The sequence below is a fragment of the Bradyrhizobium sp. Ken01 genome (assembly GCF_055807355.1).
The window spans coordinates 55793-110477 of the sequence record NZ_JBVVPC010000015.1 but is presented as its reverse complement, the minus strand read 5'-3'; the positions used below and the strand labels follow the sequence as shown (position 1 = coordinate 110477).

The window sequence follows — 54685 nt, the reverse complement described above, 5'->3', positions numbered from 1 at the left end:
GGAGGAGATGATCCGGCGGCATCACCATCACCACCACCGTTTCGAAGCCGAGCCACAGGCGCCTGGCGCCGAGGTCGAGTCGTCCAGGGGATGTCCGTACAATTGCACGTTCTGCGCCAAGGAGAACTTCCGCAACGCCTACCGCAAGCGGCCTGCCTCCATCGTTCTCGAAGAGATCGATGGCCTGCGTGAGCACGGCATCGAATATGTCTATTTCATCGACGAAATTTTCCTTCCAAACGTGGAACTGCTGGAAGGGCTGACCACACGCGGGCTGAAATTCGGAGTGCAGACCCGCATCGATCTCTGGAAGCCGGACATGCTGGCTCTGCTCGGCCGCGCCGGCTGCGTCTCGATTGAAGCCGGCATCGAGAGCCTCACGGTCGAGGGCCGCGCCGCGCTCGCCAAGAACTGCAAGATGACGACCGACCAGCTTGCCGAACGGCTGGTCCAAGCGCGCCGTCACGTTCCGTTCGTGCAGGCCAATTTGATCGAAGTCCCCGAGGACGAGGACCCCGTCGTGCAGCGCTGGCGCCGCACCATGCAGGATGCCGGCATCTGGGCCAACGATCCGGTCCCGCTGTATCCTTATCCCGGCTCGCCGGATTATCGAAAGCTTTGGGGCGAGCCCGACGATTTCGCCTGGGAGCGCGCACACCGGCACTATCTCGCGATGTTCGACCAGTTCAGCGACGTGCAGAACGACCGCCCGGTCCCGCTCGAGACTCTCGAACTGCAGGTGGCATCATGAGCCGCAGCTCGCAGCTCAGGATCCTGATGACGACCGATACCGTCGGAGGCATCTGGACCTACTCGTCTTCTCTTGCTTCGTCTCTTGCAGCGAAGGGCGCCGACGTCTCCCTGGTGACGATGGGTCCGCGCGCGCGGGCCGGCCAGCTTGAGATGCTACGTGGCTCGCGGGTCCGCCTGATCGAAACGGACCTTGCACTCGAATGGCAGGATCCGGAAGGACAAGATCTGTCCCAGGCCAGGCGCGTCCTTGCGAAGCTCGAAGCCGGAATCAGGCCTGACGTCGTTCACCTCAATAGTTTTCGCGAGGCGGCCTTCGCCTGGCGCGCTCCGGTGGTGGTCGTCGCCCACTCCTGCGTCAACTCCTGGGGGCTCGCCTGCCGCGATACGAGCTGGCTCGGCGAACCGAAATGGCGCGGCTACACCGAACGGGTGACCGCCGCACTCGACACCGCACAGGCCTGGGTCTGTCCTAGCCAGTCCTTCCACGATGACATAGCGGAAATCTACCGGCCTCGCTCGCGCGGCATCGTGATCTGGAATGGAATTGGCCCTCAGGGCCTCGCGGGACGGAAGCAAGACATGATCTTTGCGGCGGGCCGGCTGTGGGACCGCGCCAAGAACATCGAGGTCCTGGCGGCTGCGGCGCCTGGGCTGGACTGGCCCGTTCGGGTCGCCGGGCCGGCGGACGAGTGCCCTTCGGCTTCCGTCACCTGGCTCGGGCAGTTGTCTCACGAAGCCATGCGCGCGCACTTGCAGCACGCCGCCATCTTCGCCAGCCCCGCGCTCTATGAGCCGTTCGGCCTCTCCGTTCTGGAAGCCGCGGCGGCGGGATGCGCCCTCGTCCTGTCCGACATTCCCACCTTCAGGGAATTGTGGAGCGGGGCCGCGCTGTTCGTCGATCCCACCGACAGCAAGGCGCTGCATCGAGCACTCGCAAGCCTGTGCACCGACGATCACGAGCGGGTGCGGCTGCAACGTGCCGCCTTTGAGCAGTCCCTGACCTACTCGCTGACCCGGACCACGAGCGCCTATCTCAGCCTCTACGAGGAGATGCTTGCCGTCCATCACGCGCCCGCCCCCATGGAGGTACGCGCATGAAATGCGTTCTGTTCTACCACGCGTTCACCTCCTGCTGGAACAACGGCAACGCCCATTTCCTGCGCGGCTACGCCCGCGAGCTTCACGCGCTCGGCCATGAGGTCGTCGTGTTCGAGCCGATCGACGGCTGGAGCCGATTGAATGCGATCCGCGAGGGTGGCAGTCAGACGATGGAGGACATTCCAACGCTGTTTCCCGGCATCGGCATCCGCCGCTACGACGCCTCCCTTGATCTCGACGAGGCGTTGCACGGCGCCGATCTCGTCGTCGTCCACGAATGGAATTCGCCCGATCTGATCGCGGACATCGGATCGAAACGGGCTCAAGGCGCTCCCTTCACGCTGCTGTTCCACGACACCCATCATCGCGCCGTCAGCGCACCGGACGAGCTTGCGCAGTTCGACCTCGACGGCTTCGACGGTGTGCTCGCCTTCGGCGAGGTCCTTCGTCAAATCTATCTGAAGCTCGGCTGGGCCGACCGGGCCTTCACTTGGCACGAGGCGGCCGACGTCGCCCTGTACCATCCGCTGCCGCATGTCGAGCGCACCGACGATGTCGTCTGGATCGGCAATTGGGGCGACGGCGAACGCAGCACCGAGCTCAACGAATTTCTGGTCGAACCCGTGGCCGAGCTGAAGCTGCGCGCGGGGGTCTATGGCGTCCGCTATTCGGATGCCGCCCTCGCGACCATTCAGGCGGCAGGCATTCGGTATGGCGGCTGGTTGCCCGCACACTGGGCTCCCATCGCTTTCGCCGGCGCACGCGCGACTGTCCACGTTCCCCGCGGCCCCTATGTCCGCTTGCTTCCGGGCATTCCGACCATTCGCGTCTTCGAGGCGATGGCGTGCGGCATTCCACTGGTTTCGGCCCCCTGGTCAGACGCCGACAGTCTGTTCCCGGAAGGTGCCTATCTCAGCGCCTCCGACGGTACCGAAATGAAGCGGGCGCTTCGTGCGCTACTCGATGACCGGGAATTATGGTCGGCCACGGTGGAGACCGGACTGCGGACGATCAAGGAGCGTCACACCTGCCGTCACCGGGCGGAGCAGCTAGTCGGCATCGTGCAGGACCTCCGGGCCACAGGCCACGCGACACAGCCCCTGCGATACATCGGAGCCTCCGCATGAAGATCTGCTTCTTCGGATCCAGCCTCGTCTCGTCCTACTGGAACGGTGCCGCCACCTATTACCGCGGCATGCTGAAGGAGATTGCGGCCCTCGGCCACGACGTCATATTCTTCGAGCCCGATGCCTTCGAGCGCCAGGCCCATCGCGACATCGACGATCCCGACTGGGCGAAGGTGGTCGTCTACGCCGCGACGCCTGAGGGCTGGCGAAGTTCGCTTGAGGAAGCTGCCCGCTCGGCCGACATGCTGGTCAAGGCCAGCGGTGTCGGCGTCTTCGATCAGGAGCTGGAGAACGCGGTCGCCGAAATTCGGTCCAATGCAATGCGCATCTACTGGGACGTCGATGCCCCCGCGACGCTGGAGTCGGTGGCGGACAATCCAGACCATCATCTGCGCCATGCGATCCGGTCTTATGACATGGTCTTGACCTATGGCGGCGGCGATGCCGTCGTATCCGCTTATCGCGGCGTCGGCGCGCGGGATTGCGTGCCAATCTACAATGCGCTCGACCCCGCCACGCACTTTCCGGCGCCGCCCAATCCGCACTTCACCTGCGATCTGAGCTTGCTGGCAAACCGCCTGCCCGACCGCGAGCAGCGCGTCGAGCGGTTCTTTCTCGATGTCGCACGCCAATTGCCGGACAAGACGTTCGTGCTCGGCGGATCGGGTTGGGATTCCAAAGACACGCCAGCCAATCTGCATAAGGTCGGGCATGTCGGGACCGGCGACCACAACGCGTTCTTCGGCTCCGGTCTGGCGACGCTGAACGTCAATCGCGACAGCATGGCGCGCTACGGCTTCTCGCCGCCAACACGCGTGTTCGAAGCCATCGGCGCCGGAGCCTGCCTGATCACCGACCAGTGGGACGGCATCGATCATTTTCTCGAGCCAGATCGCGAGGTGCTAGTGGCCGCGAACGGGGCGGAGGTCGCAGCGCATCTTGCCGCCCTGCGCCCCGACCGGGCTCAGGCCATCGCAGCGCGCGCTCGTGCGCGCATTCTGAGCCATCACACCTACCGGCAGCGTGCGCGCCAGTTCAACGATCTCTTTGCCGCAAGCAGTTCGCGAATCGAGGCAGCAGAATGAACCTCAATATCGTCGTCGTCGGTCTTTCGGTTACTTCGTCCTGGGGCAACGGTCATGCCACGACCTATCGCGCCCTGATCGAAGCCCTGGCACGACGAGGTCACCAGGTCACATTTCTCGAACGCGACGTCCCCTGGTATCGCGAGCATCGTGATCTTGCCAAGCCTTCCGCTTGGACTGTCGAGCTTTACCAATCCTTGAAGGACATCCCGCAGCGTTTCGGAAAGATGATCCGCGACGCCGATCTGGTGGTCATCGGCTCCTATGTGCCCGACGGCATCGCGATCTCCGAATGGATCACGACCCACGCCCGGGGGATTACCGCCTTCTACGACATCGACACACCGGTCACGCTTGCCAAGCTCGAGCAGGGCCTGGACTATCTTTCCGCGGCGATGATCCCGCGCTTCGACCTTTACCTGTCTTTTGCCGGCGGCCCAGTGCCCGGCATGATCGAGGAGAACTATGGCAGTCCGCTGGCTCGGGTGCTGTATTGCAGTGCCGACACCAACATCTACGCGCCGCAACGCGCGGAGAAGAAGTGGGCACTGGGCTATCTCGGGACCTATAGCGAGGACCGGCAACCGGTTCTGGAGCAGTTGCTGCTCGCCCCTGCTCGCACTCTGTCACGCGAGCAATTCGTCGTCGCGGGCGCGCAATATCCCGATGAGGTGGTCTGGCCCACCAATGTCGCCCGGATCGAGCACCTCACGCCCAAACATCATCCGAGATTTTATGCAGAGCAACGCTTTACGCTAAACGCCACCCGCGCCGACATGCGCGCGCTCGGCTTCTCGCCCAGCGTTCGGCTGTTCGAAGCGGCCGCGTGCGGCACGCCCGTGATCTCGGACCGGTGGCCTGGAATCGAGACCGTCTTCGAGCCTTCCCGGGAAATCCTGCTCGCATCGAGCCCCCGCGACGTCGTGGAGATCCTGCGCGACATGCCCGAGGAGCAAAGGCGCACGATCGCGGAAAACGCTCGGCGCCGCGTTCTGGCCGACCACACCTCCGAACATCGCGCCCGGCAGGTGGAGACCTACTACGCCGAGGCATCGGTTCGTCGCCGCCGGAAAGCCCCGCAACTTCCCGCCTCGCGTCCCATGCAGGTCGCTCAAATCTGAAAGGCAGCACCATGACACTTCAGACCCGCATCAACGCGTCCCGCCGCTCCCCCACTGTTCTGGTGGCCGGCGGCGCCGGCTTCATCGGATCCCACCTCTGCGACGCGCTTCTGCAGCGCGGCCACACGGTGATCTGCCTCGACAACCTGTTTACGGGAAGGATCGACAACATCCGGCCGCTGCTCAATCATCCGAATTTTCGCTTCATCGAACATGATGTGCGCGATCCCGTCGAGATCGAGGGTGACGTCGACCGGATCTACAGTCTCGCCTGCCCGGCGTCGCCCCGTCACTATCAGAAAGATCCGGTCGGCACGATGAAGACGTGCGTGCTCGGCACCATCAACATGCTGGAGCTCGCGCAACGGAAAGGCGCCCGGGTCCTGCAGGCATCGACCAGCGAGGTCTACGGCGATCCGGAGGTCCATCCCCAGCCGGAATCTTATCTCGGCAACGTCAATCCCATCGGGCCCCGGGCCTGCTACGACGAGGGCAAGCGGGCCGCGGAAACGCTGATGTTCGACTACCATCGCATGTACGGGGTTGAAATCAAGGTCGCGCGCATCTTCAACACCTACGGACCCCGGATGCTGGAGAATGACGGGCGCGTGGTCTCCAACTTCATCGTGCAGGCGCTTCGCGGAGAGCCGATCACGATCTATGGAGGTGGCACGCAGACCAGGAGCTTCTGCTTCGTCGACGATCTCGTGCGCGGCCTCCAGCTGCTCATGGAGAGTCCATCATCGGTCACCGGACCCTGCAATCTGGGTAATCCGCACGAGGTCACGATCGAGGATATTGCGCGCGACGTGCTGGCGTATACGGAGTCAGCCTCCCCGCTCCGGTTCGAGGAGCTGCCGAAAGATGATCCGAAGCGCCGCAAGCCCGTCATTGATACGGCCGTGAAGGCGTTGGGGTGGCGCCCGCGCGTGGCGCTCAAGGATGGTCTTCACGCGACCATCGCCTATTTCGCCATGCGCATGGCCGGGGAAGCGCCGGCACTCGTTCCGGCCATTGCACCCCGCAGGAGCGGACGTACCGGGGCACGCGGCCAGCTGACGATCGCCGATCGGCAGTAAACGGTAGAAAGAGCCCACAAACCCGTGCGAGCCCTCATGCCCGTGAAGCAGCCGCGCCTCGGAGCGGCTTGCAGAGGTTCTCGAGATGGTACTGGTATTCGGAGATGGCGCGATTGGCCATCCGGATCCGGTTTTCCTGGCCTTCCTCGACCATCATGGTGATGCGCTGGGCCAGAAATACGCACGCCTCGAACTCATCGTGGATCGCCCCGCTGCGGGCGAGAAAGTCCCACGCGATCTCATAGGCCTGTTCGGCAGCAGGACTGCGATAGTCGAAGATGATGTGCGCCATGACAGCAAAACGTGGATGAGAGGGTTTCGGTCCTGCGCGTCCATATGAGAGCGCAGGCAGACTCAGCGGGCGAACCCGCCGGTCTCGCACCAGTGGGGACCGGCGGTCTCGCCGCGATGGCGATGGAGTGCGATCAGGCCGCCTGGCGCTGATGCGCCAGATATTCCATTGTTACCTTCTCGACGTTCGAGTCGATCCAGGCGGCCATACGCTGCTCCTCCTTCAGCGATGTCTCGAGCGGATCCTTGGCCTCCGCGAACCCAGCGGCGCCGCAGAGGGCGAGCAGAGACTTGTAGGCAGCGATCTCGAAATTCTCGAAGGCATTGTTGGCGAAAGTGTTCTTGAGGATCTCGTCGCCGGCAACCGAGTGTGCCATGGCTTGCATGTTCGCCATCATGGATTGCGTCGTGTCCTTGAGGCTGGAGGTACTCTCGCCGCAGGCTTCCAGGCATCTCTCCAACCGCTTCAGCTGCTCGTTGGTCTCCTGAAGGTGAGCGGCAACCTTGGCCTTGACCTCGGGATATTCGTCCAGTCGCTCCGACTGACGCTCCATCAACTCCCGCGCCTGCACTTCCATCGCATGCGCATTGCGTAGTCCGACCACGAATGTCTCGCGGGCTGCGTTCGTCATCTCATGTTCTCCATTTCACGGGCCATGTTGCCGCCAACCGCAGTTTCGGCGGATCGTTCCTAGGGGGTGATGAGTGAGGCGAACGCTGGGTTCCGGCCGCCGGACCCGAAGCTAACCTGCGATAACAGAACACAAATCGCCCAACCGCCGGAGGAACGCCGCATGCGAATGACTGTTCTCGGCAACGTGTGGTCGCATCAACGTGTGGTCGCATCGCCAAAAGGCCGCAGCGCTCAGGGACAAGAATGACAGACAGCTCTCCGCACGCCAGCAACTCAGTCCCTTCGCTTGGCCGGCCTGGACTTTGCAGGCCGGGATCTGGCCGGCCGGGTGAGGGCCAGCCGGACAACGCTTCCGATCCGTTCTTCATGAGCATCCGCGATGATCTTGCGGACAAGGGCTTCTTCACGGCGACCGCGGAGGAGCTGATCACCTGGGCCCGAACCGGGTCGCTGATGTGGATGACATTCGGGCTCGCCTGCTGCGCGGTCGAGATGATGCAGATGTCGATGCCGCGCTACGACGCCGAACGCTTCGGATTCGCCCCGCGCGCGTCGCCACGCCAGTCGGACGTGATCATCGTCGCGGGCACACTCACCAACAAAATGGCGCCAGCGTTTCGCAAGATTTACGACCAGATGCCTGAGCCGCGCTACGTGATCTCGATGGGGTCGTGCGCCAACGGCGGTGGTTACTACCACTATTCGTATTCGGTCGTGCGCGGCTGCGATCGTGTCGTGCCTGTCGATATTTACGTGCCCGGTTGCCCGCCGACCGCGGAGGCGCTGCTGTACGGCGTGATGCTGCTTCAGAAGAAGATCCGGCGCATCGGCACGATCGAGCGCTAGAGAGCTGACCAAATCGGACTTGAATGGACATGACGCAGATCCCGCTTCCCTCTTCCGCCGACGCGGAGCACGCGCAATCCGACATCGATCGCAACGACAACACGCGGCAGATCGTCGCTGACGTTGCCTATCGTCAGCTTGCGATCGTCAACGTCATCTTCGTCGGTTTCGAGAACGCCGGTGACGGCAATTGGGTGCTGGTGGACGCCGGCATTCCCGGATCGGCTGGCGCCATCCGCTCCGCCGCGAAAGCCAGATTTGGAGGAAGCGGCCGGCCCGCCTGCATCATCATGACGCATGGGCACTTCGATAACGTCGGCGTGCTCGAAACGCTGGCGAATGAATGGGAGGTGCCGGTTTATGCCCATGCGGCCGAGCATCCCTATCTTGACGGAAGCCTATCCTATCCGTCGGCCGATCCCAGCGTCGGTGGTGGGCTGCTCGCTTCTCTCTCTCCGCTATTTCCGACAAAGCCGGTGAACGTCGCATCGCGCCTCTATGATTTATCCTTTGATCACGGTGTGCCCTTCATGCCGGAATGGCAGTGGATCCATACGCCCGGCCATACCCCCGGGCATATCTCGCTCTGGCGCGAACGCGACCGCGTGCTGATCGCCGGCGACGCCTTCATAACGACACGGCAGGAATCCGTTTATGCCGCGGTGACGCAAACGCCGGAGATGCACGGGCCCCCGATGTATTTCACCCCCGATTGGGAAAGCGCCAAGAGATCGGTGCGCGCACTTGCCGCGCTCGCTCCAGAGATCGTCGTCACCGGGCACGGCGCGGCCATGCAGGGGCCGCAGATGCGCGTGGCTCTCGATGCTCTCGCCAAACGGTTCGACGAAGTTGCCGTGCCTTCGCAATACCGACGCGGAGTCGTCGACGACAGAGCTTGATCACGCTGCACGGTTAGGAACGGTGGATGCTTCACATGATTGATCCGACATCGAAACCTCAAGGAGAAGAAAGATGCGTAAGACAATCCTGACGATCTTCACGGCCGCGATGCTTGCAGGCGCTTCGGTCGGCGCAGCGCTCGCACAGGGTGCTGGTGGCGGCGCCGGTGGTGGCGCGGGTGGCGGCGCTGGCGCGGGCGCTGGTGCCGGCGGCGCAGGCGCTGGCGGAGCTGGAGCTGGCGGTGCAGGAGCTGGCGGTGCAGGAGCCGGCTCGGGCGGAGCCGGCGGATCCGGTGGCGGCGGCATCACACATGTCGAGCGGGGCGGACAGGGTGCTTCCAGTCCTCCCGGCATGCGCAACGAGACAACGCCACCGTCCAACGGCACCATGCCGCGCCGCTAACGGTTCGCGGTTCGCAATTTCCAAAGCGCGCTCCTTGCTGTTGCGCGCATGAGAGCGGCCCCGGCGAGATCCTCTCCTCGCCGGGGCCGCATCGCGTTCACGCCGCAATTTAAAGGCTTTCAAAGTAATCGCTAGAAACCCCATAGGAACGCAACCCGGCAGCACTCATTGCGCAATGGCGTGAACACAAAAGGAGCTGCGCATGTACTACTTCGACAAACGACTGCAATATCCGGTCAGGGTCGAGAAGCCCGATCCGATCTTCGCCCGCCAGCTGCAGCAAGCCATCGGCGGCGTCGAAGGCGAGATCCGCGTCTGCCTTCAGTATTTCTTCCAGGCCTGGGGCGCGCGGGGGCCGGCCAAATATCGCGACGTCCTGCTCAATACCGCGACCGAAGAGATCAGCCACATCGAGATGCTCGCGACCGCTGTCGCGTTGAACCTGGAGAATGCACCGGCAACGATGCAGGAGACTAGCCTGCAGGCCAACCCGGTCGTCGGCGCGGTGATGAACGGCGGCGAGCGGCCGCGGCATGTGATCGAGGGCATGCTGCACCGGCATCTGCTCTCGACCGGCATGGCGGCTTTCCCTGCCAATTGCGACGGCGTCCCCTTCGATTGTTCGCATGTCTACGCCAGCGGCAATCTGGCCGCCGACATGTATTGCAACGTCGCCGCCGAATCCACCGGCCGGACCCTTGCCGTGCGTCTCTTCAACTCCACGAGCGATCCCGGTATGCAGGACATGCTGAGCTACCTGATTGCGCGCGACACCATGCATCAACAGCAATGGCTCGCAGTGATCGAGGAAATGGGCAAGGACGCCGCCCTGCCGATTCCGAACAGCTTCGACCGCAGCAAGGAGGCGACCGAGTTCAGTTACATGTTCATGGGCACCGAACGCAACGCGGCGCCGCTGCAGCCGGGGCGCTACTGCGAAGGTCCTTCGCTCGACGGCCAGGGATCGTTCAGCTTCCGCGCCGGCTTCGAGCCTTTGGGCGAGGAGCCTGTGCTCGGACCGGCGCGGCCGGATAGTGGCGCACAGGTGGAGCAGATGAACGAGCCGCCGGTGACGAACGCGTTGGCCTGATTCTCGTGCAACGGCCAGGGTCGTCCGACGAAAGGGACGGCCCTGGCCGACGTCTAGCGACGCCGAGCCACCAGAACGCCCAACAGAAACGCCGCAAAGACCGCTTGCAGCGGTGCTGCCCTGGTCATCTTCCGCAGTTGGTCGGCCAATCGCGCCGAGGGCGCCTGGGAAGGCGCATCGAGTCCTGTTCTTGTATCAGCGTGCGGCGCGTGCGAGCCGTTCTGCGCGGTGACCTGATCGTCCACCAGGCCGGACGCTTCGGTCATGGCGGAGCTTTCCCTGATATCCATCCTGATCCTCCATTGTAACTTTCCAGTCAGCGATCGACCTCGCCGAAGACAATATCCAGCGACCCGAGGATTGCCGAGACGTCCGCGAGCAAATGTCCCCTGCAGAGAAAGTCCATCGCTTGCAGGTGGGCGAATCCCGGCGACCTGATCTTGCACTTGTAGGGACGGTTGGTCCCGTCCGCGATGAGGAACACACCGAACTCGCCCTTCGGAGCTTCGACGGCGACATAGACCTCGCCGGCGGGAACGTGGAAGCCCTCGGTGTATAGCTTGAAGTGGTGAATCAGCGCCTCCATCGAACGCTTCATCTCGCCACGTCGCGGCGGCGCGACCTTGTTGTCCTGCACGAGCACCGGCCCCTGGCCGTCGGCAGACTTCAGCTTCTCGATGCATTGCTTCATGATGCGCACGGATTGCCGCATCTCCTCCATGCGAATGAGATAGCGGTCGTAGCAGTCGCCGTTTCGTCCGACGGGGATGTCGAAGTCCATCTCGGCATAGCAGTCGTAGGGCTGTGCCTTTCGCAGGTCCCAGGCCGCGCCCGACCCCCGCACCATCACGCCGGAGAAGCCCCAGGCCCAGGCCTGATCGAGCGTCACCCGGCCGATATCCACATTTCGGGCCTTGAAGATGCGGTTGAGCGAGAGCAGCCGATCCAGGTCGTCGACGACGCGCAGGAACGGATCGCACCAGGCCTCGATATCGTCGATCAGTTTCGGTGGAAGGTCCTGGTGCACGCCGCCGGGACGATAATAGTTGGCATGCATCCGACTGCCGGACGCACGCTCGTAGAACACCATGAGCTTCTCGCGCTCTTCGAACCCCCAAAGAGGTGGCGTCAAGGCGCCGACGTCCATCGCCTGCGTCGTGACGTTCAGAAGATGAGACAGGATGCGGCTGATCTCGTGATAGAGCACCCTGATCAGCTGCCCTCGCCGCGGAACTTCAAGCCCGATCAGTTTCTCGATCGCCAGGCAGAACGCATGCTCCTGCGTCAAGGGAGCGACATAATCGAGCCGGTCGAAATAGGGAATCGCCTGAAGATAGGTCTTGGCCTCGATCAGCTTTTCGGTGCCCCGATGCAAAAGACCAATGTGCGGATCGATGCGTGCGACGATTTCGCCGTCCAGTTCGAGCACGAGCCTCAGCACGCCATGAGCGGCGGGATGCTGGGGACCGAAATTGATGGTGAAGTTTCTCAAGCTGGGAGACTGGTCAGACATATCGCTTCCGATCGAGGACATCCGTTACCTTAGTCGCGATCGCCATCGGACGGCTTCACACAGGTTAACGATTGGCGTCGAACCGGAGAAAAGGAGCCTCAAACGTTGCACTTTGGAACACCGCTTCATGAGAGACGTTCAATGTTGAAATCGGAGATTTCCATGAAACATCGATTGCTTCTCGCTGCCGCCTCTCTCGCGCTCGTGGCGGGCCTCGGGTTCCCAACGGCGGCCGTCGCACAAGACCGCTACTGCCTTCAGGGCCGCGTCTGGGGCTATCCGGGCAACTGCCAGTTCGCCAGTTACGCTCAGTGCATGGCGACTGCATCGGGAACGAACGCCTATTGCGGCGTCAATCCTCGCTATGCCTATGCACGGCGATATAGGGGATATCGGTGACCAACCCGGCTTGCGGATCGGCAATGAAGCTGCTTTCTGACCGATCCCGCCGCTGAACCGAGCGGTCGCATGGCAGCAGAGCAAACGCTCACGGCCGTCGTGTTCGCCGGCGGTCTCGGTCTCGGCGCGTATCATGGCGGCGCATTCGAGGCCCTCACTTCTGTCTCGCCGCACATCGACTGGGTCACCGGCTCGTCCGCGGGCGCGATTACCGCCGCTTTGATCGCGGGATGTCCAATCGCCGATCGCCTCGAGAATTTGCGCTGCTACTGGCATACTCCCGCAGCGGCTGCCGCCACACCGGACGCCAGCCGCCATCTGTCCGCCTGGCTGAGCTCAATCAATACGCGCATGCTTGGCCACATCGGCTTTTTTCATCCCCGTCTCCCTCTAACGTCGTTCCCGTTCACCGGTCTGTATGATCTCGGCCCGACGCGCGAGCGCCTTCAGCGGCTGGTCGATTTCGGGCGCCTGAACAACGGCGAGCTGCGCATCTCGATTTGCGCTACAGACCTCGAAAGCGGCGATGCCATTCTGTTCGACTCGTCGTCGGAGCGGATCGAGATGGATCACATCCTGGCCAGTTGCGGATTTCTCCCCGAATTCGCACCGGTGCAGGTTGCCGGGCGGTGGCTCGGCGATGGCGGGTTCTCGCTCAACGCGCCGTTCGATCCGGTCCTCGAAGCTGCAGCCTCGCTTCGCCTTTACGTCGTCGACCTCTTTGCGCGGGACGGCAGCGTTCCTGACGGCCTCGAGGCCGCAGCTGAGCGCAAGAGCGATCTCACCTTCGGCAATCAGACCTTCCAGCGCCTTCGTCACGCCCTCGAAGCTCGCCAGCTTCGCGCCGAGCTACAGGGCCTTCATCGCAACGACAGGATCCATCTCTTGAGCTACCGACCCGGCCGCGAGGAAGCCGGCCCTGAGAAATCGTTCGATCTGTCGGAAGCGGCCATGGCGCAACGTTGGCGCGCGGGTTTTTTGGACATGCAGCATGCCGGATCCCTGCCCCCCCGGAACGGGATATGCAGCGTAAGGCGAGGCTAGGGTCCGCTTTAGGTCTCTCGGTCGATACGCTGGCGGATGTCCAGCAAAAACCGGCTAACACCATCATCTGGGCTGACGCCGTCAGGCGGCGCTATGGTGGTGATGCCCCAGTTCGCCAATACCGCTTCCTGCACCGGATTGCGCTGCGTGACGAAAGCGAAGGACCTCGGTCGGTCCTGGCGGTGCCCGGACTCATCCCAACTCTGCCAAATCCGGTGCAACAGGAGCCGAATGTTGGGATCGGACATGCTGTATCCGATGAAAAGCAGCGTGCTGCCCAAGGCATCGGCGCGAAACCGGATATCGAGTGGCGAGTCGAACGCGAGCCGGTTGAGGAAGTCGGTCTCGGTCAAGACGAGCGAGGCATCGTCGTCGAAGTCGCCATGGAATTTGATGATGTGCGTGACGCCCGAACGGGCGCTTGCAATGTCCTTTGCGTTGCTGATCTTGGCGTAGGGCTTTTCCAGGACCTCGAAGGCTGTCTCGAGGTTGCGGTCATAGTTCGTGGTGTAAATGGTCGGAAAATCGAGCTCCACGATGAGCCGGTGGAGCCGTGAGGCCGCGATCCTGTCCGGGTCGACGCGCCAGTTGCGGTCGAGCCAGCTGCGGAGCGGGCCAATTCCGCCGCGTTTCAGCCGGTAGTACTCCGCCAGCATCTGGTAGCCGCCGTGCATTCCATCGATCACGTCGCGCTCAAGTCCAAGGTCATCCAGCAGATGGTCGATCAGAGATTGCCAGGACGGCAGGCCGACAGCCATCGAGACGCCGGCGCCGACGAACAGGATCGCGCAACGCTGCTTGACCGCAGCGGCCAGGACCTCATGAGGCGGTCGCTCCTTGAATGCGAGTCCGGGCGGTTGCTGGTTCATCTACCTTGAACAGCTGGACGAGACGCGGGTTCCTGGAGCCATGCCATCGCTCAGCGGTGAGGAGGCGGTCTTCTCCGTTTGGGCCGCGAAGCGGGCGATCAGACGCCGAAGCTGCGCCTTGTGCACCAGGCGGCCCGCCGTCTTCGGCGAGACCCAGATTGCTTCGCGCTCGCCTTTTTCCGGCCACCAGCGCTCCTGCCCGTGGACCCTCATGGGAAAGACGGCGACATCCATGGTCCGCTTGCGATCACCCTTCCGTTTGCGATGCTTGAAACTGCCCAGCGCGCGCTTTGCGGTGACGCCGACAAGACCGGCCTCCTCATAAGCCTCGAGCGCAGCCGTACGATGCGGCTCCGTCTTGCGCATCGGCGATCCCTTCGGGACACTCCACCGGCCCTTGCGCCTGGTCGTGATCAGCATCACGCGCAATTCGGAATTCTTCAGCGTGAACGGCAACGCGGCGAATTGTTTCTTGCCCATCAGGCGTCTCCAGTTTGGTCGATAAGCCAGCGCCGCAGCCATCGTTCCTTTATGCGGGGAGTGTCCATCCGATCAGAACTTCCGTTCGACCATCTTGAGGCGCAATCCGGAAATTGCTTCGCCCGGATTCAAGCCCTTCGGGCACGCCTTCGCGCAGTTGAGGATGGTGTGACAGCGATAGATCCTGAAGGGGTCTTCGAGCTTGTCGAGACGCTCGCCCGTCGCCTCGTCGCGGCTGTCATTGACCCAGCGGGCCGCCTGGATCAGGGCTGCCGGGCCGAGGAAGCGCTCGGAATTCCACCAGTAGCTTGGACAAGACGTCGAGCAGCAGGCGCAGAGAATGCACTCGTACAGTCCGTCGAGCTTCGCCCGGTCCTCATGGCTCTGCCGCCATTCCTTCTGCGGCGTGGGCGACACGGTTTGCAGCCAAGGCTCGATCAATGCGAGCTGTGCGTAGAAATTCGTCAGGTCGGGAACGAGGTCCTTGACCACCGGCTGATGCGGCAAGGGCAACACGCGCAACGGCTCGCCTTGCGTGACGTCCTCGCTCATGGACTTGGTGCAGGCGAGCGTGTTCTGGCCGGCGATATTCATTGAGCAGGAGCCGCACACGCCTTCGCGGCAGGACCGCCGGAATGTCAGCGTGGAGTCGATGTTGTTCTTGATCCAGATCAGACCATCCAGCACCATGGGCCCGCAATCGCTCACGTCGACGAAGTAGGTGTCGAGCCGAGGATTGCGTCCGTCGTCGGGATTCCAGCGATAGACCTGGAATTCGCGCAACGATTTGCTATCCGGCTTGGGCCAGACCCGTCCCTTTTCGACGCGGGAGTGTTTCGGAAGCCTGAACTCGACCATGGTACCTCCGGGCGGACATGAGGCGTTGATAACCGCATCAGTTGGGATTGAAGCAACGTAGTTGCAGGAGATCGTCCAGCGACACACCAAACAGCACGATGCGAAAAGCCGGTGCTATCGCCAGCACCAGCAGCAATATAAAAATGGCATAGACCAGAGCTGGCGGAGTCTCTCTAGCGAGCCTGTAGACTGCCTTCCGCATGGACCCTCCCCTGCGTGCCCGCGCGTGACATGGCGGCGCCGATGACCAACATGGCCGCACCCCATAGCAGGAAGCCGATGTCCCAGAAGATGCGCTGTTCGTCGGGGACCGTCTCATTCACCCGATGCAGCTTGAAGATCTCATGGTCCACCACGCCTTCAACCAGATTGAAGATGCCCCAACCGAGCAGGACCGCGCCGAGGCACCGGCTGCCCGACAAGTGAATGTCGGACCTGCGCGCCCGTTGCCACAGCACATACAGGCCGAGGAGCACAAGAACATAGGCCGCGCTATGGAAGATGCCGTCCCAGGTCGTGTTGAGCTTGACGTTGTCGATGGAGTTGAGCGGGTACCAGCCGCTTAACATATGATGCCATTGCAGCAGCTGATGAAACACGATGCCGTCGAAAAATCCGCCCAGACCAAGCCCGAGAAGGACGCCCGCGGAAATCGGGAAGCTGGATGAATCACTGTCTTGCATGAATCGACTCGTGCGCCGGTCGGCATCTGGATGATTGACAAATCGTCCTCAGTGCTGCCGTTCCTATGATCATGACGCACTCCCCGTGCCAATAACCTGCGTTAACCTGCCTGCTCATCTCATGCCGCCGAAGGCGCTAGGTGGAGCATCGCTCGGCTGCTTATGGTGACGATAGGAACGTTCGAAACGGTCGCAGCGTCTTGTGAATCCAACATTGGAGCTTCATCATGCTGAGAAGATCGTTTTTACTTGCATTGGGCGGCCTCGGACTATCGACCTACACTGCGCAATCCAAACCAATCCCGCAGCGGGATTTTCGAACGGCCGACCTCATGGGTGGCGCGTTTGCGATGCAGACGAGTCAGCTCGCGCTGACGCGCACCGGCAATCCCGACATCGTCAACTTCGCGAATGCAGAGATCGCCGAACAGGTCCAGGTCGCGAGCGCGCTCGGAGCAGCGCCGGGATCGGCACCGCTGCGGCCGGATCATGCCGCCCTGCTTCAGCGCCTTCAGGCCACACCGTCGGGTCCCTTCGACCGGATGTATGTGCAGGGGCAGATCCGCGGGCACCGTGAATTGCTCGCGCTCAACAATTCGTATTTGCGATCCGGTGGCAACCCCGGCGAACAGCAGGTCGCACAGATGTCGCTGCCGATCATTCAGCGTCACCTGGCGATCCTGAGCAATCTCAGGGAAGTCGGCTAGAGCTTCAACCAGGGACAAGGAGCGGCGGTGGCCGCGTGTGTCGACCCCCGTCAAAGTCTTCGATGATCCAAATCGCGAGGAGCTGATATGGCGTATGCCCTGTTCAAGGACGACGAAAAACTGAGCCGGACGTTTCCAACCAAAGAGGAAACGCTGAAAAAGGCCGAAGACGCCGGTCTGGTCGAAAGCAGCGAGGGCAAGCCCAGGCTTGAGGACGATTTGAAGACCAAGCCCTGCTCGCCCGACCCCGAACCTCGAAGCGAGGACGACCTCGATTGGACGCCGCAGAACCGGGCGTCGTGATCGCGATCTAGCAACCTTTGCAGATGCTCTTGATCTTCCGATCGACGTGGGAATCCTGAGAGTTCTCCGAGCGTATTTCGGCGTCGCCCGGCATCGACGGACCGGGTGTCTCAGTTCCGTCAATCCGTCCGCTGCTGGTCCCTCCTGCGGGATTGCCGGCCCGCCCGACGGTGGTCGATCCTCGCGGGCCACCACCGGTTGATTGGGCCGTTCCAGCGGTGTTCGTGCCGGTAGCCGTCGTGCCGCGCGAAGCCGCGGCCGCGTCGGCTGGATTACCCAGATTGGGCGATGCACCGCCTGTCTGGTTTGTAGCTCCTGCAGACCCGAGGCCTGCAGACCCAGGACCTGCAGACCCAACGCCTGCAGACCCAAGGCTCGAGGCACCGCCGGCTGACCCAGGGCTTGTGGTGCCGCCGGTGCCGCCGCTCGTGCTGCTCGCGCTTGCTCCGCCCGATCCTCCCGAACCGCCGCCGCCACCACTCTGCGCCGAGGCGGCCCCTATCGACGCGGTCGCCACGAAGGCGATCACCATCAAGCTCGAAGTTGTCTTAGCCATCGCTCAGCTCCTCTCGCGATCATTGTGCGTGTGATGTTGGTCGCGCTCACCACCGCCTCCCGAGACGTGTGATTTGCGGTCGTTGGTGGGCGTTCCGGGCGCAGGGCGCTCATGCTCGCGGCCTCCCTTTTCAGGGTGCTTGCGGTCCTGCCGCGAGGAGCCCGGACCACCGAAGCGTTCAGTGTCTGACTTCTTGTGTGGCATTCATCGGTCCTGCTGGTAGCCTTGGTTCGTCGTGTTCTGCTTGATGTTGCCGTGACGTCCTTGCGTGTCGAAGTTCTCGCGGCCGGGGACTTTGTCGTCCGTCTCGATCTTTGGATCAGATCCGGGTCCCTTGTCGCTGCGCTGCTCTGGCGGTACGGGGGGCATTTTGGACATTGCATGCTCCTTGTTTCGGTCTCGCGACCTCATGCGCTGGCAATGAGATGCGGCCCCGGTCGTTCCTGATCGATGCTGATGCATGCCCGGAGGAACGAACGATTCCTGCCCGTGTTGACCCGGCAGTTCATACCGAAGGCTGTCTGTTCATGGTCAAGGATCTATCGCGCGAAACGGAGAAGGACGGCACCCGGAAGCTGATGATGGCGGGATCGGTAGCGGCCGCGGTCTTGTTTGTAGGTTTCATCGTCTGGTTCGCTGTGCCACAGATGTTCGGGGCAACGGACTATCTGGGCCGCCCCTCCACGGGAGCAGACAAAGGTGCCGCGGCCACGACGGTCGGCACTGGAGTTCCAACGCAGCACGAAGCGGTCAGCAAAGCGGCCAAGGAAAACCCGGCTGGCAATGAAGATACGACCGGCGGCCGTGCGCGGGACATTCAGAAGACCACTCAGCCGGCTAGCCTCAACGATCAGCAGCGCGAACAGCTCCGCGCCATCATCTCATCGGCGCACAGCCCGACGATGGATCGCCCGAATTTCGAGATGATGATCGGTACTTCGGTGCCGCGCCAGACCGAGGTGGCCGACTTGCCGCCCGAGGTCACCCAGGTGCTGAACGGGTTCTGGGGCGATCAATATCTGATCGCCGGAAAGGATCTCGTCATTGTCGATCAGCATTCGCGCCGCGTCGCGGCAATCATCGCCGGCGTGCGCTGATCGCGTGCCGCCGCATCGTTAGAGAGGACAACTTATGCCGAAAGCGAAAGCGCCTGAAAACGACCCGAGAGAAACCCCGGTCGACGATCCGCGACAGCAGACCGATTTGCCAACCCATCGGCAGACGGACCAGCCTTGGCAGGGAAATCCCGAGAAGGAGCAGATCGACCCAAAGCGTCCCCCGATTGATCTGGAGCGGTGGCAAAAATCGAATACCCACTAGCTGCCACGCATGTATCTCGTTCACGCGTCGAGCTCATGGATGGTGGGCCGCAGGTCGCCGCCCTCATCCAGATCGAGCGTTGCCAGCGTGATCGGCAGCTTGAAGCGCCTTGGACCGGCGCTCCCGGGATTCAGGAAAAGCACTCCGTTGATCGTGTTGACCCTCACCCGGTGCGAATGTCCTGATATCACCGCGTTCACACCGGATGCTGCAGGGTCGACGTCGAGCGTCTTGAGATCGTGCAGGAGGTAGAAGCAACGAGCGCCGAGGTGCACCGTTTCGGTTTCAGGATAGCGGCTCGCCCAGCTGCCAACGTCGACGTTTCCCCTGATGGCGGTGACGGGCGCTATTCGGCAAAGCCGCTCCAGAACCTCCGGCGCGCCGATATCACCGGCGTGGAGGATATGCGAGACTCCCGCAAGACAGCGTTCGGCCTCAGGCCTGAGAAGGCCGTGCGTATCCGAGATCACGCCGATCCTCAATGCCATGCTCCTCAATGCCTTGTCAGGCCAAGTCTTCAGTGCAGGACATCCAGTGGCACTTTCCCGATCTCCTCACCCTCCTGGTTCGTGACCAGGATGGAAAAATGACGATTCCGGAGTTCAGGACGCTCCGCAAGGAGCCTCTTCGCGATCTCCTCGGCAACATCCAGCGCCATGATGTCATCGGGCAATTCAGCACCCCCCTCGTCTGCAACGGTCTTGGAGTCGACCAGATCGAAATGATAGCGCGGCACGTGAACCCTCGAATTCGTCGCAGGAACGCGCGATCTGGAGCCTTCGTTCCGGCGTGGCGGGCATCAACTCCCTGCATGTGCGCAGGAACCCTCAAGTCATCGCGATTATTGCTGCTGCGGAACATCCGCGTTTTCGGAGCCAACCCATGCTGGAAGAACTGCGCGTGCTTGCTCAACCCGGCGCGATGATCGCCGTCCTTATCGTGCTGCTGCTGATGGCCGCCGGCGATGCGGCGATCGTGATCGCCGACAAAGGCTGGCCATTTTAGTCCGGGCGCGCGGCTGTCATGCCCGATGTCGGACATATCCTTTTCCAGGGCTGGACCCCGCTCCTGAGAACCGCGATCGGCACGACGGTCACCTATGTCGCACTGGTCGTCCTGCTCCGGATCGCGGGGCCCCGAACACTTGCCAAATGGTACGCCTTCGACCTGATCGTCACGGTTGCGCTCGGCTCCACGTTCGCGAACAGCGTATTGTCCGGCGATATCAGCGTCGCGCAGTCGCTGGTCGGCTTCAGCATCCTGATCGGCCTGCAATTCATCATCGCCTTCGCCGTGGCGCAGTGGAGCCAGTTGCGGGTGGTCGTGAATCCGCAGCCGACGTTGCTGCTCCATCAGGGGCGATTCGTCCACGAGGCAATGCGCAGCCAGCGTGTGGCAGAGGCGGACGTTCGCGCCGCCATCCGGCAGCATGGCATTGATCGTGTTGAAGATGTCGGTGCGGTCGTGCTCGAGGCCGACGGTACATTCAGCGTCATCCGGCAGGTCCGGTCCGATGCCACGGCGCTCGCCGACATTCCGGAACTGGGCGGCTCGAATTCGGCGAACCGGCCGGATTAGCGCATAGGAACCTTTGTAGGCCTGACCGGTTCCGCCTGTGAAGCGGAGTGCGACAAAACGTCAATGCAGATCTGGGTGCGAAGGGTTCTGGTATTGTGCATGACTTGGCCGCTTGCTGCGTGCGCGGGCCGGCAGTCGGCGCTCGACCCTCAAGGGCTGCAATCCGACCAGATTCGGCACACGCTGTTCATCTTTCTCATTGTCGCGGCGATCGTCTGGACCGCTGTCGTCATCGTTCTGGGCATGGGGCTCTTGCGACGGAAGCGGGCAGCCGATCAGCCGCTGGACCTCCACCAGCCCTTCGAACAACGCTCCGGGCGCGTCATCCTTGCGCTTGGGATTGCGACCACCGTCACCGTGCTCGGCCTCTCTCTGGTCAGCTATGCCGGTCAGCGCACCGTCTTTGCCAAGGATGAGAAAGCCCACACGCTCAAGATCATCGGCCATCAATGGTGGTGGGAGGTTCGCTATGAAGCCGACAGTCCGCACCAGAGTTTCGTGACGGCCAACGAGATCCGGATCCCTACGGGCGAGCCGGTGAAGCTCGAGCTTGAATCCGCCGACGTGATCCACAGCTTCTGGGTGCCGAGCCTGACCGGCAAGATGGACTTGATCCCCGGGCAGAAGAACGAGCTGCAATTCACCGCGAAGAATGCCGGCGTCTATCGCGGACAATGCGCCGAGTTCTGCGGGATCCAGCACGCCCATATGGCGTTCGCCGTGATCGCGATGTCGCCCGACGAGTTCGGTCGCTGGCGCGACCATGAAAACCAGAGCGCGAGTAGCCCCACGGATCAGCTCGGCAAGCAAGGCGAGGCTCTGTTCCGGGCGCGCGGATGCGCCTTGTGCCACAACATCAGCGGTACGCCGGCCGGCGGCCAACTCGGCCCGGATCTCACGCATATCGGCAGCCGCACGACGATCGCTGCGGGAACGCTGCCGAATACTCCCGCGACGCTCGGCGCCTGGATCGCCGATCCCCAGCACATCAAACCCGGCAATCTGATGCCGAAGATGCCGCTGCAATCGGATGAGCTCATCGCGATCATCCATTATCTGGAGCAGCTCAAGTGAGCATGGCCGCTGAACCAAATGAATTGCGGGACGACGTCCTGAATGGCCTGCAGCTTTCGACGCAGCTCGAGCGAGTGTGGCGCACGCCGTCTGGGCTTGTCGGTGCGCTCATGTCGGTCGACCACAAGGTCGTTGGACGTCGCTACATCCTGACCGCATTCGCCTTCCTGCTTCTTGGCGGCATCCTTGCGATCCTGATGCGCGTTCAGCTTGCCGGGCCCGAGAAGACGTTTCTCTCGGCCGACAAGTACAATCAGGTCTTCACGATGCACGGCTCGACGATGATGTTCCTGTTTGCCGTGCCTGTCATGGAGGCGTTCGCCGTCTATTTGGTGCCGTTGATGGTCGGCACGCGGAACATCGCCTTTCCGCGCCTGAATGCCTTCAGCTATTGGATGTATCTGTTCGGGGGCTGCTTTCTCTGGATTTCCTTCCTGTTCAACGTCGGCCCTGACGTCGGCTGGTTTTCGTACGTTCCTCTTTCCAGTCTGCAGTTCACACCCACCAAGCGGGCCGATGTCTGGGCGCAGATGATCACCTTTACAGAGGTCGCGGCACTCGCGGTCGCCGTCGAGATCGTCGTCACCGTGTTCAAGCTCCGTGCGCCCGGCATGACGCTCGACCGCATTCCTCTGTTCGTTTGGGCCATGCTGGTGACGGCCTTCCTTGTGATGTTCGCGATGCCCTCGATCATGGTCGCATCGACGTCACTGATCCTGGATCGCCTCGTCAATACCCGCTTCTATGATTCGTCGTCGGGCGGACATCCCCTGCTCTGGCAGCATCTGTTCTGGTTCTTCGGCCATCCCGAGGTCTACATCATCTTCATCCCGGGCACGGGAATGGTCTCGGCGATCCTTGCGACATTCGCGCGGCGGCCCGTGATCGGCTATCCCGTCGTGATCCTCTCCTTGATCGCGACCGGCTTCCTGTCGTTCGGCCTCTGGGTCCACCACATGTTCGTCACGGGCCTGCCCCAACTCGGCGCGGCCCTGTTCACGGCCTCCAGCATGCTGATCGCGGTGCCGAGCGGACTGCAGATCTTCTGCTGGCTGGCAACGCTCTGGGACGGACGTCCGGTGTACCGGACGCCGCTGTTGTTCGTGATCGGCTTCATCGTGATCTTCGTGCTCGGCGGATTGTCCGGCGTCATGGTGGCCTCGGTCCCGATCGACACGCAGGTGCACGACACCTATTTCGTCGTCGCCCACTTCCATTATGTCCTGATCGGCGGCGCTGTGTTCCCACTGGTCGGCGCGGTCTACTACTGGTTTCCCAAGATCGCCGGCCGCATGCTCAGCGAGCGACTCGGGCGCTGGAATTTCTGGCTCGCCTTCATCGGCTTCAACGTCGCGTTCTTTCCCATGCACATCCTCGGGCTGATCGGGATGCCGCGCCGGGTCTACACCTATACCGCCGACATGGACTGGGGGCACCTGAACCTCATATCCAGCGGCGGTGCTCTCATTTTCGCGCTCAGCTTCGCGCTGCTTCTGGCCAATGTGATCTACAGCCTGCGCAAGGGCGCGCTTGCGGGCGACAATCCCTGGGATGCCTCGACGCTGGAATGGGCGACGTCATCGCCGCCTCCGCCGCAGAACTTCGACCGCATTCCGGTCGTCAAGCACCGCGATCCGCTGTGGGCCGATAGCGAGAGCCTGCCCGTGGTCGCGGGTCTGAGCGCCGAGCGCCGCGAGGTTCTCCTGACCTCGCTGGCGGAAGCCGAGCCGCAGACCCGCGAAGCTTCGCCCGAGCCGAACATCTGGCCGCTGCTCACGGCGATCGCGACCACAATCTTCTTCATCGGGTCGATCTTCACGCCTTGGGCCGTGCTGTGGGGAACGCCGCCGATGGCCGTGACCTTGATCGGCTGGTTCTGGCCGACCGGCAGCAAGGAGGACGAGGAGTGAGACAGACGATCGTCCGCGACGTCTCGGACCTGCCGACTTACGGCTACGGTCCGCGCAGTGGCCCGTGGTGGGGCGCCATGGGTTTCATGGCCCTCGAAGGCATGGGCTTTGCCGTTGCAATCGGCGCCTACCTTTACCTCTACGCAGTCAATCCGAGCTGGCCGATCGGAGCCTCCCCGCCGGATCTCTGGCCGGGGACGGTCGAGACGGTGATTTATGTGTTGAGCATCATTCCGAACGAGTTCACGAACCGCGCCGCACACCGGCAGGATCTCGCGAAGGTGCGGATCGGCCTGATCGTGATGGCCCTGATCGGCATCGCCCTGCTGGTGCTGCGCGGCTTCGAGTTCGCGCATCTCAACACCCGCTGGGACAATTCAGCCTACGGCTCGATCGTATGGCTCATTCTGGGGCTGCACACGACTCACCTTGCCACCGATGTCGGCGACACGGTCGTGCTGGCGGTATTGATGTTCACGCGCCATGCGAAACCGCGCCGGTTCAGCGACGTGACCGACAACGTGTTCTACTGGAACTTCGTCGTGCTCGCCTGGCTGCCGCTCTACGTCTTGCTCGATTGGGTGCCACGCCTATGACCGCAGCCCATGGACATTCCAGACTGCTCTACTGGGCCGGCGTTGCGCTCGGACCCATCGCTTGGGGTATCAATTTGCAGGGCGTCTACGTGCTCGCGCACTTCTCCTGCGAACAGACCAGGATCAGTGGCGCGATCATGAGCGCGGTTCTGGCTATCGTCGCCATCGCAGGCACTGTCATTTCCGCCCGCGCGGTTCGACGCGGCGCTGGGGCTGAATGGACGGATGCGCAAGGCGGCGGGCCACGAACGTTCATGGCCTGGCTTGGCGTCGGCTCCGGCGCGCTGTTTGCGCTGGTGATCGCGAACCAGTTCGCCGCCTCGCTCATGATCAGCCCATGCCTACGCTGAGCCTTGCAGCACTGCTGCTCGCGCTGTTCACGGCGCCGGCCGATGCGCATGGACTATCGGAGATCGATCCCGGCTCGCTGTGGAGCTACGATCCCTGGCTCATGGCCCCGCTCTATGCCGTCGGTATCGGCTTCTATGTCGGAACGCAGCGGCTCTGGCACCATGCGGGCGGCGGCCGTGGCGTCAGCTTCCGCCAAGTAGCCGCGTTCTGGACCGGATGGCTGGTGGCCGCGCTCGCCGTGACCTCGCCGCTGCACTGGCTGGGCGAGCGTCTGTTCACGGCGCACATGGTCGAACACGAACTACTCATGGTGGTCGCGGCACCGCTGATGGCGTTCGCCCGGATCAATGGCCCGCTGCTGTGGAGCCTGCCGACTCGACTTCGCCCAGCGGCAGGTCGCGTGCTCAATCTGCCGATATTGGCATGGCCGTGGCGGTTTGTGAGCCATCCGATGAGCGCGACCGTCCTGCACGGCGTAGCGCTCTGGGTCTGGCACGCACCGCCGCTATATGCGTGGGCGCTCGAGAATACGGCGATCCATCGTCTCCAGCACATCAGCTTCTTCGCGACCGCGCTGTTGTTCTGGTGGGTGCTGCTGCATGGCCGCGGTCAGGGCCGTAGCACACGAATTCGCGACGGCATCGCTCTCGCGTGCCTGTTCATCACCATTTTGCATTCCGGCGTGCTCGGGGCTCTGCTGACCGTTTCGCCGAGGCTGTGGATCCCAGGCCAGGGCGCCCTCGCCGGCGAATTCGGCCTCTCGGCACTTGAGGACCAGCAACTTGCCGGAATCCTGATGTGGGTGCCCATGGGCATTCTCTATACGGGCGCGGCGTTGTTCTTTGCTCACCGATGGCTGACTGCGAACGGCGGCCATTCCCACCTCCCGCTCTTTCAACATCCGGGCTGAGCGACGCTGCATAGGAACCGCAACTTCTCTTCAGACGTTCGCCTGCCGACTGCGACACGCCACGGAGTTCACATGGAAAAACGATCCGTCATGGCCGCAACGGCTATCCTCACCGCGGCATTCTTGATGCCTGCAGTCTTGAACGCGCAGGACCAACCCCAGCCAGGGATGTCGTGCCCGGTCGACCATGACAAGCTCGCCGATATCCTCAAGAAGAGTGTCAAACCGGGCGGCGGCCCAAGCAACGGAGGTCTCGACAACAACGAATGGGCTGCCGTCGTCAATCGGCAGGGCGTCGTCTGCGCAGTTGCCTACAGCGGCGGCAAGGTCGACGACCAGTGGCTGGGCAGCCGGGCCATCGCGGCCGAGAAGGCCAACACGGCGAATGCGTTCAGCCTAAAGGACAAGGCGATGGCGACGGCCAATCTCTATGCCGGTGCGCAGCCCGGCGGGTTCCTGTTCGGCGCGGCACTCGGCAACCCACCGTCCCCGGAAGCCCTGTATGCCGGATCTCCGGACAACTTCGGCACGGCCCAGGATCCGATGGTGGGCAGGCCGATCGGCGGCACCATCGTGTTCGGAGGCGGGTTGGCGCTCTATGACGGCAACGGCGTGACCGGGGCGCTGGGTGTGAGCGGTGACAGTTCCTGCGCGGATCACAACGTGGCCTGGCGCGTGCGTCACCAGCTCGGGCTCGACCGCGTGCCGGCCGGCGTCAGCCCGAACATGAAAGATGCGATCATCTATGACATCGGACCTGATGGCAAAAGTCCGTCCGGATTCGGTCATCCCAAGTGCAATGGCAAGGAAGACCAGATTGCAGTCGACCTCGGCGCCGGCGTGTCGGGCAACGTCGTGAGATAGCGCTCCGCCCAATCGCCGCTTTTGGAACCAAGGGAAGGCGGAACGTTTGTACGTCCGTAAACTGGCCTGCAACGGCGCACGGCCTCGTCACTGCCGTGGAGATCTTTACATATGTTAGTGCGTGGTCTCACGCGTTTGCTCTCTCGGATTTCGGCCATCCTTTGCGCCTGCTGCACGGTGCTGTCGTCCGCGTCAGCACAGAGCGATCTCGCCGGTCGCATGAAAGATCCAGGCCAATGGCCGATGGCGGCGCGCGACTATGCCAACACCCGTTACAGCGAACTCGACCAGATCAACGCGTCCAATGCATCACGCCTCCATCTTGCATGGACGTTCTCGGTCGGCGCCGATCGAGGCCAGGAGGCGGCGCCGCTGGTGGTCGACGGCACCATGTATGTGGTCGGCCCCTATGCAGGCCCCTACCCCAACCGTGTGTTCGCACTCGATGCCACAACAGGTGAATTGAAATGGTCTTACGCGCCGAAGCCGGAGCCCGCGGCCGCAGGCGTTGCCTGCTGCGATGTCGTCAATCGCGGACTAGCCTTCGACAATGGCAAGGTCTTCCTCAACACGCTCGATAACCACACCGTCGCGATAGACGCCAAGTCCGGCAAAGAGCTTTGGCACACGAAACTTGGCGAGATCAACAAGGGCGAAACCATCACGATGGCTCCCGTGGTGGTGAAAGGAAAAATTCTCGTCGGCAACAGCGGCGGCGAACTGGGCGTGCGCGGCTGGGTGACCGCACTCGACGAAAACACCGGCGCCATCGCGTGGCGCGCCTATTCGACAGGCCCCGACAAGGACGTGCTGATCGGAGACGATTTCAAGCCGTTCTACGACAATCTCAAGGGCCAGGATCTCGGCGTGAAGACCTGGCCCGCCGACCGCTGGCAGGTCGGTGGCGGCACGGTCTGGGGCTGGATCTCCTACGATCCTGATCTGAACCTGATCTATTACGGCACGGCCAACCCAAGTCCATGGAACGCAAACCAGCGCAGCGGTGACAATCTCTGGAGCGCATCGATCTTCGCGCGAAACCCAGACACGGGCCAAGCGAAATGGGCCTACCAGGTCAACCCGCACGATCTGTTCGACCACGACGAGATCAATGAGAACGTGCTTGTCGACCTCGAGCTGAATGGTCAACCGCGCAAGGTTCTGATTCATCCCGGCCGCAACGGCTACATGTACGTGATGGATCGCGCCACCGGTGAAGTGATTTCGGCGGACGCGTATGAGTTCGTGAACGCATACAATGGCGTCGACCTCAAGACCGGAAAGATCATCCCGAATGAGGAGAAGACCCCGCTGGTCGGCAAGACGGTTGAGAACATCTGCCCGACCGCTCCAGGCGCCAAGGACTGGCAGCCGAGCGCGTGGTCGCCGCGCACAAAACTGCTTTATGTGCCGCATCAGCATCTCTGCATGAACTTCAAGGCTTCTCAAGTCGGCTACATCGCCGGTACGCCCTATGTCGGGGCCGACGTCGACATGTATGCCGGCCCTGGCGGCTATCGCGGCGAGTTCATGGCGTGGGACCCCGTCGCGCGCAAGAAGGTCTGGGAGATTCACGAGAAGCTGCCGGTCTGGAGCGGCGCGCTGGTGACGGCTGGCGACGTCGCGTTCTACGGCACCATGGATCGCCTTTTCAAAGTGGTCGACGCCAAGGATGGGCGCGTGCTCTGGCAATTCCGTGCCGGCTCCGGCTTCATCGGCCAACCGATCTCCTATCGCGGCTCCGACGGTCAGCAATACGTCGCGATCCTGTCGGGCGTCGGCGGCTGGCCGGGCGTGGTGGCCAATGCAGAGGTCGATCCGCGGGTGCGCAACGCCGCACTGGGATTCACCGGCGCCACGCAGGATCTGCCGTTCTATACCGCGGGCGGGAGTGAGCTGCTGGTATTCAAGCTCGGCGGCGCGAATGGTGAGGACACCAGCCATGCGCCTTCCAAGTAATCGCCTCGGCTTCACCCTTGGGCTTCTTCTCGCGTTCGCGACCACAGCTGCGCCGGCCACGGAGGGCGGGCTTCGCGTCTGTGCCGATCCCAACAATCTTCCGTTCTCGAACAGCGCCGAAGCAGGATTCGAGAACAGGCTCGCGACGATGGTGGCCGAGCATTTCGGCCTGCAGGTCTCCTACACCTGGTGGGCGCAACGCCGCGGCTTCATCCGTAACACACTGAAAGCCGGCAGATGCGACATCGTCATGGGCGTGCCGTCCGGCTATGATCTGGTCGAGACGACGAAGCCCTATTATCGCTCGAGCTACGTGTTCGTCACGCGGCAGGACCAGCACCTTGAGCTTTCATCCCTGCTCGACCCGCGCTTGCATCACCTCGTGATCGGCGTGCACCTGATCGGCGATGACGGCAACAATCCCCCGCCGGCGCAGGCGCTCGGCGAACAGGGCATCGTTGATAATGTTCGCGGCTACTCCATCTACGGTGACTATCGCCAGGCCGATCCGCCGGCGCGCCTGATCGAAGCCGTCGAAAGCGGCAGGATCGATGTCGCCGCGGCCTGGGGGCCGCTGGGCGGATATTTCGCCCAGCGCTCTCCCGTTCCCCTGACGGTCACGCCGATCCGGGATAACGAACGCTTTGCACCTCAGCAGTTCCAGTTCGCCATCGCGATGGGCGTGCGTAAAGGCGACGACGCCTTGCGCGACCGCCTGAATGCATTCATCGACGAGCATCGGTCCGAGATCACCTCGCTGCTGCGCGGTTATGGCGTTCCGCTGGTGGGCCAACCCGTTACGGCATCGGGAGGACATGAGTGATGTCTGCTCCAGCAATGCGCGCGAGCGCCCTATCGTTGCTGCTGGCCATCGTGCCGCATGGCGCGGCGCTGGCCCAGCAGACCTTGCCGCAGTCGCAGGAGGCGCAAATGCCGACGCTGTCCCCGCGCCCGAATTTCGGTGGCAGCGTCGGCAACGGCAGACCCGGCTTCTTCATGCAGGTCCCGGTCAGTCACCTCCACCCCGGCGCGCAGCCGGACCCGCCGCAAATCAAGAACCCAGTGCAGGGCGATCCCAACGCGCAGCAGCGTGGGATGACCTACTATGTCAACTTCAACTGCGTTGGGTGCCACGCACCCAATGGCGGTGGCGGCATGGGACCGGCGCTGAGCAACAACACTTTTATTTACGGATCGCAGCCCGAGAACATCTTTCTCTCGATCTACCAGGGACGGCCGAACGGAATGCCAGCCTGGGGCGGCGTGCTGCCCGACAGCGTGATCTGGGACCTCGTCACCTATATCGGCAAGATCAGTAACGAACCGAGCCACCAATGGGGCCGCACCTTTTCGGCGAATCTGCCGTCGCCCGAGGTCGAGCAAGTCCCAAGCGAGCAGGTCTCCACGACCGATCCCTGGTCTGCCACCAAGTCCTTCAACTTCGGCCAGAAGCCCTGATCGGCCGAGCGGAGCAGCGATGGTGAATCCGATCATGAGATTGCTAGTCACCGTGCTAGTGGCTACGACAGGCGCCGCCTGCAAGGCTGCGGGCCCGGACAATTTCATGGGCGACGCGCATCGTGGCGCCGACCTCGTCAAGCAGTACCAGTGCGGCGGCTGTCACGATATTCCTGGTATCGCCGGCGCCGAAGGCAATGTCGGCCCGCCCTTGCATCGGATCGGCACGCGGACCTACATCGCCGGCTACATCCAGAACTCGCCGGACAACATGGCTGACTGGATCGAGGACCCGCAAAGGGCGTTGCCGGGCAATGCCATGCCGCGAATGGGCATCCCGCAGAAGGACGCGCGGGATATCGCGGCGTTTCTCTACACGCTGAAGTGATCATCATGACATCGACACACCGTTCGACGAACTGGTTCCGCGACGCGCCATTGCTGGCCATCACCATTGTGGTCGTCGCTATCATGGGACTGGGCCTCCTCGCCGGCGGTGCCTGGCTCGCGGCGCTCGGTGGCTCCGTCTACTATCTGATCGCGGGCATCATGCTTCTGCTCACGAGCTGGCTGCTCGCGCGCCGCCGTGCCGAGGCGCTCTGGATTTATGCCGCGCTGCTGGCGGGAACGATGGCATGGGCGATCTGGGAAGCCGGCCTTGATTTCTGGTCGCTGGCGCCGCGCGGCGACGTGCTCGTGCCGCTTGGCCTGTGGCTGATGCTGCCCTTCATTGCCGCCCGCCTGGCGCCTCGCTTGCGCGCAGGGCGATGGGCGCTTGGCCTTGTGTTGGTCGCCGCAGCCATCGTCGTCGGCATGTCACTGACGAGCGATCGCCGCGATCTTGCCGGCACGATCCCTGAGGGCGAAACAATGGGGGCCATTGCGGCTCCCGAAGCGGACCAGCCCGCTGCCGGGCAGAACTGGACGGCCTACGGCGGCAGCGGCTTCGGTTCGCGCTTCTCGTCGCTGAGCCAGATCACCAAGGACAACGTCAAGGACCTCAAGCTCGCCTGGGAATTCCGCACCGGCGACCACAAGGGCCCGGACGATCCCGACGAGATCACCAACCAGGCGACCCCGCTCAAGGTCGGAGATCTCCTCTACACCTGCTCGCCGCACCAGATCGTGTTCGCGCTCGAAGCGGCGACCGGAAAACTGCGCTGGAAGTTCGACCCGCAGGTCCAGCACAACAAGGCGTTCCAGCACATGACCTGCCGGGGCGTGTCCTATCACGCGACCAAGCCCGGGGCGGTCACAGCCGACGGCACGCCGGCGCCGAGCGATTGTGCGGGACGCATTTTCATACCAACCAACGACGGGCGGATGTTCGCGCTGGATGCGCAGAGCGGCGTGCCTTGCCAGAGTTTTGGCAACCAGGGACAGATCGATCTCAAGCAAGGCAGCGAGATCCAGACACTCGGCTTCTACGAGGGTACCTCCCCACCTGTCGTCACGGACAAGGTGCTGATCGTCGGCGGAGCGGTGATCGACAACTATTCCGATCGCGTGCCGTCGGGCGTGATCCGCGGCTTCGACATCTATTCAGGACGGTTGATATGGGCGTTCGATGCCGGCAATTCCGATCCGAACGAAATGCCCTCGGCCTCGCATCATTTTACAGCCGGCTCACCCAATTCGTGGAGCATTTCCGCGGTCGACGAAAAGCTCGGACTCGTCTACGTGCCGCTCGGCTCGAGCTCTCCGGATATCTGGGGCGGCGGCCGTTCGCCCGAAAACGAGCGCTACGATTCGGCGTTGATTGCGCTCGATGTCTCGACCGGAAAACTGCGCTGGTCGTTCCAGAACGTGCACCACGATCTCTGGGACATGGATATGCCGTCGCAGCCCAGTCTGGTCGATTTGCGCCTTAGCGGCGGCGTGACGCCCGCGATCTACATCCCGGCAAAGACCGGCGACATCTTCGTGCTCGACCGCCGCGACGGGCGTCAGTTGGTGCCCGCACCGGAGAAGCCGGTGCCGCAGGGCGCCGCGAATGGAGACCGGCTGTCGCCAACCCAGCCCTTCTCGGAATTGAGCTTCCGCCCCTCCGGCAAACTGACAGACGCGCAGATGTGGGGCAGCACGATGTTCGACCAGCTCGCCTGCCGGATCAAGTTCAAGCGCCTGCGCTATGAGGGGCCGTTCACGCCGCCGTCTGAACAAGGCACGCTGGTGTTTCCCGGAGACTTCGGCATGTTCGAATGGGGCGGCATTGCCGTCGATCCGCAGCGCCAGATCGCGATCGCGAACCCCCAATCGATACCCTTCATCTCGCGCCTGGTGCCGCGCGGAAAGGACAATCCGGCCGCGCCGAATGCCGCGCATCCACCAGGAACCGAGTTGGGCGTGCAGCCGATGTACGGCGCCCCCTATGGCGTAGACCTCGGCATTTTCCTCTCGCCGCTCGGCATCCCCTGCCTTGCCCCGCCATGGGGCAACATCGCAGCGATCGATCTCAGGACGCACAAGGTGGTCTGGCAGCACCGCATCGGCACGATCCGCGATCAGGCCCCGCTGCCGCTGCCATTCAAGCTCGGCGTTCCCATGCTCGGCGGTCCGATCGTCACCGCGGGCGGCGTCATCTTCATCACGGGAACGATGGATGACTACATCCGCGCGTTCGACGTTCGCGATGGCAAACAGCTTTGGCAGGACCGCCTTCCTGCCGGCGGCCAGTCGACGCCGATGACCTATGAGGTCGTGGGCAAGCAATACGTCGTTACAGTCGACGGCGGCCACGGCTCGTTCGGAACTAAACTCGGCGATTACGTGCGGGCCTACGCGCTGCCGTGATCTGCCTCGGCACGACTTGCTTGTACTTGCCCACGCCTTGTCCCGGTCTGCCGGCGCGACGCGCAACTGCTGAAGCCAGGAGAGCCACGCCCGCTGCTAGTCCCAGCGCCGCGAGCCCCTGACTGATCACCCCGGCAGGTGGGAGCTGCTTGCGTGACAGCCAACCGCCGTCGATCGACGTGCCCTGCGGACCAGCTTCGATCATGGTGCCTTCGCTGCTCTTCGCCGGGCGCGCGCGCGACAGCAGGTAGCGGAAGGCAGCTCCCACAATGTTCTCGGTAGTCTGCGGAGCCATCGCGTAGGCAATTTGGCCGGCACGAGCCGGCCAGCCCACGGCGACCTCATCCCGCGGTGCGCGAACGAGGCTCACAAACGTCTCGGCAACGTCCTCCGCCTGATACAGCAGCGGACCGGGATCAAGCGTTCGGCCGGACATGTTGGCGCCGTGGACGAAGCCCGGCGTGTCGACCATGGCCGGGAAGACGCCGCAGACATGAATGTTGCGGTGAGCACTGAGCTCCTGACGCAGGCTCGCCGTGAAGCCGCGCAGGCCGAACTTGCTCGCGGTATAGGCCGCAGCAAAAGGCGTCGGCGCCCAGCCGCCGAGCGAGATGTTGTTGATCAGGATACCGCGGTTCTGGCGGAGGAAGATCGGCAGCACCGCGAAAGCGCCATGCATCGTGCCAAGGAGATTGACCTCGATCGTTCGGCGATGCAGTGCGATATCCGCGTCCTGATAGGCCCCGAAAACGCCGGTACCGGCGTTGTTGATCCAGACGTCGATGCCACCGAACGCGTCTTCGGCCTCCCGGGCCAGTCGCTGCACCGCCTCGGCATCGGTGACATCGGTCGGGATCGCCAATGCGCGACCTCCGAGCGCCTCGCATTCCACAGCGAGGTTCGTCAGGACTTCAGCACGGCGTGCCGCCAAGACCACGCTTGCGCCCTTTCCGGCGAAGGCCAGCGCCGTAGCACGCCCGATTCCGCTCGATGCGCCGGTGATGACGACGCGCGTGCCAGTCATTTGCCGCGGCTCGGATCCGGAGCCGCCCGCCGGAAGCAGCCAGTGCAGAGATCGCCGGAGGCGCTCGGTTCCGTCCGCTTCGAACCAGTCGCCGTGCGCGAAGATCACCCGCTCCGGCGATAGCCGTACAAGCCGCTCGGCTGCGGACCGCACCGAACGGCCGCCGAGGCGCAGCAGCAGTCGCAGATAGACCGGCGCCATTCCGTGCGGCTTGGAAATGCCAAGGAGGTTTGCCGCGGCCTCGTTTGGTGCGCTGAGATCATTGGGATCGAGATTTTGCACGAGATCGGTCAGGATCAATGTCCGGCTGCGCTTGTCGAACAGCTCGATCTCGGAGAACATCGGAGCGTTCACCGAGACGGCTTCGAGATCGGCCCTCCATTGCTCGGGCGTCGCGTCTCCGAGTTCGCGGTCGATGCGGATGCGTGCCGCTCTAACTTGCCTCCGCCCCGAAAGGCCGCGCGCTGCGAAAGTCGTCACCTGCGGCAGATCTCTCTGCCAAGCGGACAGGAACATCCAGTGCGCGATATTCGGCGCGAGCAAGTACCTTATCGCGCCTAGCCGCTCCAACTCACCGCGGAGAGTCGGCGAATATCTCACCGGCGAATGCAGCACGAGATCGCCGTTCGAGAGCCGAATGACGGTCATGCGGACGGGAAGTTTCAGACCGGCAGCGCTGATCGGGGCGTCGTCAACGACCCAGATATCGTCAGTCACGCGCGACAGACGGGCGGTCGACAAGGTGGCGTCGGAACTTTGCATGGATCTCTTCCATCACGAGGCGCTAGCTCAAGCCTCGGGAGCGACGCTCGTTCCTTGCTAGGACGCCCGAGCCTGCTTGCCGGCGTTGCGTCGGCGACGGCGCGCCGCGTGTCGTCCTCGGCCCCTCTCTGCCGAAATGTGTCGCGAGATCGCCGGGGCAAGCTCCGGCTCCGAGGGAGGGTGTTGGGCGGCAATCGGCGCTTGGTCCGGACGAGCTTCCATGAGATCAAGCACGGCCCGGCCCTTGTCCGTGATGCGCCACCCGCCATTTATCCGGTCGATCAGCCCTTGCGAAAAAATGTCCAGCCCCGGCACCCGTCCGGCGAGCCGCCGGGTGCGCTCCGTCCAGTCGCGACCGCTGGTCGCCAGAATGGCCATATCCCGCTTGAGATCCTCCATGGCGGCGAACCCATCCGGATAGCTCACCAGGATCTTGAGGACCGTCACGTGGAAATTCACCCCCGCCCCCACATGACCATCGTCACATCGTCTGGATTTCTGAGAGAGCACTGCGGGCCGCTTGTTTCAGGCGATCCGCAGAGATGTCACCCCTGCTTGCGGTCTCCAGAAGCTTCGAGGCTACGCGGGTCCTGGCGCCGATCTCACAGCGTGGAACACTTTCACACACCTCGTCGAGAACGGTGCGCAACAACGCCTTGGTCGCGGTATCGATCATGGAAAGCCCCGGCGGAAAGGTTCACGGTAGGGCAATCGCTCCGGCCAGGGATTCAACATTGTTAATGATCTGAAAATTTCGCTGCCTGGCCACCCGTCGCCTTAGACGATGTCTCGGGGTTGCCGAGCGCGCGACCTTCCCGGCTCCTGCCCGGCACTGCGCGCGAGATCGTGGAACCTCCGTCGCTGGCCAATCGTAGTCGGAGCCGAGCGGCAAGTCGCACGGACCCGCAACAATACGCGCAGACTTCAGGAGCACAGCGAAAAGTTGGCGGCGGGCATTTGTGATGCCGGCGATCGGTCAGTATCGCTCCCTATTGCGTGGCCAAAGAGCATCAGCGCGCAACAAACTGAAGTTGTATCTCCTATCGTCACACTTACGACCATCCCATGACAATTGTGATCCTTTGTACTCCATCGTGACCGCTGCGTTTTATCGTTGCGGATTGGAGGTTGCTTTGGACCCGGATCGACTTCTCTTCGTCCGACCGCGCCGCGATACGTCGCCAGCACGCGCCGCGCGCAGACATCTTTTATCGGGATTGTTAGCAACGATTGCACTTGTCACTGCAGCACCGGTTTCGACACACGCCCAGACAAACTGGACCGGGGCATTCTCCAATGGCTGGTTTAACCCTCTAAACTGGAGCGCCGGTGTTCCGAACACAGCGACCAGCGCAAACATTGACACGGTGATCCCAAATTCGACGGAGGTCAGGGGACCGGGAGCAACAGCACTGAATCTTACGGTCGGTCAAAACGGGACAGGAATACTCGTCATCCGAAACGGCGGAACATTGACCGACATAGGCGGCTTTATTGGTAATTTGCCGGGTTCGCAGGGTACGGTGTCCGTTTCCGACGCCGGCTCCACATGGACGAACATTGGCAATCTCGTGGTCGGCGGTTTGGGCACGGGCGCGCTCACCGTCGAAAGCGGCGGTACCGTGAACAGTTTCGGCGGCGTCTCCGTCGGATTGTCTACCAACTCGTCAGGGACAGTGACGGTTACCGGCCCGGGCTCCAGTTTGAACATCACAGCAGGCGGCGGGTTCAATATCGGCAGTTTTGGCACGGGCACGCTCACGATCACAAGCGGTGGGACGGTCATCAATAACACTGCGTTCACTGCCAACGTTGGCAGCAGCGCAGGCTCGCTGGGTACGGTAAGGGTGGCAGGCGCGGGCTCTCTCTGGAGTAACAGTTCGGGCGTGAACGTCGGCAATTCGGGCACCGGCACGCTCACGCTTGCGGAAGGCGGCGTCGTTACCGCGCCTAGTGTTGTGATCGCGGCAAATGCAGGTGCGACTGGAACGCTCAACATCGGCGCGGGCGCGAGCGCCCCGGCCGCTGCGCCCGGCACGCTCAACACCCCGAGCGTGGCATTTGGCGCCGGCGCCGGCACAATCAACTTCAATCATACGTCCGCCGACTATGTGTTTGCACCGACGATCAGCGGTACCGGCACCGTCAATGTGCTTGCCGGTACCACCAGGCTCACCGCTGCCAACAGCTATTTCGGCGCGACGAACGTCAACGCGGGCACGTTGGAAGCCGGCGCGGTGAATACGTTCAGTCCAAATTCGGCAGTCGCGGTGGCCTCAGCCGGAACGCTCGATCTCAACGGCTTCAATCAGACCGTACTCAGCCTCACCAACCGCGGTCTGGTGAACATGGGAACGAGCACTGCCCCGGGCACGGTCTTGACGACCAACGGCTACATCGGGATTGGCGGAACGATCGCGATGAACACATTTCTTGGCGCTGACGGTTCGCCGTCGGACAGGCTCGTCATCAATGGCGGGAACGCGACCGGCAATTCCTTTTTGCGCATCACCAATATCGGCGGCCCCGGCGCTGAGACAGTGGCAAACGGCATTACAGTGGTGCAGGCAATTAACGGCGGCACTACGGCGCAAGGTGCTTTCGCGCTTGCCGGCGAGGTGCGCGGTGGCGCCTTTGACTATTTTCTCTTCCGTGGTGGCCTCGACCCCAGCAACAGTCCCAACGACTGGTTCCTACGATCGACGTTCACCGTGGGGCCGCCGATCGAGCCGCCGATCGAGCCACCGCCAATCCTGCCGCCCGAGCCGCCGGTGACAGGGCCGCTGCCGCCGGGCGTCTATCCAATTATTGGGCCGGAGATCGCGACCTATGGCGTGGTCCAGCCGATCGCCCGGCAATTGGGGATGACGACGCTTGGCACCTTGCATGAACGCAACGGCGATACATCGCCGACCGCAAACACGGACACGCCGTGCCCAACCGGTGATAACACGTGGGACAGGATGCCGCGCAAGGCACCGGTGAAGGCGTCGACCGATTGCCTGAACGCCAGCTGGGGACCTTCGGTCTGGGGCCGGTTCCTCGGCCAGCAGATCGACAACCACTACAAGGCGTTCGCTGATCCGCGCACCTCCGGACAGGTGCTGGGTTTTCAGAGCGGAATGGATCTCTGGCGTAGCGAATGGATACCGGGCCATCGCGATGCCGGAGGCATTTATGTCGGATATGCCAACGCCAATGTCGATGTGAGCGGCCTCGTCACTAACGAAGCAGCGACCGGCTACGTGCTCCGTCACACCGGCGGTCTCAATCTCAATGCATGGTCGGGCGGCGCTTACTGGACGCATTACGGCCCGAATGACTGGTACCTCGACGCAGTGGCGCAGGCGACGCGCTACGAAGGCGCGGCCTCCACGCAATTCGCCAGCCTTTCAACCACCGGTTTCGGCTTCCTCTCGTCGCTGGAGACGGGCTATCCGATCCGGCTGCCGATGTTCGGACCGGGCTTCGTGCTGGAGCCGCAGGCGCAGATCGTCTGGCAACATGTCTCATTCGACGACGCCAATGACGGTCTGGGTGCGGTTGCACTGGGTACAACGTCGGGCACCAGCGGGCGGATCGGGCTACGCGGCCGATGGACCATCGTCAGTGACAGCGGCCAGGTGTGGCAACCTTATGTGCGCGCCAACCTGTGGCGCGATTGGGCGGCGCAGGCGACGACGACGTTTTCCGGTGTCGATCTAGTGCCCTTGCTTGAGCAGGCCACGCGCCTGCAACTGGGAGGTGGGGTGAGTGTGAGGATGAACGCCAACGTCAGCTTCTACGCCAATGCCGACTACCAGTTCGCTGTCAGCGATACCGACGGAGGCAGGCGCGACGGCGTCCGCGGAGCGGCTGGTATACGATATGCGTGGTGAACTCGACGGCATCCGGAGAAAAGAATAGCTAAGAGCAATAAAGTGATCTTGCAAATCCCATTCCCGCCTCCGTCCCGTTCACCTTCTCCCGGCCACCACTTCGACGACGGAAATCTTCTGGCTGAAAGATAACGGATGGGACTGCACGCTGAATTGGTGCCAGTTGTCTGAGGCGTTGGGCGGCTTGCCTGTTTGTCGCGGCCCGGCGATCTGGCGGAGGAGCTGCAGGGGGCGCGTGAACCACAACTTCGCGACACGGCGAGCGCGTCGTGACCGAGGTCCGCCAAGTCGACGATAATCCGTTGCATGAGCCGGCTGGAAGAACATCGCGACGGCCGCGTCATAGTCAATGGCGGTGAGCTGGATCACTCGACACGCGAGCTGATGGATGCGCAGCGGTTGACCTACCCAAAGCACAATCCGAGTCATTCTTGGCGACGTGCGCCGAGCGTGTCCATCGGGAGCACACCATCCGCACCATTGGCGGGAATTCCTCCATTGCCCCAGTCTATACCCACCACCCAATCAGGCGCTTCACTGAGGGCGTTTAGACGAGTAAGATGTGTCTCGCGGTGCCCGGAGGCGGCATGAGCCAGCGCAAGTTGAAGAGTCTTGTCGGCGGTGCGGCAGCATCAGGGCCGCGCATTGCGCGAGCGGGCGAGCGATTGGCAAGGGCGGCTGGAGAGCCCCCTCATGAGGATGATCAGGAGTTCCCCTTGATCATCGCGAACATGCCCGCAACCGCCCGCCAAAAGGCCTGGGCGGTGGGTGTCGCCGTCTTTCTCATCGTCCTGGCGGCAGTGATCGCACCGTTCGCCAGAATCCAGTTGGGCCAGATCAATGGCTTCGTTCCGGTTTTGCAGACCGCCCTGGCCCTTGCCGAGTTCATCACGGCGGCCCTGCTGTTTGCTCAATTTTCGATCCAACCTCAGCAGGCACTTCTCGCGCTCGCAAGTGGATACGTTTTCAGCGGATCGTTCGCATTTTTGCAAACGCTCGCGTTTCCGAACGGGTATGCTTCCGCGGGTGTCATTGGGGATGGACTGAACAGCCCCGCTTGGCTTTACGTGCTTTGGCACACAACCTTCCCTGCGGCGATCCTTGGCTACGGGTTCACGAAGGATCAGTCGACCGCCGGCAGACCAAGCAGACCTGCAATAGCGGCGATCGCAACAGCTATCGGCTGCATCGCCACCGTGGCAGGACTGACGTGGATGGTTACCGCGAAAGCCGAATTTCTCCCCAGCTTCTACGTGAACGATGTCAGGCATCAGACCCCCCTCGGCAATCAGGTCAACCTGATACTCTTGCTATGGAATATGACTGCTCTCACCGTCTTGTTTGTGCGGATGCGCACCATTCTTGACCTCTGGCTAATGGTGACTTTGCTCGCCTACTTGCCCAATTTCCTGGTGGCGATCATCGGCAGCTCGGTTCGATTCACCATTGGTTGGTATGCAGCACGCGGCTTTGTTCTAGTCGGTAGCTGCATGTTGCTGACCGTATTACTCGTTGAAACGATTTATATCTATTCGCGTCTCGCCAGCGTCACTGCCCTGCAGCGACGCGAAAGAGCGAACCGGCTTCTCAGTATCGACGCGGTCACTGGCGCGCTCGCCCATGAGCTGAGATCGCCCTTGGGGGCCATCTCGCTCAATGCAGCGACAGGGCTCAGTCACCTGCGAGCTACCTCCCCTGAACTGGAGGACCTCGAGAACATCCTCTGCGACATCGAAGCCGACGGCAACCGCGCCGCCGACATCATATCGAGCATTCGCGAGATGACGATCAAAACGGCGCACGGCGGCGCTTCGACGAACGTCGAGGATGTCGCAGAGCTTGCGCTGAGACTGTTGAAGCACGATCTCCAGGCCAACGGGATATCCGTAGCTACGGAGTTTCAGAGCAACATTCCTCCAGCCGCCCTGGACGGCACTGAGCTTCAGCAGATTGTCTTGAACCTCTGCAAGAATGCAATCGACGCAATGAGCTCGGTCCCCGCCAATCAACGAGAGCTCCGTATCAAAACCAGACTTGATGATGGCACAACGGTCTATTTGTCCGTTGAAGATTCCGGCACCGGCGTCTCACCAGGCGATCAAGAGCGCATCTTCGACCCGTTCTTCACGACGAAACAAGGGGGTATGGGATTGGGGCTCGCCATCTCCTCCAACCTGGCTGCAAGGTGCGGAGGAAAGCTGAGGTTAGTCAAATCGGCCGTCAAGGGCTCCGTTTTCGAACTGGAAATGCCCATCTCCGCTCCCGCTTCGGCGCAATGACGATACGGGACGGTCGCGACCGTTCCGCATTTCGCTCGCGCTCACTTCAGAGAGATCATGATCGTGCTGAGGTTGGCGGCAAACTCCAGCCCAGCTTTTGGTCCCTGCAGCACCATCGTGACGCCTTTGTCGTTGCGCAGCTGGACGCCATTGATGCCGCCGGCTAGGGCAGCCCCGCCCCCAACCGAGCTGTACGTGCCGGCAAAGTCGCTGATCTCACGAATGCCCGAAGCCCAGCCCTCGAGCCGACCGAAGCTGGCGCCGACGGTAACTCCCAGGCTCAAGCCGCTGACGTGGAACGGGTAGTTGCGGCCGCGAAAGGTGAGCACGCCTTTCCCGGCGCCGCCGCCCACCAGTAGCCCGGCCTTCATGATCTTGACCCGAACCTGACCCGAGGCCTGCGCAAAGATGGGCGTCGTGGGGACAATCAATGCGATGAGCATGAGGGCGGAAAGGCGCCCACGTAGCCGACGCAGTATCTCCGTCAGTCGCTCAGGGTTTTGCACCATCGACCTTCTTCCAGGTCTGGTCCGGGTCGAATGCGGTGATACGGGAAGCGAGGACTTTGGTTCGAGGCCCAAGATCCTTCTGGTAGACAACGCCCGCGTGGTTGACCAGGAAGGTCATGACGCCCGACTTGCCGTACTCGGCAGGCCAGGCGATGAGCGCGAAACCTCCGATCATCTTGCCGTTGACGACATAGTTCAGCGCGCCGCCTGGCGTGTTCGCCCCCTGCCCTTTCAGGATGCGGAAATAGTAGCCGTGGTAGGGCGCCGGGCCCTCCTCAGTCTTGTAGCCTTCGGACGAAGCCTGGGCAGCCAGTGCACCGAGCGGGCTCGGGTCGCTGTCGTCGCGCCAGAACAACCCGTCCTTCTTGCCCGCGCTGCTGACGATGCGCTGCGCGTACACGCCAATACCCTCACCGCGATCCTTGTCGGCGTACTCGTTCTCGGCATCGACAAAGGCGAGACTGGTCTGGATCGCGTCGAGCTCATTGCGGCCGATGCGGCGATACAGCACTTCGATGCGGCCTTCAGTGGCATCGAATTCCCAGCCGGTCTTGGTGTTGACGAGCGGAATCGGGAACGGGAAGTCGTCCGGACCCAACATCAGCATCGCCTTCTTGTTACCCTCTGTCTTTACCGAATGCTTAGCATCATACATCGAGATGAAGCGTTTCCGGATGTCGACGTCGGCAACCTCATCACCGGACGAGACGATGTCCTCGGCAGCGCTGCCGAGCACTTTCAGGATGGCCCGGTCCGGCCCGCTTTTGACGGCGGCAGCGAGCGCCGCTGCCGCATCCTCCGGTGTCGGATAGGACTGCTGCGCCAGGGACGGCGAATTCAGGAGCGCCAGCGCCATGATGGCCGGCAACGCCGCACGATGAAGCGACTTCAAACCCATCATGGCGTCACCCCTGCAGGAATCCGCGCGCCGCTCTCGAGCCAATCACGATAGGTACGGAATTTCAGACCGAGCTTTTCGTAATAGACCCGGAGATAGCCGTCGGCTCCGCGGGTGACGGCTACCGGATTCACATCCTCGACTTCCTGCGCAATGACGCCGACATAGGCCTTGTCGCTCCCGATATAGCTGAAGCGGTAATAACCAAGGCCGCTTGCGAGATGGCCGAGCAAAACGACATCGTGCTTCAGCGCGATATCGGAACGCCGTCCGCCGCCACCACCACCACCCCGGCCTCCGCCACCTCCACCCTGGAAGCCTCCGCCGCCGCCTCGGCCGGCGAAGCTCGCACCTCCGCCGCCGCCACCGCGCGGTCCCATGCTCGCCATGCTCGCCTGGCCACGGGCCGACGCTGCGGCCGCCGAGCGGCCCGACGATACGTTCAGGGCGCCGCCGCCACCACCGCGGTTCGCGGCCTTGGTGCCGCCGCCCTTGGCACCGCCCGCCTTAGGGCCAGCACTCTTTGCACCGGCATTCTTGGCACCACCGCCCTTCGCCGCGCGATCGCCGCCACCTTTGGCGCGATCGCCTCCGGCCTTGGCGCGATCCCCGGCGCCTTGACGGTCGCCACCTCGGTCGCCAGCGCGATCTCCCGCGCGGTCACCGGCGCGATCTGCGCCACCAGGCCGATCCTGTCCCGGCTTCTGCTGTCCGTCGCGGCCGCGGAAATCCATCCGGTCGGCGGCGCCGGCCTTCAGATTGCTATTGCCGAAGCGCTGCTGAACGTTGGCGTTGTTGTAGCGTACCCCTTGGCGATGCGAGGGATTGTGCTGCCACCCATTTCCGATATTCGTAGTCCGGTGATTGATATAGACGTTGCGGTTGCCCCAGTTGCAGCCGCCGCCCCAATAATTGCCCCAGCGACCGATGGCCCAGGCCGTGCCGAAGGCGAGACCCGCCGCGACGACGCCTGCGCCGATGTAGGACGGGTAGCCGAAGTAATATGGTGGATACTCGGTGTAGGGCCACGCGCCGTAGACTGTCGCAGGCTCGTAATACGGCACATACATCGTGTCGGGAACCGCCGGCTCGATCACGACCACCTGCCTGCTTTCCTCGGTCTTGACGCTCACCTTCTGCTGCTTGGTGGTCACCAGCTTCTTGTTGTCATAAGCCTTGGTCCGCAGCCGCTGGACCGCATCCATCACATCCGGCTGCTGTGCCAGGACGGCGTCGCCCAGCGCCTTGGTCCAGTCGAGCTTGTCGCTCATCATGGCCAGGACCTCAGCAGTCGAGGCCAGCGCCTTGATGCTGTCATCCCACGGCTGCTTCTCGACTTCAGTCTTCAGGGCATCACCCTTCAGAGTCTTGCGCTCCTTCAGCCAGCGATCGGCCTGAACGACTTCCAGGGGATAGGTGGAAGCCGCCAGCACGTTGGCAAGCAACTCGTCGGGATAGAGCGCAATCGGCGCGACCAGAGCTTCGAGTTGCTCCGGTTTCAGAAGCTCTGCGGCTTGCGCGGGGGGATTTGCCTGCTGTGGGCTGGAGGCCGGCGCCTTATCTGCGGTCTGCGCCGCCGCCGCCAGCGGAATCGCGATCACGAGCGCAAGCGCCATCAAGGTCCTGCCGCAGCAAAACATCAGATCCTCCATACACATGTCCGCCGATCATCAGACCCGAGAGCTGGCGTTTGTTGATCGAGATCAACGAAACGCTGCCTCATCCCCCGCCACGCCCGAGCAAGCTAGTCGATCAGCTCAGCCTCCATCAGCAATCGTTCCGGGATCGCCAACCCAAGCGCGTGGACGGCTCTCACGTTGATAACGAGATCAAACCTCGTGGCGAATTGCACCGGAAGACTGCGGACCTCGGCGCCGCGCAGGATGCGAGCGACATAGCCAGCGCCGTCCCGAAACTGTTGCGTCAGGTCGGCGCCATAAGACATCAGCCCGCCATTCACAGCATAGAAGCGGACGGCGAAGATCGCCGGCACGCGGCGCTGGGCCAGCAACGGGATTGCCATGGCGCTCTGAGTACTGAAGAAACCGCCATCCGGCAGCACGACGAGCCCGCTGCCATTCCGCGCCGCCGTCTCGACGACCCCCGCGATCTCGGCGCCGCTGCGGACGGAGGCGCCGGTAACCGTCATGCGCAGGCGACTTTCCACCTGGTGTGCGGCCTGAAGATAAAGGGGCGCATATGGCGCGGTCTCGGGATTGTACAGAAGCATCGCACTGCTCATGCTGGGCACCATGTCCTTCAACAGGCTCAGCCATTTCCCGCTCATAGCATGCTCGTAAAGCGAGAAGCCGGTAAGATTGCTGGTCGGCCTTGCCAGATCGACGACGAGGCCTGTCCCGACCGGATCCGAGAGCCCGACAAAGATGATCGGAATGACCTGCGTTGCAGCCCGCAGCGCCCGAGTCGTCGCCGTGCTGGTCGCAAACAGCACGTCGGGTCCGGTGGCAACAAGTTCGCGAGCTTCACGCTCCTGCCATGTCGGATTGGAGCCCGGCCAGCGCACATCGAGTCGGTAGTTCTGATTGGCGATCCAGCCGAGGTCGGCGAGACCCTGCTGAAAGGCATTGACGCGCATCTGAGCGCCGCCATCGCCCACCAAGTTGCCAGTCAGCACGCCGACCGACGGCATCGGCCGCGGTGCCCCGTCCTGAGCGTGCGCGAAAACCGGACAAGCGGCTGCAGCCCCGACCAAGGCCATGAACTCACGACGCTTCATTGCCCGTCCGCTATCCCCCGAATGTCCCGCACCCTTCGCTTGACGCGATTGCTGAAGGAAACGGGGTTGGCGGCCGGAGGGTTTGATCAAGATCAAGGTAGCTAAGCTTGGGTTCGGTCGTGATTCGGCTTGGTCTGGAGTGACCACCGTCAGGTGCGGTCAACTGGCTGACCGAGCGCTTGCTCATGTCCATTCGCGGACAGCAGGATCCGACGGTCGTGAATCAGGCTCTGAAGACGATGCGCAGCGACATTCAATGTCGTGACATCGAGCGCATTCTCGTCTCCTGCAGCGGCCTTGGCGCGCTGGCCCTGGAGCACCCGGTCGATCTCGACCTCGATATCGGACAGTTCGGCCTCCGCCTCCGTCTTGCGTATCCGCGCGCCCAGCGCATACAGCAAGTCCAGGCCCCGTTCGTCCTTAGAGGGATCACGCACCTGAAGGAATTTCCAAGCCGCCGCCAATATAGAGATGAAGCCGCCGAAAATCATGGGCGCGAGGAAGATCGCGTTTCCCCATTCGTCTAGAAAGCTCTGCTGCGTTCCGTTGTAGAATGCTGCGGCGCCAGGATGAACCGGGAGGAAGGCGTCCGAATCCGTGCTCGGCGCGGTCATTTGCGAGAGGATTGGCAATTCACCCAGCAGATCCCTGCGCGCCTTCATCAGCGCGTCGGCCAGGCTGCCCGCCACCTCTGCGCTGAGCTGCTTTTGCGCGACCACATAGAACGACACCCGCAGCGTGGTGAGATCCTCGCTCGGGACAGGCGGCGAACCGCGCAGCGTGCCCTTCGGGACATCGAAGCTTTCATAGGCGCGCTGCTTTTCCGCGATGGCACCAGCCGCCTCGACGGGAAGGAGGACCGGTGCGGTCTTCGGCGTTTGCAGAAAGAGGCCGCGCAAGAGGGCCAGATACTTTTCCGCAAGGGGAACGACGATCAGAATCGCCCGTACCTCCTTGGCATCGAGTGCCCGCCGCGCGTCTGCTGGTTGGAGATTGCGGAATGTCACGTTGGCGCGTCCAAGGCCGTATTCGTCGCTGAGGACGTCGACGATCTTGCGATTCATCTCGCCGCCGATCACGCCGACGCTGGTGCGCTTCAGACCAGCGATTTCGGTAATGGAGGAGCCCGGCGGCGCAACCAGCAGGACAACGGCGTGAGCGAGAACCACGATGGCCTGCGCCTGCGATAGGTCGCCGACGTCGCCGCGGACGACAGCAAGCTCGACCTTTTCCGCCGCAAACTGCTCGGCAGCATCAACCGCATTGGTCGTTTCCACCAGCCTGAGCCGGACCGGGGCGTTCACCACGGCAAGCCGGCTCGCCAGCGCTGAGACCAGACGAGCGGCCTCACCGTCCAGCGATCCGACCGCGATGGTCAGCGTCGTCGGGCGGGAATACCAGCGGTAGCCGAACAGGCCAGCTCCAACCAAGAGCACGACAGCGCTGGCGACAATAAAGGAACGAAGCCAGGTCGGCATTTTTGCGGAGATCATGTAGCGCTCATAGTGAATATGCTGGGTGGTCGGACTGGCTCATGACGCCAGACCGGCTCAACTGAGGCGCATCGCTGAACCGAAGTGCGATTCAAACCAAAGCGAAGCCGGTCAGTGCCCGCTCAGCACCAGCGTCTTGATCGGCAGCAGCAGCGCCTGAATTCGCAACAGCATGGCGTGCACGAGCCCGACGCCATCGACGACATGCAGAGCGACGGCCCGAGCCGTGCCCGTCTCCTTCGCAGAGATCTCCTCGTGATTGCTGGTATAGGCATTGACGATGCAGCTGCTGCCCGGCGTCACGCCTTCAAGTCCGCCCTTGTACAGCGGCTCCAGGAAGGCGAGGATCGAACCCGGCTTGCGTGCATTCTGAGCTTCAATCAATTCCTGGCCAGCCTGGACCTGGCCGGCGGCGATGTAATCCTGCACATCGGTGACAATGAGCGGAATGATGACCCATGGCTTGGAGATGCAGGTCGCTTCTGCGACCATCCCTACCTTCACCACTCCCGCTTCAATCTGTCCAAACCCGGCCTGCAGCCTACCCCTACCGGCATCCGCCGGTATCAACACGCCGGCTGGTCGCATGATCTGGGCAACGAGATCGCCAGTCCGAACGAGGAACTGTTCGACCCGCCCGTCGACGCCGGCGCGAACGAAGGTCTTGTCGAGATCGACCTGCGCTTCAGCCAACGCCGCCTGGCCGCTCGCTTTTTCAGCCGGCAACAGCGTTGAAAGCCGCAACATCGCCGACGTTTTGGACGCTGTGGCCGAGTCCACACCAGCCTGCCGCTGGTTGACCACGACCTGTAGTTTCTCGATATCACGTTGCGGGACAATACCGGGATTGCGGCGCTGCAGCTCCGTCTTGACGTCCAGCTCGTCCTTGGCCTGCTGAAGGCTGGCCTTGGCTTCCTGGATCTGCGCTTCGGCCTTGACCACGTCGTTTTCGGCGCTTGTCATCGCGGCGTCGACCTCGGCGATCTTGCGCGTGGCCGTCTCCAAGGCGGCCTTCTGCTTCGAACTGTCCAACCTGAACAGCACATCGCCTTTCTTCACTGCCTCGCTGTAGCCGACATTGACTTCCGCGACGCGGCCGGAGCCTTCAGGAAGGATGGGGACCGTCCGAAAATAGAGCGCGGCCGAGGTCGTTGACGGGTGAAAGTAGAAGATCATCGTGATCAGCGAAATCGTCAGCATCAGGCAGCCGGTGATGCCCCATCGCAATTCATACCAGATGGAAAAGAAGGTGATCTCCTTGCCGAAACGTTTGCCCTGGGCATAGCGGCGGTAGAGGTAGTCCGGCAGGATGGTCAGGAGGGAGCAGAACATGAGCTCAAACATGGCTGTGTTCCTTTCCCTTGACGATCGGCTTTTCAACCGGCGGCAAGTCAGGGAGTTCGGGCTCGCGACCCTCGCCGGGCGCGGCATCGGCGATCCTCTCGACAGAGCCTGCGATACTCCGCAGCGGCGTGCCGAAATCCGGCAAGTCGATCATCGCGAGCAGAAGGCCGGCCACCCAGAAAATGTGCATATGCGTAAAGAGCGAGATGATGCCCAGCACGGCCACGATCTCGAACTGAAGCTTCTGCGACTTGTGGGCCATTCGTTCCGGCAGGCTGTGCAGCTTCCAATAGAGCGTGCCAACCCAGAGTACGGTGCCGATCAGGAAGATCCCCATCACCACCATCAGCACGTCCGTGCCGCTTCCCGGCGCGAGGTAGAACGGCAGATGATGCGGGGCCATCGGATGAAGTTGCTCGCTCAATGGTCGCCTCCACAGAAGGGATCAGGGCGGTCTGCGCGCCGGCTCGTTACCGTGGCCGCGCAGGTGAGAAAATTGCTTGATATGAATCAAAGGTCCGAACGGCGCGAAACTTAGCTTAGCCCTGACTCCGATCCCACAGCAAGCCAGGAACGCACCAATCATGCCCGGCATCGATGAGCTCATTCCCAACGCACTGCAAATTCGCAAGGAAGCTGCGCTCGAGGAAGCCAGAAAGGCCGAGGAATATGTTCGCCTCGCCGCCGCGGCCGAAGCCGAGAAACGCGCTCTGATCGAACGGCTGAGCAAACCGTCCGGCAAATCCGAGGAAGAGAAAATCAAGCTCGCCTCGACCATCATCCAGCGCGCGGTTCGCAACGGGCTGACCGAAGTGCAGGTCTATCGCTTCCCGAATACGCTGTGCACGGACAAGGGCCGTGCGATCAACCAGATGGAGGCGGGCTGGGAGAAAACGCTGACGGGAATTCCAAAAGAGATATTCGAACTCTGGACCGAATACCTCAAGCCGCGCGGCTATCGCATCGGCTACCAGGTCGTCGACTTTCCTGACGGCGTGCCCGGCGACATCGGGGTCATCATTTCGTGGGGCGACTGATCACGTTTCGGCCGAGTTAAGAGAAGGCGGAGCGGCATGGCAAAGGACGAAGCCTCAGAGCGGATGAAGCGCAAGGACTACGAGAAGGAGCTCGAAAAGCTCCAGATCGAGCTTTGCCATCTCCAGGATTATGTAAAGGAGAACAAGCTTCGGGTCATCGTCCTGTTCGAAGGCCGCGACGCGGCCGGCAAGGGCGGCACGATCAAGGCGATCACCGAAAAGGTCAGCCCGCGCGTATTCCGGGTGGTGGCGCTGCCGGCGCCATCGGATCGCGAAAAGACGCAGCTTTTCTTCCAGCGCTACATGAAGCAGTTTCCGGCCGGCGGCGAGATCGTGATCTTCGACCGGAGCTGGTACAACCGCGCCGGCGTCGAATATGTCATGGGATTCTGCTCGCCCGCCGAGCACGATCGTTTCCTGTCGCTCTGCCCACAAATGGAAAAGTACGCCATCGATGGCGGCATCATCCTGATCAAGATCTGGCTCGAGGTCGGGATGGACGAGCAGGAGCGCCGCTTCAACGCCCGCATCGACGATCCGGTGCGGCAATGGAAGTTGAGCCCGATGGACCTCGAATCCTTCAAACGCTGGTATGATTATTCGCGCGCGCGTGACCTGATGCTCAAGAAGACGAGCACGAAGGACGCGCCTTGGTACATCATTCGCTCCGACGACAAGCGGCGGGCGCGGCTGAACTGTATCGCGCACATCCTGGAGGCTATCCCGCACAAGCGGATCAAGAAGGACAAGGTGAAGCTGCCGAAGCGCTCCGACAAGGGGCGCTACAATGACCAGGCCGGCCTGCGCGGAATGAACTTCGTCGCCGAACGCTATTGACGAGGTGATCGGCCGCACGGCCAGCGCGGTCCGATCGCTGATCGGTCAGATCGATGCTGCCGACGGACTTCGCTGGGCCCGTCAGCAGCGCATTCTTTCAATACGGGTACTGGTTGGGACAGACCCAGTTGCCGTACGTGTCCTGATAGCAACCGTTGTTGTAGTTGTTATTGTAGTATCCGTAGGCGCCCGCGGCGGCCGCACCGACGGCAGCAGCACCGTAAGCCGCGCCTCGGTAGCCATATCGCGGATAGCCGCCGGGATAACCGGCGACGGGGCGGCCGGGACGGCCCGCAACGGGGTAACCTGGACGGCCAGGACGACCGGCGATCGGATGGCTCGGCCGCGGACCTCCTGCGTAATGGCGTCCGCCTCCGCCATGGATCCGCCCCGCATGAACGGCGCCGCCACGATAGCCACCGCCATGAAAACCTCCGGCGCGCATGCCCCCTCCACCTCCGCGATAGCCACCACCGCCACCTCCGCGGCGGGCATAGGCATCATCGGGAATAAGCGTGGCCGTGAGAAGAACGACGGCCGCAACAAGAGCTAAGAGATAACGAAGCATGGCGTGTCCTCCCTCGATATGGGTGCCGTAATCCGCTTCGACGATGCCTCGCGAACCGCGGTTGGCACCCGACCTGGCGCTGATTTGCGGCCGCTTCCCCGACTTACGTGCATGAGAAAAGCAGCCGCCATTCAAGCTAGAGCGCCGCGACCGCCGAAGCGGCGCGACTGCCGCTCTACCGCTTCAAAGCTATCGTCACGCCCCCCACAGCGGCTGACAGCTCCGCACCGACCTTCGGCCCGCTAAGCTGCAGAATCACGCCGTTGCCGTTCTGTAGCTGAACGGCACCTGCGCCGGCAGCGATGGCACCGCCCGCACCGCCGACGGCGTAGGAGCCTTCGAGCGACTCCGGCCCCCTCAGGTTGAGGGCACGACCGACCAGCTTGGTGGTCGAAGCGCCGATCGTGAAGCCGACGCTCATGCCGGAGACGGTGAACGGGTATTTGTGGCCGCGATACAGCAGAACGCCCTCGCCCCCACCGACGCCAACGATGAAGCCACCCTTGGTGAAGACAACGGCAACTTGGCCGGTCTCTGCCCGCGATGGCGTGCTGAATCCGGCGACGCCTGCCAGCGAGGCGACCAGGGCGGCATAAATAGCGACTTTTCTCATGACTTTTCTTTCCTCTGGTTGTGACGCCGAGCTATTGAGCCAGGATCATTGCGAAGTAGCCGAACACGGTGAGCAGAATGCCTGATACCGCGTAGCCGACCGGGAAGCCGATCCAGGGCACGGAGCTCTGGATTTCCACCGCGGCCTCACGGCACGGCCCGGAGTGAGACCGCGCACCGGCGACGCCGCCCATCAGCACGGCCGGGTTGATCTTGAAGACGTGGAAGCCGATCGCCCAGACGATGAACGGCGGAATCGTGCAGGCAATAAAGCCGGCAACGAAGATCTTCAGTGCCACGGCCCCGGTCAGTTGCGCCAGTAGTCCCGCGCCGGCATTAATGCCGACGATGGCGACGAAGACCACGAGACCGAGATCCTCGAGCACATTGCGCGCCGCGTTCGGCGTGTTGCCGAAGAAGCGCAGCCGGGAAACCAGCGACGAGACGATCACGCCCGACAGCAACAGACCGCCGGCGTTGCCGAGGCCGATCTTGGCACCAAAGGCCGGGAATTCGATCATCCCGATCAGGAAGCCGATGATCATGCCGGCGGCGAGCGTCAACAGATCGGTCGAGGTGTTGGTCCGCGCAATGCGTCCCCACATCTCGCCGAGCTCGTTGACGGCCGACTTGATACCGACCACCGAGACGATGTCCATCCGCTGCAACTCGGTCTTGAGACCGGCCGGAATCTGCACGCCGCCACGTTCGACCTTGGTGACCTGCAACTGACCGGCAATGGCCGTCTCGCGGAAGGATTCAAAGGTCCGTCCGGCCATCTCCTTGTTGGTGACAAGGATGTCCGCCTGATCCATGGGAATGCCGAGCGCCTTGGCGTCGGCGACTTCCGGCCCGATCAGGCCCATCTTGTCGGTCAGATGTTCGGTCGAGCCGCCGAGCGCGACGACGTCGCCCTTTTGCAGAACGAGTTCGGGGTCGGCACCCAGCGGTTCTCCTCGGCGCGCCACGTTGACGATGCGGTATTCGGGATTCATCGTCCGGAATTTGGCAATGCTCATGCCGACCTGGGCCGGATTGTCGAGCCGGTAGGCACGGAGGCCGAACTGCCGGTAACCGGTCAGGCCGCCACCCTCGAGGTCCTTGACGCCAAACTCCTGCTCGTACTGCTTGGCTGCCGCCTTGGCGTCGACGCCCCACCAGCGCGGCAGGTACTTGCAGATCAGGATGATGCCCACCGTGCCCCAGATGTAGGTGATGCCGTAGGACAGCGCGATCATGCCAGACGCATCCTCGGGCTTCATGCCTTCAGGGAGCTTCACCACACCCGAGGTGATAGCCTGCTCGGCCGAACCGATCGCGGCAGACATGGTCTGAGATCCCGCCAGCATGCCGCCGGCAGCACCAATTGGCAGCGCAAACAGCTTGGCGCAAATCACGACCAGCGCAAGTCCGACAACACTGGACACGAGCGCAAGGATGCAGAACTTGAGGCCGTCGCCTTTCAGGCTGTTGATGAAAGAGGGCCCGACACGAAGGCCAACCCCATACATGAACAGGTAATAGAAGAGGCTCTTGGCAAAGTTGTTCAACTCGAGCTTCACGCCATAGATCGACGCCCACACAGATAGGCCAGCGCCCACCACGATGGCGCCGGCGACCATGCCGAGGCCGTAGCCCTTGATGCTGGCCCGGCCGATCCAGACGGCGAGGCCAACGACGAAGAACAGCAACAGAAACGGGTTCTGCTGCAAGAACGTGAAAAAGCTCTGCATGTCCGTCCCCTTTTATTACGATGCAGCCTTCAGCTTCGGCGCGGCGCCGGGCTTGGGCCGGCCAATCTTCGCCAGGGCTTCGGCACGTACGAGCTTCAACCCTTCCTTGGCGTCGTAGCCGTGGATTTCCTTCACATCGAGCTTGCGCATGAAGTCGATGGTTTCCTGGGTGATGACCTGCCCCGGCACCATGATCGGGAAGCCCGGCGGATACGGGATCACGAAACTGGCAGAGACGAGGTCGGGACCGGCCTTGAGGCGACGGTCGATCTCGGCATCGCCGAGCCGGATATATTCGCATCCCGCCGCATCATAGGCCGAGTAGAAGCCGCTACGGATGTCGCCCTCGTTTGTCTTGGTGCCGGCATCGCCACGGAAACTGTCGTGGAAATGGGAGAAGTTCGGCAGGTCGGGCACATCAGTCATCAGGCTCTTGACCCGTGCATCGAAGGTCTTCTTCGCATTGGCGCCGCCCTGAACCAGTCCGCGATCCACCTCGCCCGCAATCTCGGCCAGCACCCTCACCAGATGGGCGACGTCGCTGCGGGTGTTGTTGATGTTGGATTGGAACAACACCGAGTTGCGCGAGGTCTTGTTGATCTGGATGTTGTAGTCGTTGGCTAGAATCCCCTTGAATTGCGTACCGTCATAGCCGGCGGTACCGCACACCAGCGTCATGCGGGTCGGATCCAGGCAGAACTCGTCTTCGTCCAGGCTCTTCACGACGTTTGCCCAGTTCGTGCCGGCGGCCAGATAATCGGTAAAGCCGCTCTGGCGGTATTGCGCCGGCACCATGGCGTCCGCACCGAGAATCCGGAAGTATTTGGAGATCAGCGGATTGTTGTTGACCGCCTTGCGGATCGCGAACGCGATTTCGATCGCGTTGGCGACGAGACCGTAGCCTTCAAGCTCCATCTGGCGCCGCGAGACGTCGAGGCTGGCAATGAGCTGCTGGTTCGGGCTGGTCGATGCGTGCGTAAACACCGCCTCCTTGAACTGTTGCTCGACAGTATGGAATTCGACGTCCTTGACGGACAACATCGAGCCCTGCCGGATCGCCGACATCGACTTATGGGTCGAGTTGGTCTGGTAGACCCGCAAGCGGATCTGCCGCGGATCGGGAACCAGTCGGGTCTTGAGCAGCACCGCGTCCGACGGAGTCTTGCCGAGCTCGGCCTGCTGCTTCTCGTAAGCTGCGACCGATTTCGGGTCATGCATCCAGGTCTCGATCTCGTTCGCGGCGCCCATCGCGGTGCGCCGGCGCAGGAACGGCGAGAAGCGCGCGAAGCCGAACCAGGCTTCGTCCCACAGGAAGATGAGATCGGGCTTGATCGCGAGGCATTCCTCCATCACCCGCCGGGTGTTGTAGATATGGCCGTCAAAGGTGCAGTTGGTCAGGTCCAGCATCTTGACGCGGTCCAGCCGGCCATCGGCCCTCGCATTCAGCAGGGCCTGCTTGATGGTCTGCAGCGGCACCGCGCCGTACATCGAATACTCCGTCATCGGGAACGCTTCGACGTAGATCGGCTGGGCGCCGGCCAAAACCATGCCGTAGTGGTGCGACTTGTGGCAGTTTCGATCGACGATCGCGATGTCGCCTGGCCCGAGCAGCGCCTGCACCGCCATCTTGTTGGACGTCGAGGTGCCATTGGTCACGAAGAACACGCGATCCGCGCCGAGCGCGCGGGCTGCCTTGTCCTGCGCTTTCTTGATGGTGCCGGTCGGCTCCAGCAGGCTATCGAGGCCGCCAGTGGTCGCGCTGCTCTCGGCCAGGAACAGGTTCAAGCCATAGAATTCGCCCATATCGCGGATCCAGTCCGACCTGAACACAGACTTGCCGCGCGCGATTGGCAGCGCATGGAACGTTCCGATCGGGCGTTGCGCATATTTCTTGAGATTGTCGAAAAACGGAGTGTCGAAGCGATCCTGGATACCCTCGAGGATGGAGAGATGGAGCTCGAGGAGCTCTTCGATCGAGTAAAATATCCGCCGAACCACATTGGCTTCGGGGTTCCCAGCCATTGCCTCCACGTCGCGATTCGACATCAGATAGATGTCGAGCTCGGGACGTACCCGCTTGATGACGTGCGCTAGCCGGAGCGCGGACGCGTCCGCCTCGTCATTGATACCCGCGGCGGCGGTCATGGTGCGGAGTATCGGCGCATCGTGACGCGAGCGCAGGCCGAACCCTTCGTTGATGACGACGGCGGCGATATTGGGGTTGAGCATCGTCGCGCAGAAGGCGTCTTCGAGGCTGCCGACGATCACTGGCTCATAGACGAAAGAATCGACCGGGCGCCGCAGCTTGCGCCATTCGCTGGCG

General features: G+C 62.6%; 60 protein-coding genes (2 of these 60 cut by a window edge). 33 read left to right on the top strand and 27 right to left on the bottom strand.

Annotated elements, in window-relative coordinates; translation table 11 throughout:
• The 6 genes in view from AC0L3S_RS17040 to AC0L3S_RS17015 are tightly spaced (at most 11 nt apart) and all read left to right on the top strand, a layout consistent with a single transcriptional unit that may run on beyond the window.
• Window positions 1-751: the 3' portion of a TIGR04295 family B12-binding domain-containing radical SAM protein gene (locus AC0L3S_RS17040; RefSeq protein WP_473280006.1), read on the top strand. 536 nt of this gene lie to the left of the window's left edge; only the last 751 of its 1287 coding nucleotides appear in the window; the start codon falls outside the window, past its left edge; the stop codon is at window positions 749-751.
• Complete coding sequence (locus AC0L3S_RS17035) at window positions 748-1851, top strand: glycosyltransferase family 4 protein (RefSeq protein WP_473280003.1); 1104 nt, start codon at window positions 748-750, stop codon at window positions 1849-1851. The genes AC0L3S_RS17040 and AC0L3S_RS17035 overlap by 4 nt, the downstream gene beginning before the upstream one ends.
• A complete protein-coding gene (locus AC0L3S_RS17030) occupies window positions 1848-2978 on the top strand; it encodes a CgeB family protein (protein WP_473280001.1) in 1131 nt (376 codons plus the stop codon). The genes AC0L3S_RS17035 and AC0L3S_RS17030 overlap by 4 nt, the downstream gene beginning before the upstream one ends.
• On the top strand, window positions 2975-4063 hold the full coding sequence (locus AC0L3S_RS17025; RefSeq protein WP_473279999.1) for a CgeB family protein: 1089 nt from the start codon (window positions 2975-2977) through the stop codon (window positions 4061-4063). Before AC0L3S_RS17030 ends, AC0L3S_RS17025 begins: the two co-directional genes overlap by 4 nt.
• Window positions 4060-5184, top strand: coding sequence for a CgeB family protein (locus AC0L3S_RS17020; RefSeq protein WP_473279997.1), 1125 nt, complete (start codon window positions 4060-4062; stop codon window positions 5182-5184). The genes AC0L3S_RS17025 and AC0L3S_RS17020 overlap by 4 nt, the downstream gene beginning before the upstream one ends.
• An 11-nt stretch (window positions 5185-5195) precedes the next feature.
• On the top strand, window positions 5196-6263 hold the full coding sequence (locus tag AC0L3S_RS17015; protein WP_473260191.1) for a UDP-glucuronic acid decarboxylase family protein: 1068 nt from the start codon (window positions 5196-5198) through the stop codon (window positions 6261-6263).
• A gap of 34 nt (window positions 6264-6297) precedes the next feature.
• Here AC0L3S_RS17015 and AC0L3S_RS17010 read toward each other — a convergent pair whose 3' ends face one another.
• Window positions 6298-6555, bottom strand: coding sequence for a hypothetical protein (locus tag AC0L3S_RS17010; protein WP_473260193.1), 258 nt, complete (start codon window positions 6553-6555; stop codon window positions 6298-6300).
• Window positions 6556-6688: 133 nt separating this feature from the next.
• On the bottom strand, window positions 6689-7186 hold the full coding sequence (locus tag AC0L3S_RS17005) for a ferritin-like domain-containing protein (RefSeq protein WP_473260195.1): 498 nt from the start codon (window positions 7184-7186) through the stop codon (window positions 6689-6691).
• A 245-nt stretch (window positions 7187-7431) separates the two neighbouring features.
• Here AC0L3S_RS17005 and AC0L3S_RS17000 point away from each other — a divergent pair, with 245 nt between their 5' ends.
• The 4 genes from AC0L3S_RS17000 to AC0L3S_RS16985 all read left to right on the top strand — a co-directional run bounded on the left by AC0L3S_RS17000 (window position 7432) and on the right by AC0L3S_RS16985 (window position 10426).
• Window positions 7432-8034 (top strand): NuoB/complex I 20 kDa subunit family protein, encoded by a 603-nt coding sequence (locus AC0L3S_RS17000; protein ID WP_473279995.1) that lies wholly within the window; start codon window positions 7432-7434, stop codon window positions 8032-8034.
• 29 nt (window positions 8035-8063) lie between these two features.
• Entirely contained in the window at window positions 8064-8933 is an 870-nt protein-coding gene (locus tag AC0L3S_RS16995; protein ID WP_473279993.1) for an MBL fold metallo-hydrolase, read from the top strand.
• 73 nt (window positions 8934-9006) lie between these two features.
• Window positions 9007-9336 carry a hypothetical protein gene (locus AC0L3S_RS16990; RefSeq protein ID WP_473279990.1) on the top strand — a complete coding sequence of 110 codons (330 nt, stop codon included), beginning with the start codon at window positions 9007-9009 and terminating at the stop codon, window positions 9334-9336.
• A 202-nt stretch (window positions 9337-9538) separates the two neighbouring features.
• Window positions 9539-10426 (top strand): manganese catalase family protein, encoded by an 888-nt coding sequence (locus AC0L3S_RS16985; protein ID WP_027519448.1) that lies wholly within the window; start codon window positions 9539-9541, stop codon window positions 10424-10426.
• 53 nt (window positions 10427-10479) lie between these two features.
• Here AC0L3S_RS16985 and AC0L3S_RS16980 read toward each other — a convergent pair whose 3' ends face one another.
• Window positions 10480-10716 carry a hypothetical protein gene (locus tag AC0L3S_RS16980; protein ID WP_473260204.1) on the bottom strand — a complete coding sequence of 79 codons (237 nt, stop codon included), beginning with the start codon at window positions 10714-10716 and terminating at the stop codon, window positions 10480-10482.
• Between the two features lie 26 nt (window positions 10717-10742).
• The gene (locus AC0L3S_RS16975) at window positions 10743-11939 is read right to left on the bottom strand and encodes an NADH-quinone oxidoreductase subunit D (protein ID WP_473260206.1); all 1197 of its coding nucleotides are present in this window, start codon (window positions 11937-11939) and stop codon (window positions 10743-10745) included.
• A gap of 141 nt (window positions 11940-12080) precedes the next feature.
• On the opposite strand from AC0L3S_RS16975, the gene AC0L3S_RS16970 reads away from it, so the two are divergent.
• Together AC0L3S_RS16970 and AC0L3S_RS16965 are read left to right on the top strand one after the other, a co-directional pair.
• Entirely contained in the window at window positions 12081-12338 is a 258-nt protein-coding gene (locus AC0L3S_RS16970; RefSeq protein WP_473260210.1) for a DUF3551 domain-containing protein, read from the top strand.
• A gap of 69 nt (window positions 12339-12407) precedes the next feature.
• Entirely contained in the window at window positions 12408-13382 is a 975-nt protein-coding gene (locus AC0L3S_RS16965; protein ID WP_473279988.1) for a patatin-like phospholipase family protein, read from the top strand.
• Window positions 13383-13390: 8 nt separating this feature from the next.
• Here AC0L3S_RS16965 and AC0L3S_RS16960 read toward each other — a convergent pair whose 3' ends face one another.
• From AC0L3S_RS16960 to AC0L3S_RS16940, 5 genes are all read right to left on the bottom strand, one after another.
• Window positions 13391-14251, bottom strand: a complete 861-nt coding sequence (locus AC0L3S_RS16960) for an SIR2 family NAD-dependent protein deacylase (RefSeq protein WP_473279986.1) — start codon at window positions 14249-14251, stop codon at window positions 13391-13393.
• A complete protein-coding gene (locus tag AC0L3S_RS16955) occupies window positions 14252-14731 on the bottom strand; it encodes an NUDIX hydrolase (RefSeq protein ID WP_473279984.1) in 480 nt (159 codons plus the stop codon). It abuts the gene before it with no gap.
• Between the two features lie 72 nt (window positions 14732-14803).
• Complete coding sequence (locus AC0L3S_RS16950) at window positions 14804-15589, bottom strand: succinate dehydrogenase iron-sulfur subunit (RefSeq protein WP_473279981.1); 786 nt, start codon at window positions 15587-15589, stop codon at window positions 14804-14806.
• Between the two features lie 37 nt (window positions 15590-15626).
• A complete protein-coding gene (locus AC0L3S_RS16945; protein ID WP_156949026.1) occupies window positions 15627-15791 on the bottom strand; it encodes a hypothetical protein in 165 nt (54 codons plus the stop codon).
• Window positions 15763-16272 carry a DUF2243 domain-containing protein gene (locus AC0L3S_RS16940; protein ID WP_473279978.1) on the bottom strand — a complete coding sequence of 170 codons (510 nt, stop codon included), beginning with the start codon at window positions 16270-16272 and terminating at the stop codon, window positions 15763-15765. The genes AC0L3S_RS16945 and AC0L3S_RS16940 overlap by 29 nt, the downstream gene beginning before the upstream one ends.
• Window positions 16273-16499: 227 nt before the next feature.
• Between AC0L3S_RS16940 and AC0L3S_RS16935 the strand changes: the two genes are divergently transcribed.
• Window positions 16500-16979, top strand: a complete 480-nt coding sequence (locus AC0L3S_RS16935; protein WP_473279976.1) for a DUF4142 domain-containing protein — start codon at window positions 16500-16502, stop codon at window positions 16977-16979.
• A gap of 87 nt (window positions 16980-17066) precedes the next feature.
• The gene (locus AC0L3S_RS16930) at window positions 17067-17282 is read left to right on the top strand and encodes a hypothetical protein (protein ID WP_473279974.1); all 216 of its coding nucleotides are present in this window, start codon (window positions 17067-17069) and stop codon (window positions 17280-17282) included.
• A 760-nt stretch (window positions 17283-18042) separates the two neighbouring features.
• Here the strand turns inward: AC0L3S_RS16930 and AC0L3S_RS16925 are convergent.
• Entirely contained in the window at window positions 18043-18216 is a 174-nt protein-coding gene (locus tag AC0L3S_RS16925) for a hypothetical protein (RefSeq protein WP_473260229.1), read from the bottom strand.
• Between the two features lie 47 nt (window positions 18217-18263).
• Between AC0L3S_RS16925 and AC0L3S_RS16920 the strand changes: the two genes are divergently transcribed.
• Together AC0L3S_RS16920 and AC0L3S_RS16915 are read left to right on the top strand one after the other, a co-directional pair.
• Window positions 18264-18935, top strand: a complete 672-nt coding sequence (locus tag AC0L3S_RS16920; RefSeq protein ID WP_473260231.1) for a DUF1236 domain-containing protein — start codon at window positions 18264-18266, stop codon at window positions 18933-18935.
• Window positions 18936-18969: 34 nt separating this feature from the next.
• On the top strand, window positions 18970-19158 hold the full coding sequence (locus AC0L3S_RS16915) for a hypothetical protein (RefSeq protein ID WP_083926604.1): 189 nt from the start codon (window positions 18970-18972) through the stop codon (window positions 19156-19158).
• A gap of 20 nt (window positions 19159-19178) precedes the next feature.
• Here AC0L3S_RS16915 and AC0L3S_RS16910 read toward each other — a convergent pair whose 3' ends face one another.
• Together AC0L3S_RS16910 and AC0L3S_RS16905 are read right to left on the bottom strand one after the other, a co-directional pair.
• Window positions 19179-19646 carry a metallophosphoesterase family protein gene (locus AC0L3S_RS16910; RefSeq protein ID WP_473260234.1) on the bottom strand — a complete coding sequence of 156 codons (468 nt, stop codon included), beginning with the start codon at window positions 19644-19646 and terminating at the stop codon, window positions 19179-19181.
• A 29-nt stretch (window positions 19647-19675) separates the two neighbouring features.
• Window positions 19676-19894, bottom strand: a complete 219-nt coding sequence (locus tag AC0L3S_RS16905) for a DUF6894 family protein (protein ID WP_247289215.1) — start codon at window positions 19892-19894, stop codon at window positions 19676-19678.
• Between the two features lie 146 nt (window positions 19895-20040).
• Here AC0L3S_RS16905 and AC0L3S_RS16900 point away from each other — a divergent pair, with 146 nt between their 5' ends.
• The 13 genes from AC0L3S_RS16900 (at window position 20041) to AC0L3S_RS16840 (ending at window position 32651) form a co-directional block, all read left to right on the top strand.
• Window positions 20041-20163: a hypothetical protein gene (locus AC0L3S_RS16900; protein WP_456768709.1), complete on the top strand. Its 123-nt coding sequence runs from the start codon at window positions 20041-20043 to the stop codon at window positions 20161-20163.
• Between the two features lie 18 nt (window positions 20164-20181).
• On the top strand, window positions 20182-20736 hold the full coding sequence (locus AC0L3S_RS16895; protein ID WP_473260239.1) for a DUF421 domain-containing protein: 555 nt from the start codon (window positions 20182-20184) through the stop codon (window positions 20734-20736).
• 63 nt (window positions 20737-20799) lie between these two features.
• The gene (gene coxB / locus AC0L3S_RS16890; RefSeq protein ID WP_473279972.1) at window positions 20800-21810 is read left to right on the top strand and encodes a cytochrome c oxidase subunit II; all 1011 of its coding nucleotides are present in this window, start codon (window positions 20800-20802) and stop codon (window positions 21808-21810) included.
• 2 nt (window positions 21811-21812) lie between these two features.
• Window positions 21813-23720, top strand: a complete 1908-nt coding sequence (gene ctaD, locus AC0L3S_RS16885; RefSeq protein WP_473260657.1) for a cytochrome c oxidase subunit I — start codon at window positions 21813-21815, stop codon at window positions 23718-23720.
• Complete coding sequence (locus tag AC0L3S_RS16880; RefSeq protein ID WP_354171033.1) at window positions 23717-24316, top strand: cytochrome c oxidase subunit 3; 600 nt, start codon at window positions 23717-23719, stop codon at window positions 24314-24316. Before ctaD ends, AC0L3S_RS16880 begins: the two co-directional genes overlap by 4 nt.
• Window positions 24313-24666: a hypothetical protein gene (locus AC0L3S_RS16875; protein WP_473260243.1), complete on the top strand. Its 354-nt coding sequence runs from the start codon at window positions 24313-24315 to the stop codon at window positions 24664-24666. Before AC0L3S_RS16880 ends, AC0L3S_RS16875 begins: the two co-directional genes overlap by 4 nt.
• Window positions 24654-25577: a cytochrome c oxidase assembly protein gene (locus AC0L3S_RS16870; RefSeq protein ID WP_473279970.1), complete on the top strand. Its 924-nt coding sequence runs from the start codon at window positions 24654-24656 to the stop codon at window positions 25575-25577. The genes AC0L3S_RS16875 and AC0L3S_RS16870 overlap by 13 nt, the downstream gene beginning before the upstream one ends.
• A gap of 72 nt (window positions 25578-25649) precedes the next feature.
• Window positions 25650-26441 (top strand): GlcG/HbpS family heme-binding protein, encoded by a 792-nt coding sequence (locus AC0L3S_RS16865; RefSeq protein ID WP_473279968.1) that lies wholly within the window; start codon window positions 25650-25652, stop codon window positions 26439-26441.
• 111 nt (window positions 26442-26552) lie between these two features.
• Window positions 26553-28400 carry a methanol/ethanol family PQQ-dependent dehydrogenase gene (locus tag AC0L3S_RS16860; RefSeq protein ID WP_473260249.1) on the top strand — a complete coding sequence of 616 codons (1848 nt, stop codon included), beginning with the start codon at window positions 26553-26555 and terminating at the stop codon, window positions 28398-28400.
• Entirely contained in the window at window positions 28384-29223 is an 840-nt protein-coding gene (locus AC0L3S_RS16855; protein WP_473279966.1) for a substrate-binding domain-containing protein, read from the top strand. The genes AC0L3S_RS16860 and AC0L3S_RS16855 overlap by 17 nt, the downstream gene beginning before the upstream one ends.
• Window positions 29223-29858: a c-type cytochrome gene (locus AC0L3S_RS16850; RefSeq protein WP_473279964.1), complete on the top strand. Its 636-nt coding sequence runs from the start codon at window positions 29223-29225 to the stop codon at window positions 29856-29858. The genes AC0L3S_RS16855 and AC0L3S_RS16850 overlap by 1 nt, the downstream gene beginning before the upstream one ends.
• Window positions 29859-29892: 34 nt before the next feature.
• Entirely contained in the window at window positions 29893-30246 is a 354-nt protein-coding gene (locus tag AC0L3S_RS16845) for a c-type cytochrome (RefSeq protein ID WP_473260255.1), read from the top strand.
• Window positions 30247-30251: 5 nt separating this feature from the next.
• On the top strand, window positions 30252-32651 hold the full coding sequence (locus AC0L3S_RS16840; protein ID WP_473279962.1) for a glucose/quinate/shikimate family membrane-bound PQQ-dependent dehydrogenase: 2400 nt from the start codon (window positions 30252-30254) through the stop codon (window positions 32649-32651).
• Here the strand turns inward: AC0L3S_RS16840 and AC0L3S_RS16835 are convergent.
• The 3 genes from AC0L3S_RS16835 to AC0L3S_RS16825 are packed head-to-tail and all read right to left on the bottom strand — an operon-like array spanning window position 32611 to window position 35113.
• On the bottom strand, window positions 32611-34437 hold the full coding sequence (locus tag AC0L3S_RS16835) for an SDR family oxidoreductase (RefSeq protein ID WP_473279960.1): 1827 nt from the start codon (window positions 34435-34437) through the stop codon (window positions 32611-32613). The two genes, AC0L3S_RS16840 and AC0L3S_RS16835, sit on opposite strands and share 41 nt — an antisense overlap.
• A 57-nt stretch (window positions 34438-34494) precedes the next feature.
• A complete protein-coding gene (locus AC0L3S_RS16830; protein WP_473279958.1) occupies window positions 34495-34896 on the bottom strand; it encodes a hypothetical protein in 402 nt (133 codons plus the stop codon).
• Between the two features lie 22 nt (window positions 34897-34918).
• On the bottom strand, window positions 34919-35113 hold the full coding sequence (locus tag AC0L3S_RS16825) for a hypothetical protein (protein WP_473279956.1): 195 nt from the start codon (window positions 35111-35113) through the stop codon (window positions 34919-34921).
• Window positions 35114-35909: 796 nt separating this feature from the next.
• Here AC0L3S_RS16825 and AC0L3S_RS16820 point away from each other — a divergent pair.
• Window positions 35910-38315: an autotransporter family protein gene (locus AC0L3S_RS16820; RefSeq protein WP_473279954.1), complete on the top strand. Its 2406-nt coding sequence runs from the start codon at window positions 35910-35912 to the stop codon at window positions 38313-38315.
• Between the two features lie 78 nt (window positions 38316-38393).
• On the opposite strand, the gene AC0L3S_RS16815 is transcribed toward AC0L3S_RS16820, so the two are convergent.
• Window positions 38394-38684 (bottom strand): hypothetical protein, encoded by a 291-nt coding sequence (locus AC0L3S_RS16815; protein WP_473279952.1) that lies wholly within the window; start codon window positions 38682-38684, stop codon window positions 38394-38396.
• A gap of 218 nt (window positions 38685-38902) precedes the next feature.
• Between AC0L3S_RS16815 and AC0L3S_RS16810 the strand changes: the two genes are divergently transcribed.
• A complete protein-coding gene (locus AC0L3S_RS16810) occupies window positions 38903-40594 on the top strand; it encodes an MASE4 domain-containing protein (RefSeq protein ID WP_473279950.1) in 1692 nt (563 codons plus the stop codon).
• Between the two features lie 41 nt (window positions 40595-40635).
• Here AC0L3S_RS16810 and AC0L3S_RS16805 read toward each other — a convergent pair whose 3' ends face one another.
• The 7 genes from AC0L3S_RS16805 to AC0L3S_RS16775 form a co-directional block, all read right to left on the bottom strand.
• A complete protein-coding gene (locus tag AC0L3S_RS16805; RefSeq protein WP_473260271.1) occupies window positions 40636-41037 on the bottom strand; it encodes a hypothetical protein in 402 nt (133 codons plus the stop codon).
• A 49-nt stretch (window positions 41038-41086) separates the two neighbouring features.
• A complete protein-coding gene (locus tag AC0L3S_RS16800; protein ID WP_473279948.1) occupies window positions 41087-42004 on the bottom strand; it encodes a DUF2950 domain-containing protein in 918 nt (305 codons plus the stop codon).
• Window positions 42001-43641 (bottom strand): DUF3300 domain-containing protein, encoded by a 1641-nt coding sequence (locus AC0L3S_RS16795; RefSeq protein ID WP_473280063.1) that lies wholly within the window; start codon window positions 43639-43641, stop codon window positions 42001-42003. Before AC0L3S_RS16795 ends, AC0L3S_RS16800 begins: the two co-directional genes overlap by 4 nt.
• Before the next feature lie 104 nt (window positions 43642-43745).
• Entirely contained in the window at window positions 43746-44651 is a 906-nt protein-coding gene (locus AC0L3S_RS16790; protein ID WP_473279946.1) for an ABC transporter substrate-binding protein, read from the bottom strand.
• Window positions 44652-44887: 236 nt separating this feature from the next.
• Entirely contained in the window at window positions 44888-46231 is a 1344-nt protein-coding gene (locus tag AC0L3S_RS16785; protein ID WP_473279944.1) for a TAXI family TRAP transporter solute-binding subunit, read from the bottom strand.
• Between the two features lie 111 nt (window positions 46232-46342).
• The gene (locus AC0L3S_RS16780; RefSeq protein ID WP_027517207.1) at window positions 46343-47575 is read right to left on the bottom strand and encodes an HlyD family secretion protein; all 1233 of its coding nucleotides are present in this window, start codon (window positions 47573-47575) and stop codon (window positions 46343-46345) included.
• On the bottom strand, window positions 47568-47978 hold the full coding sequence (locus tag AC0L3S_RS16775; protein ID WP_473280061.1) for a hypothetical protein: 411 nt from the start codon (window positions 47976-47978) through the stop codon (window positions 47568-47570). The genes AC0L3S_RS16780 and AC0L3S_RS16775 overlap by 8 nt, the downstream gene beginning before the upstream one ends.
• 181 nt (window positions 47979-48159) lie before the next feature.
• On the opposite strand from AC0L3S_RS16775, the gene AC0L3S_RS16770 reads away from it, so the two are divergent.
• Complete coding sequence (locus tag AC0L3S_RS16770) at window positions 48160-48612, top strand: hypothetical protein (protein ID WP_085351234.1); 453 nt, start codon at window positions 48160-48162, stop codon at window positions 48610-48612.
• Between the two features lie 36 nt (window positions 48613-48648).
• The gene (ppk2, locus tag AC0L3S_RS16765) at window positions 48649-49449 is read left to right on the top strand and encodes a polyphosphate kinase 2 (protein WP_473279942.1); all 801 of its coding nucleotides are present in this window, start codon (window positions 48649-48651) and stop codon (window positions 49447-49449) included.
• Between the two features lie 97 nt (window positions 49450-49546).
• On the opposite strand, the gene AC0L3S_RS16760 is transcribed toward ppk2, so the two are convergent.
• The 4 genes from AC0L3S_RS16760 to AC0L3S_RS16745 form a co-directional block, all read right to left on the bottom strand.
• Window positions 49547-50017 carry a hypothetical protein gene (locus AC0L3S_RS16760; protein ID WP_473260283.1) on the bottom strand — a complete coding sequence of 157 codons (471 nt, stop codon included), beginning with the start codon at window positions 50015-50017 and terminating at the stop codon, window positions 49547-49549.
• A gap of 175 nt (window positions 50018-50192) precedes the next feature.
• Complete coding sequence (locus AC0L3S_RS16755) at window positions 50193-50630, bottom strand: hypothetical protein (RefSeq protein WP_085351231.1); 438 nt, start codon at window positions 50628-50630, stop codon at window positions 50193-50195.
• Between the two features lie 31 nt (window positions 50631-50661).
• Window positions 50662-52362: an aspartate:alanine exchanger family transporter gene (locus AC0L3S_RS16750; RefSeq protein WP_473260285.1), complete on the bottom strand. Its 1701-nt coding sequence runs from the start codon at window positions 52360-52362 to the stop codon at window positions 50662-50664.
• Window positions 52363-52377: 15 nt separating this feature from the next.
• Window positions 52378-54685, bottom strand: partial view of a decarboxylase gene (locus tag AC0L3S_RS16745; protein ID WP_473279940.1) — the 3' portion only. The gene runs 446 nt beyond the window's last position; 2308 of the gene's 2754 nt are visible here — the last part of the coding sequence; the start codon falls outside the window, past its right edge — the gene reads right to left on this strand; the stop codon is at window positions 52378-52380.

What these genes read in the sequence shown, in the direction of transcription:
- AC0L3S_RS17035 (WP_473280003.1), top strand. Translation starts at nt 748, where the DNA reads ATGAGCCGCAGCTCGCAGCTCAGGATCCTGATGACGACCGATACCGTC.
- AC0L3S_RS17030 (WP_473280001.1), top strand. Translation starts at nt 1,848, where the DNA reads ATGAAATGCGTTCTGTTCTACCACGCGTTCACCTCCTGCTGGAACAAC.
- AC0L3S_RS17025 (WP_473279999.1), top strand. Translation starts at nt 2,975, where the DNA reads ATGAAGATCTGCTTCTTCGGATCCAGCCTCGTCTCGTCCTACTGGAAC.
- AC0L3S_RS17020 (WP_473279997.1), top strand. Translation starts at nt 4,060, where the DNA reads ATGAACCTCAATATCGTCGTCGTCGGTCTTTCGGTTACTTCGTCCTGG.
- AC0L3S_RS17015 (WP_473260191.1), top strand. Translation starts at nt 5,196, where the DNA reads ATGACACTTCAGACCCGCATCAACGCGTCCCGCCGCTCCCCCACTGTT.
- AC0L3S_RS17010 (WP_473260193.1), bottom strand. Translation starts at nt 6,555, where the DNA reads ATGGCGCACATCATCTTCGACTATCGCAGTCCTGCTGCCGAACAGGCC.
- AC0L3S_RS17005 (WP_473260195.1), bottom strand. Translation starts at nt 7,186, where the DNA reads ATGACGAACGCAGCCCGCGAGACATTCGTGGTCGGACTACGCAATGCG.
- AC0L3S_RS17000 (WP_473279995.1), top strand. Translation starts at nt 7,432, where the DNA reads ATGACAGACAGCTCTCCGCACGCCAGCAACTCAGTCCCTTCGCTTGGC.
- AC0L3S_RS16995 (WP_473279993.1), top strand. Translation starts at nt 8,064, where the DNA reads ATGACGCAGATCCCGCTTCCCTCTTCCGCCGACGCGGAGCACGCGCAA.
- AC0L3S_RS16990 (WP_473279990.1), top strand. Translation starts at nt 9,007, where the DNA reads ATGCGTAAGACAATCCTGACGATCTTCACGGCCGCGATGCTTGCAGGC.
- AC0L3S_RS16985 (WP_027519448.1), top strand. Translation starts at nt 9,539, where the DNA reads ATGTACTACTTCGACAAACGACTGCAATATCCGGTCAGGGTCGAGAAG.
- AC0L3S_RS16980 (WP_473260204.1), bottom strand. Translation starts at nt 10,716, where the DNA reads ATGGATATCAGGGAAAGCTCCGCCATGACCGAAGCGTCCGGCCTGGTG.
- AC0L3S_RS16975 (WP_473260206.1), bottom strand. Translation starts at nt 11,939, where the DNA reads ATGTCTGACCAGTCTCCCAGCTTGAGAAACTTCACCATCAATTTCGGT.
- AC0L3S_RS16970 (WP_473260210.1), top strand. Translation starts at nt 12,081, where the DNA reads ATGTTGAAATCGGAGATTTCCATGAAACATCGATTGCTTCTCGCTGCC.
- AC0L3S_RS16965 (WP_473279988.1), top strand. Translation starts at nt 12,408, where the DNA reads ATGGCAGCAGAGCAAACGCTCACGGCCGTCGTGTTCGCCGGCGGTCTC.
- AC0L3S_RS16960 (WP_473279986.1), bottom strand. Translation starts at nt 14,251, where the DNA reads ATGAACCAGCAACCGCCCGGACTCGCATTCAAGGAGCGACCGCCTCAT.
- AC0L3S_RS16955 (WP_473279984.1), bottom strand. Translation starts at nt 14,731, where the DNA reads ATGGGCAAGAAACAATTCGCCGCGTTGCCGTTCACGCTGAAGAATTCC.
- AC0L3S_RS16950 (WP_473279981.1), bottom strand. Translation starts at nt 15,589, where the DNA reads ATGGTCGAGTTCAGGCTTCCGAAACACTCCCGCGTCGAAAAGGGACGG.
- AC0L3S_RS16945 (WP_156949026.1), bottom strand. Translation starts at nt 15,791, where the DNA reads ATGCGGAAGGCAGTCTACAGGCTCGCTAGAGAGACTCCGCCAGCTCTG.
- AC0L3S_RS16940 (WP_473279978.1), bottom strand. Translation starts at nt 16,272, where the DNA reads ATGCAAGACAGTGATTCATCCAGCTTCCCGATTTCCGCGGGCGTCCTT.
- AC0L3S_RS16935 (WP_473279976.1), top strand. Translation starts at nt 16,500, where the DNA reads ATGCTGAGAAGATCGTTTTTACTTGCATTGGGCGGCCTCGGACTATCG.
- AC0L3S_RS16930 (WP_473279974.1), top strand. Translation starts at nt 17,067, where the DNA reads ATGGCGTATGCCCTGTTCAAGGACGACGAAAAACTGAGCCGGACGTTT.
- AC0L3S_RS16925 (WP_473260229.1), bottom strand. Translation starts at nt 18,216, where the DNA reads ATGTCCAAAATGCCCCCCGTACCGCCAGAGCAGCGCAGCGACAAGGGA.
- AC0L3S_RS16920 (WP_473260231.1), top strand. Translation starts at nt 18,264, where the DNA reads ATGCGGCCCCGGTCGTTCCTGATCGATGCTGATGCATGCCCGGAGGAA.
- AC0L3S_RS16915 (WP_083926604.1), top strand. Translation starts at nt 18,970, where the DNA reads ATGCCGAAAGCGAAAGCGCCTGAAAACGACCCGAGAGAAACCCCGGTC.
- AC0L3S_RS16910 (WP_473260234.1), bottom strand. Translation starts at nt 19,646, where the DNA reads ATGGCATTGAGGATCGGCGTGATCTCGGATACGCACGGCCTTCTCAGG.
- AC0L3S_RS16900 (WP_456768709.1), top strand. Translation starts at nt 20,041, where the DNA reads ATGCTGGAAGAACTGCGCGTGCTTGCTCAACCCGGCGCGATGATCGCC.
- AC0L3S_RS16895 (WP_473260239.1), top strand. Translation starts at nt 20,182, where the DNA reads ATGCCCGATGTCGGACATATCCTTTTCCAGGGCTGGACCCCGCTCCTG.
- coxB (WP_473279972.1), top strand. Translation starts at nt 20,800, where the DNA reads ATGCAGATCTGGGTGCGAAGGGTTCTGGTATTGTGCATGACTTGGCCG.
- ctaD (WP_473260657.1), top strand. Translation starts at nt 21,813, where the DNA reads ATGGCCGCTGAACCAAATGAATTGCGGGACGACGTCCTGAATGGCCTG.
- AC0L3S_RS16875 (WP_473260243.1), top strand. Translation starts at nt 24,313, where the DNA reads ATGACCGCAGCCCATGGACATTCCAGACTGCTCTACTGGGCCGGCGTT.
- AC0L3S_RS16870 (WP_473279970.1), top strand. Translation starts at nt 24,654, where the DNA reads ATGCCTACGCTGAGCCTTGCAGCACTGCTGCTCGCGCTGTTCACGGCG.
- AC0L3S_RS16865 (WP_473279968.1), top strand. Translation starts at nt 25,650, where the DNA reads ATGGAAAAACGATCCGTCATGGCCGCAACGGCTATCCTCACCGCGGCA.
- AC0L3S_RS16860 (WP_473260249.1), top strand. Translation starts at nt 26,553, where the DNA reads ATGTTAGTGCGTGGTCTCACGCGTTTGCTCTCTCGGATTTCGGCCATC.
- AC0L3S_RS16855 (WP_473279966.1), top strand. Translation starts at nt 28,384, where the DNA reads ATGCGCCTTCCAAGTAATCGCCTCGGCTTCACCCTTGGGCTTCTTCTC.
- AC0L3S_RS16850 (WP_473279964.1), top strand. Translation starts at nt 29,223, where the DNA reads ATGTCTGCTCCAGCAATGCGCGCGAGCGCCCTATCGTTGCTGCTGGCC.
- AC0L3S_RS16845 (WP_473260255.1), top strand. Translation starts at nt 29,893, where the DNA reads ATGAGATTGCTAGTCACCGTGCTAGTGGCTACGACAGGCGCCGCCTGC.
- AC0L3S_RS16840 (WP_473279962.1), top strand. Translation starts at nt 30,252, where the DNA reads ATGACATCGACACACCGTTCGACGAACTGGTTCCGCGACGCGCCATTG.
- AC0L3S_RS16835 (WP_473279960.1), bottom strand. Translation starts at nt 34,437, where the DNA reads ATGCAAAGTTCCGACGCCACCTTGTCGACCGCCCGTCTGTCGCGCGTG.
- AC0L3S_RS16825 (WP_473279956.1), bottom strand. Translation starts at nt 35,113, where the DNA reads ATGATCGATACCGCGACCAAGGCGTTGTTGCGCACCGTTCTCGACGAG.
- AC0L3S_RS16810 (WP_473279950.1), top strand. Translation starts at nt 38,903, where the DNA reads ATGAGCCAGCGCAAGTTGAAGAGTCTTGTCGGCGGTGCGGCAGCATCA.
- AC0L3S_RS16805 (WP_473260271.1), bottom strand. Translation starts at nt 41,037, where the DNA reads ATGCTCATCGCATTGATTGTCCCCACGACGCCCATCTTTGCGCAGGCC.
- AC0L3S_RS16800 (WP_473279948.1), bottom strand. Translation starts at nt 42,004, where the DNA reads ATGATGGGTTTGAAGTCGCTTCATCGTGCGGCGTTGCCGGCCATCATG.
- AC0L3S_RS16795 (WP_473280063.1), bottom strand. Translation starts at nt 43,641, where the DNA reads ATGTTTTGCTGCGGCAGGACCTTGATGGCGCTTGCGCTCGTGATCGCG.
- AC0L3S_RS16790 (WP_473279946.1), bottom strand. Translation starts at nt 44,651, where the DNA reads ATGCCGTCGGTCGGCGTGCTGACTGGCAACTTGGTGGGCGATGGCGGC.
- AC0L3S_RS16785 (WP_473279944.1), bottom strand. Translation starts at nt 46,231, where the DNA reads ATGATCTCCGCAAAAATGCCGACCTGGCTTCGTTCCTTTATTGTCGCC.
- AC0L3S_RS16780 (WP_027517207.1), bottom strand. Translation starts at nt 47,575, where the DNA reads ATGTTTGAGCTCATGTTCTGCTCCCTCCTGACCATCCTGCCGGACTAC.
- AC0L3S_RS16775 (WP_473280061.1), bottom strand. Translation starts at nt 47,978, where the DNA reads ATGGCCCCGCATCATCTGCCGTTCTACCTCGCGCCGGGAAGCGGCACG.
- AC0L3S_RS16770 (WP_085351234.1), top strand. Translation starts at nt 48,160, where the DNA reads ATGCCCGGCATCGATGAGCTCATTCCCAACGCACTGCAAATTCGCAAG.
- ppk2 (WP_473279942.1), top strand. Translation starts at nt 48,649, where the DNA reads ATGGCAAAGGACGAAGCCTCAGAGCGGATGAAGCGCAAGGACTACGAG.
- AC0L3S_RS16760 (WP_473260283.1), bottom strand. Translation starts at nt 50,017, where the DNA reads ATGCTTCGTTATCTCTTAGCTCTTGTTGCGGCCGTCGTTCTTCTCACG.
- AC0L3S_RS16755 (WP_085351231.1), bottom strand. Translation starts at nt 50,630, where the DNA reads ATGAGAAAAGTCGCTATTTATGCCGCCCTGGTCGCCTCGCTGGCAGGC.
- AC0L3S_RS16750 (WP_473260285.1), bottom strand. Translation starts at nt 52,362, where the DNA reads ATGCAGAGCTTTTTCACGTTCTTGCAGCAGAACCCGTTTCTGTTGCTG.